We start from the raw sequence: 57,671 nt of genomic DNA, 5'->3' as shown, positions 1-57,671 counted from the left end.
AAAGAAGAGTGGATGGAGGAATAGTAATTGGGGCGAAAAATGATGAGCCTGTCATCGAAGAATTAATCAATGAAGGTTTTATCATCGGAATCTTAGACCAGGAAAGGCCTCCAGAAGAACAGTTAAATCGGATTAATTTCAACTTCGATAATAAAAATGGCGCATTGGCAGCACTCGAATATCTGATTGGGCTTAAACACAAAGAAATCGGGTTGATAAATGGTGATTTGAATAGAATCTCTGGACTTCAACGCTATGAGGGATTTGTGGAAGGAATGAAGAAGCATAAGCTGCAGATCCACCAGGAATGGATCATGATGGGGGGCGACTTTAATAAAGAAAGTGGCTATCAGGCAATCAATAGCTTGCTGCAGAAAAACATTGAACTGCCAACAGCAATCCTTGCTGCAAATGACAGTGTAGCTTTTGGAGCCATTCAAGCACTCAAAGAGAGATCCATTAAAGTGCCGGATGATATATCTATTATAGGCATAGATGACCATCTGCTAAGTGCTTATTGTCATCCGCCATTAACTACATTGAAAATCGATTTTCAGGAAACTATGAAACAACTGACTGCTAGTGTGATTCAGACCATTAAAGGGACTGAAGCAGAAAAAACGCATATAACCGGAATGGAATTAATTATCAGGGAGTCGTGCAAAGAACTTACAGAACAGCCTAGCCAGAATTTTTACCTGGACATGAAATTTGAGAAAAGAGAATGACTAAAAACACAGGGATTAAAGGGGGTGACTTTGAGGGGAAGAGGGACAACGGAATCATCATTTATTATCCTGCTATTCTACATATTTCATCATCTAGATACATACCTGCCAAGTTTCATTCCCATTCCGCTTGACCTTCGAGTTATTTCTATTTATACGAAAGCAACAGTAAGTAAGTGTATGAAGGAGAAAGGCGATCACTCTTGCATCCATACATCTTCATGGTGATTCATTCGTTTTTATTGTATAGGCAAGCTGTAATAATAACTAATTGCTTTATATTTGAAGGAGGAGAAATCATGGAAAGAAAACGGTTATTTGGCAGTTTTGTTTCGATGTTAATAGCGATGTTGATTCTGGCAGGCTGTTCGGGTGGAGGCTCAGATGAAGCATCAGGCAATAGTGCTGAAGGTAATGGGAACGGCGATTTTACGTACTGGTATCCTTGGGGCGGTGACTCTGAAAAATGGGATAAATCCAGAATAGCTGAGTATGAAGAGTCGACTGGTGCCAATATTGAAGCCATATACGCCCCTCCAAGCGGCGGTATTGATAATGGGAAGTTGCTCTCGGCGATAAGTGGCGGGAACCCTCCAGATTTGGTTGTAACAGATGGAGATGGTTATAACCTTGCATATGGCCTCGCTGCTCAGGGTGCTTTGGAGCCAATCGATGAGTATTTGGAAGAAGCCGGATTTGAAGAAGATAGTGTTTTAGATGGTTTCCGTGATTTAATGAAGCAGCCGGATGGCAAAACATACTTACTTCCCCAAGACTCCAATGTAAACATGCTTTATTACAATGTAGAAATGTTTGAAGCCGCTGGTTTAGATCCTGACAACCCTCCTACAACAATTGAAGAACTTGATGCTGCAGCAGAGGCGCTAACGGAGGTTGAAAATGGAAAGATTGAAACATTAGGATTTATTCCATGGCTTGATGCCGGTGATGAACCGTTTTTGTGGGGCTGGGTTTTTGGAGCTAATTTCTTTGATCCAGAGAATAAAGAGGTAACGATAAATGAACAACCTTTAGTAGATGCCTATAATTGGATGGACAGTTACGCTCAGAAATATGATCCTGAAAAAATAAAGTCTTTCACATCCGGATTTGGAGGATCCTTCTCACCTGACCATCCATTTATGACAGGAAAGGTAGGGATGACGATTACTGGTAACTGGTTCGCCAATGCATTAAAAATTTATTCCCCCGATACAGAGTACCGGGTGGCACCTATTCCTAGTCCTCCTGAGGGAAGAGAAAAAGCGACAGTGTTTGGGACGAACGTATATATGGTCCCGAAAGGTGCTAAGAACCCGCAGGCCGCCATTAACTTTGCGCTATATGGAAATACAGATGAAGTTCTGGCAGACAACATCAATACTTGGAGATCCATCTCTATTTGGAAAGAAAAATCTGACGCCATTGAATGGGAAAACGATCAGGTCTATGACACCGTTTTGGAAGTTGCAGCCTCACCAGATTCCGGTCATCCTGCTCTTACGTCTATTGCAGGCGAGATGTCCGATGAGCTCACCAGCCTGAGAGACAGTGTTATCTATAATGATAATGATCCAGCGAAACTACTGGAAGAACTGGAGAAAAAGCTGCAAAAAGAAGTGGATGATAAATAATATTCAGGTTGAATTCCAGGCTTCGGTTTGACTGAGGCCTGGAAAAAACCAGACAAGACTGAGAGGGGTGACTTGTATGAAGGCATCATTGCCGGTGGCTGAACCAGAAGTAAGGACAGAACCTGAAAGGAAAACTTCTAATAGATTAAGAGGGATGAAAAACAAAAGACTTAACCAAAAGCCAAAAAAGTCACAAAAAATAAATAAAGGGCTGCAAAAGGTCTCAGTTTATATTCTGCTTATTATATTTGCGCTAGTTTTTATCGTACCGTTTGTATGGCTTCTATCTGGATCTGTAAAAAGCAATTCCGAGTTATTCGCTAACCCGCCGATATGGATACCGGAAGTTTTCCGTTGGTCTAACTATAAGGAAGCTTTTACCGCTTTTCCGTTCTTTCTCTATCTGAAAAACACACTGATTATTGTGTTTTTCACTTGTCTCGGTGCTGTGATTTCTAACTCGGTTATTGCTTATGGTTTTTCCAGAATCGATTGGAAATACCGCGATGCAGTTTTCGTATTTGTTTTGGCGACATTGATGCTGCCTTTCCAAGTTATTATGGTTCCGCTATTCCTTCTTTTTAAACAAATTGGGTGGGTTGGGACATTTTTACCTTTAATTATTCCACACTTTTTTGGAAATCCATTCTTCATTTTTCTTCTAAGACAGTTTTTTAAAGGAATTCCGAAAGAATTATCTGAATCAGCCAGGATAGATGGGGCAAACGAGTTTATGATTTTTTTGAAGGTAATCATCCCGTTGTCGAAGCCTATTTTGGCAACAGTCGTTATTTTTCAATTCATTGAGGCATGGAGAGACTTTCTCGGCCCGCTTATTTTCCTAAGTGATAATCGGCTTTATACGTTATCACTCGGCGTTCAGCAGATTATGTCACAGAATGACCCGAGATGGGCATTATTAATGGCTATTGGTGTTTCGATGTCCTTGCCAATTATCATTATATTCTTCTTCCTGCAAAGATACTTCATAGAAGGCATTACGTTTACAGGATCAAAAGGATAAATAAATGATTTAATCTTGGATAGAATCGTCATCTATATTATTGGGCCTTTATAAGATTGAAAACTCTTTTATGTGGGGGTTACCGCGTGAACATTGAAAAAAGAAACTTGAGAAATGGTTTATTGTTTATATCGCCATGGATAATAGGATTTCTTTGCTTTACTGCAATTCCTCTGTTCAGTTCTCTTTATTACTCCTTTACAGAATACAATCTAATTAATGAACCAAATTTTGTTGGGCTGGACAATTATAAGAAGCTTCTTTTTGAAGACAACCTTTTCTTCACGGTTTTGGGGAATACGATGTACATGATATTTATTGGACTGACTGTGACCACTGTTGTAACTATTTTTATTGCCATCCTTCTAAATACGAAAAATATTAAAGGACTTTCCTTTTTTCGGGTGGTATTCTTCATTCCGACACTTGTACCCTTTGTTGTTCTTGCCATATTGTGGATTTGGATTTTGCAACCTGAGTCTGGTGTAGTTAATTCCGCACTAGGTGTGTTTGGAATCAATGGACCAGGATGGTTCTCCAGTCCTGCCTGGGCAAAACCCGGTTTCATCCTAATGTCTATTTGGATGTCGGGGAATATGATATTGATCTATTTGGCTGCATTGGGTGATATACCGAAATCGCTCTATGAAGCTGCTTCTATAGATGGAGCAAATGTTTTTAGAAAAGTATTTCATATTACGCTCCCGATGCTCAGACCAGCAATACTTTTCAACTCTATTACAGGTATGATTGCAGTATTTCAATCGTTTGCAGAGGCATTTATTATTACCGATGGAGGGCCGGATAACTCTACTCTATTCTACTCCCTCTATCTTTACCGAAATGCCTTTCAATATTTCAATATGGGGTATGCATCAGCACTAGCTTGGGTTCTGTTAGTTATTGCCTTAACCATGACACTGACATTTTTCAAACTATCAAAGAAGTGGGGATTGGAAGACTAGATACAGAATGATTATCCCTCACTAGCATGGCTATCTCTATATTAAAAAACTAATCTTAGGAGGAATGAACAATGAGTGAAAGTACACTAGGAACGAATGTGATTGCGCAAGTAGGTATTATTGTAAGAGATATCGAGAAAACCGCCGAGGCATATGCTGAGTTTTTTGGAGTGGAAAAGCCGCCAATCAACTGGACAGACAGTTATGACAAAGCGCAGACAGAATACAAAGGAGAAGCGGCAGAAGCACGTGCCAAACTAGCATTCTTTGATATGGGGTCCCTCCAATTGGAACTGATTGAACCTGACGAGCATCCAAGTACATGGAGAGAGTTCTTGGATGAGCAAGGAGAAGGAATGCATCATCTTGCCTTTGTTGTCAAAGATCTAAAAGGTGTAGTGAAAAAGATGGAAGCGAAAAATATGCCATTGATTCAAAAAGGAGAGTACACGGGAGGAAGGTATGCTTACATGGAAGGGACGGATCAATTGAAAGTTATTCTTGAATTACTAGAAAATGATCAATAGGAGGATACGATGAATATCTTAATTACAGGGGCTAATAGAGGACTGGGATTATGCCTGGTAAAACAAGCGTTGAACAGTAATCATCAGGTTTTTGCAGGAGTAAGGAATGCGGATGAGGAAAGAATCGAGAAACTATCCGATCTCAAAGAAACCTATCAGGATAAGTTGAAAATAATAGAACTGGATGTATGTGATGATGATTCTGTTAGGTTGGCAGCCAGCCAACTCGATGAGATTCAAGTGAGTCTTGATAGTATCGTCAATAATGCAGGCATACTTAATGAGAGAGAGAAGACGATTGAGGAGTTGGATCTGGAGGCATGTAAGTTGGCGCTTGATGTTAATACGCTAGGTCCTATCCGGGTAGTTAAATATTTCCTTCCACTTTTGAGGAAGGGACAACAACAATCGATTATAAATATTTCTTCGGAGGCAGGAAGTTTAACTAACGCATATAGCGGTGATTACCCGTATGGATTATCCAAAGTCGCCCTCAATATGCTTTCCGAAAAACTGAATGTTTACTTGCGGGATGAAGACATAAACGTCTTATCTGTACATCCCGGCTGGATGAAAACGGATATGGGTGGAGATAAAGCTCCCTGTGACCCCATGGATACTGCCAAAGGAATAATGGATATGATTGAAAGGAAAAAAACAATCAGAAACAAATACGTTTTTGTGGATCATACAGGAAAATCGATGGTAATTTAAGTTTGGAGGGAGCAGGATGGCAAAGAAAATCACAGCTGTATTAGGGGATTACTATCATGAAAGGGAGACGGCGGTTCAGTCTCTAAACGAGGCTGTGCGACTATTAAACGCAGATAGTGGCATGGAAGTGGAAGTAGACTACCTTACTGTTGAGGAGCTGGCGGAAAATATAAAAACGCAACCATCGGCGGTAGTTCTATTTGCAGAAAACAGGATCAATCCCAATGATGAAAATGTAAGAACATGGATGAACGAAGAAACTGCTGGCATTATAAATAACTATGTGGAAGCAGGAGGTGGCTGGCTTGCCTGGCATGCAGGACTCGCCTCCTATGAAAGCGTTGTACCTTATGTCGCTATGCTTCGGGGTTATTTTAAATACCATCCGGAAAAACACCAAGTGGTAAAGTATGCTACCGTACCGAAAAATAATCTAATCGAAGAGAGGGAAACATTTGAATTTCTCGATGAGCACTATTTTGTTCATTGTGAGGAAGAAAATACCAATGTATTTTTAAAATCAGATTCGGTTGATGGCTCATCCATTGCCGGATGGTTCCATGATTATGGAAAAGGGAGAGTAGTATGTCTTACCCCTGCCCATTTGGAAGAAGGGCTGTTGAACAAGGATTTTTTACATATGCTTGTTCGATCCCTGGAGTGGAGCTGCCAAGCAGGCTCTTGAATTTATATGAGAATAGGAAAGGAAAAGGCAGCGATAATTCGCTGCCTTTCTACATGGTATAGGTTTATTTTTTTATCCTGGCGACCCTATTTCCTTTCCTTTGGTTTCCACTCTCCTGAATGTTTTCATTGCTAATGACATGGCTGCCATGCTCAGCAGACTCCCGGAAAAGAGTGGGACAGTTACAGGTATAATGATGAAAATAATACATAAGAGAGCTATGGTAGCTCCTAATAATAGTGTAAGCAGAGGGGAGGCAATGCCCATTAAAATGGCATATTTGAGATAGCCGGCAACTTTTTTCTCATAGTTTGCCATAACCGGAAAAATATAAAGAAGTAGAATGATATAAGGGACTAAACCGGTAACAAATATAGTGGAAACGAGGTAATACGGAAGACCACTAAGGGTTTGAATCAAGTGAGCATAAATATATAACATACCGCCTAGAAGTAACAGTATATAAAATACTATATTTGACTTGATAAACTCAGTGCGAAAAGAACTCCAAAAAGTATGGAAAATTGGCAGATCAACATCTCCCTTGATCCACTGTCTGGTAACCGAACACATAGCCAGGGTGGCAGGTGCGAATCCAAGAAAAACCAATCCCAGAAGGCTAAAGAGTATCCAAAGTAAATTAAGATATGCAAGTTGAACAATAAAAACAACTATCCTACTAATAACTCCTAAAAATCCTGAATATTCCAATAAGCAGACTCTCCTTTTAACGATATTATGAAAGCGTGTTCATTTATTGGATTTATCATATCACATTTAGGTGGGCAACGGTGCTTTTGGAGGTGTTTTAGCAAATTAATAGTTTAAGTGACTGTCGAGGTCAGATATACAAAAAGGTAGGTGGAGCTGTCTGTACGAAAAATAGAGGGAGTCTACTCTGATATCGAACTATTGACACTCCATATGTTGGAGGGCCCCCTAGTTTACGCTTTTGAAGAAGGGGGCTTCATTGCGTCAATTTAATATAAAAAATTTGGTACCTTTAACAGCTTATCAGCTAATCAATAATCAAATACGTTCCAGACAGTTTCATCACTCTCTCCATTCCAATAGGCATGTAACTCGGTTACTTTATCCTTAGCGGCCTTTGATTGTTTATCATCTAACCAGTTCACTACTTCAGCTGGCCTGAAGTATTTTTCTTGAATGAATGCAAGGTAATGTTTGCTGGAGCTCTGCCAGTTTTCCGTGAAAGCAAGCACTTTGGAAATATCTTCGTAAAACACCACCTCATTGGCGTACGAACCTTTATACTTCATTTCAATAGTAGTGATAACTTTAGTGACACAGTCTCCAAGGAAATTTTCCCCGGTCTTTTCAGGATCTATTTCTGCTATAACTAAATCAATCCTTTGGCCACCGATAAAATATTCAGTGAAGAGGCGGAGATTATGATTGTGCAGGAAAGCTTCTCCTAATCTATTTCTTAAATGGAAATAGAAAGCACTCTTTAGTGAATCCTCTTTTAATAAAAAGCTATTGTCATAATCTCTACTCAAATCTTTATTCCAGACATGTTTAATAGCGGCATCGATGATAGTTATTATTTTTTTATCCATCTTACCATCTCCATTATTAGGTTAAATGAGCCTGCTTTTGATGATCATAACAATAAATTTTCCCGTTGAATCTTTTATTGGACAAACAGTAGGTTTTCACTTTCTCCGAAACCGCTTTATTGCAAATGGTGCAAGTAGAGCCGGAACCTGACTTTTCTTCCGGTGTAGTTGTTTTTAATGCGTGTTTATGTTCTTCTCTAGCTTTTGGATCCGTGATATTAGCTTTGGAAAAAGCATTGTAAATTGTAGAGATGTCGCTTTCAGATAGGAGAGGTTCTTTATGATGGAGCTTCAATACCGAGACCTTCCTATGGATAAACTCTGATAACTCTACGTCATAGACGATAATTTCATTGGATGCGATTTTGCGGTAATCCAAATCTACTTTGAAGGTACATCGTTTTGTGAAAGATACCATGGAGATAAAGAAGTCGTGGTACTTTTTATCAATAAAAGATGCCAATGCTCTTATATGCCCGTAGTTTTGCACAAAAGGGTTCATCATTTTAAACTTCCCATTAACCAACCATGTTTTACGGTCTTTTCCACCATAAATGGTTCCTTGGTAGTTCTTCGTTTCGATGGCAAAGATACCATACGGGGTCAACACTGCATGGTCAATTTGTGAATATCCTGACTTCGCATTAGGATTCTCAACGAGAAGATCACTTAAATAGCGATATTCCTTTGGCAGCTGATCAAGTTGAATATTAATCTTGTACTCTCCTAATTCACCTTTTCTGGTAGCAACTTGTTCATTATTTCTCTTTGGCTTTGTTGCTTTAGTGGTAGCTTGTTGTAGCTTGTTCTTGTTCTTTTTCTTCTTCAAAAAGTTTAAAGATAATAGCATGATTTTCTCCCTGTTCATTTTGATGTCCTAATTGTAACTTTTTCTGGTAAGTTTAACCACACCGCTATATGTTTGGTTTTCATTTACTGAAAAGATCAAAAATCTTTACAACACAATTGACTCTTAAATAAATAGATAAATTACTCTTTTTATAGTTAAAAATGCCTAAAAATAATGGTATAATATTCCTGCTTGTCTCATTTTTGAGGTGTTTAAACCTATTTTTTTGCAATAATTTACATAATAAGGGTAAGAAAAGACTATAGGGTGAGAGAGGCAAAATTGAAAAACAGAAAGGAAGATGGAAACATGCATTGTACTAAATGCGGATCGATGAACGAAACAGAAGCTAGATTTTGTGCTGAATGTGGCTCGAAATTAGCATCTGTACAACCACAGGAGGGCCAGCAGTCGGCTAATCTAGAACAAGCTGCTACCGTTGAGCCTGAAGCATCAGCAGGAGGGAGTTATAAGGACAATGAATATGTCCAGAAAGGAAAGGTAATCAGCAGGCAGTTTTTCAGCTTTGCGAAGGAAGCCTTAAAAGGCCCGATGGTCGCAAGCAGAAAAGTAACTGGAGCGGATACGATTAATGGAATTATTTCCCATGTACTTTTTGCACTATTACTTCCATTATTTTCTTATTTCACCGCTAAAAGTTTCAGTGGTGGTTATATTCCTATTCCTTTTGGGGCCACTGTTATTCAGCCGTTCATCTATCTATTAATTTATTTGGCTGTCTATACAGCAGTTGTGTACGGAGTGGCGAAATTAATGAAGGCAAATACCACCTTTTTAGAAGTCATGAGTCGGTTTGGTGTATTTAATGTGTTGCCGGCAGCAATGTTGTTATTGGCAGTTATCTTTTCGTTAATGTCCGCGACAACATTCAGCTTATTACTATTTGGTATTTCACTTGTTCTATTCGTAGCTTCTAGTTTGGCAGTTATTTTCTCTGTCAAAGAAGATTCCGTTGCTGGTGGAATTGATGTTTATTATGGTCTTATCATTGCTAACATTGCCATGGTGATCATCTTTGCCATTATTGGAGACAGCATTGTTGGTAACCTGATGAATGATTTGGAAAACGGTTTTTACGGACTTCTATAATTTGAAGGTAGTGACAGACACCTGATTAAAGGGTGTCTGTTCTTTCCTGAAAATACAACACACATAGGGAGGCTAACATGAAATTTTGTAATCAATGTGGTAAGGAAATAGATACTAGCAAGAAATTTTGTGTAAATTGTGGAGCTTCATTAACGAACAACAAACCATCACCTTCGAAACAGCCAGACCGGAGATCGGAAAACAAAGCGCCAATGTCACCTAAAAAGAAGAGACAAATAATTATTGGCTCTACTATAGCGGCAGTGCTGGTTGTTTTTTATTTTATCGGAGCACATTTTACTTCACAAGAACGACTGGCCAACTCTTTTGAAGAGGCTTTGGCTGAAGGCGATTCTAGTAAGATAGCTGACTTGTTGTCCTACCGTGATCAAGATTTAACGGTCACAACTGAGGGGGCAGAAGCTTTTGTCAGATATATAGAAACTTATCCAGAGGACAAAGAACTACTAGTCGATTCAGTGAAGAAACAAGCAGGTGCTCTTGATGGCAACAAAGCTACTGCAGAAGATGAAGTTTGGGATTATTTGCTTGGTGAGGAAGAATCCTTTGTCCAACTTGAGCAGGATGGTAAATTTTTGATTTTTGATAAATATAAATTATACATAGATCCTATTTATGTGAAACTACAAACGGAATTCAAAGGAACAAAGCTGTACAATGGGGAAGAGGAATTGGCAGAGGCATCCAGTAATGATTTTTCTCAGGAAGTTGGCCCGTTCCTTCCAGGTATTTATACTTTCTCGGCGGAATATAAGCACGAGTATATGGATGTGAAAGAAGAGCAAGATGTTGAAATAACCCCTTATAACAATAATTCAACAATAAATCTATCTGTAGACGGAGGAACTGTGTACTTTGACTCGGCATTTGATGATTCCGTAAAAAGTCAGGTGATCATCAATGGGGAATCGATGGATTTCAATGCATTTTCTGAGGAAGCCTTCGGACCGGTGGCTTTCGATGGCTCGATGGAAATGGCTGTTGAAGCAGAGTTCCCGTGGGGGAATATGACTACAGAAACAAAAACTTTAGAGGATGATTACTTTCAAGTGGATTTTGCCATGAGTGAAGATATGGAAAAATCTTTAATAGATGCTATTGCTAATCATTATACTTCTTATATGAAAGCTTTAGAAAAAGGCGATGTCACTCTTGTTGAAAATATGTCAGAGGATATGAACGACGATTTTGAAGACGAAGTAGGAGACTATAGCCGAGAAGATTATATCTATACAAAAGAAACAACCAAGCTAGAAATGGATACAGGCAAATTCTACTTAAAAAGTACCGATGACGGTTTCCAGTCTACCGTTTATTTGAGAGAAACGGGGAAAGAGGATTTTTACTATAAGGAAGAAGAACCAGAGCTGACGGAAGATGAGAGCTACTGGGCATATGATCTCCTTTATGAGGATGAACAGTGGGTCGTTATTTATAAAGAGGTACCATGGGGAACTCCTAGTGAGTTTGAACAAGTAGCCGATGTAATCGAAGAACCTGTTTCCATCACACTTGATAATAGTGGAGAAGGTAAACCGGAAGAAGATACAGTGACAGCTCAAGCTGATGAGGAATCAGATAGTGGCATAGAGGAATCCTTGAAAGTATTGTACGACAATTATCTGACTGGACTTATCGCAGCTATAAACAGTGGTGATTACAGTAAAGTCGAACCGTTTATCAAGGCAGGAAGCAAGCTGGAAACCGCACAGCGCGACTTGGTAGACCGGTTAAGCGAGAAGAATATTAAGGAAGAACTACAGGAGCATAACTTTGCAGGATATGATTCTAATGGTTCAGACTATGTTCTGGATACATCAGAAACAATCAAAATTAATTATCAGGACGGAACTTCTGAAGTGTTGGATTATAACTGGAAGTACACGGCCGTAAAGGTTGGAGATCAGTATAAACTAACTAATATTGAAGAATAAGGGAGATAATGAAAAGGATAAACACCCAAGCCTGGCGCATCTGAACTGACGCAGAGAAATGAGACTGAATAAAACACCTAAGCTGCCATAGTCCTGAATTCTATAGGGCTTTGGTAGTTTAATTTTGTAAAAGGTCGTATATAGTTGTAATAATACATGTACGACNAGTAACGGAGATCCGGACGAAAAATGAGATTGATTCTTTTGTAAGAGAAATGAGGGATATTAATGGATAAACAAGATTTTCCTTTGATTTTTGAACATAGCAAGGAAGGAAGGACAGGCTTCAGCCTCCCTGACCTAGATGTTCCTGAAACAAATCTTGAACAAGAATTGGATGAAGTATATGTCCGCAAAGAAGCACCTGCCTTGCCGGAAGTAAGTGAACTGCAGATCATCCGTCATTATACGGCTTTGTCAAAACGGAATCATGGGGTTGATTCAGGTTTTTATCCGTTAGGGTCTTGTACGATGAAATATAACCCGAAAATGAACGAAGACATTGCCAGACTTGAAGGTTTCAGTCATATCCATCCGTATCAGGAAACAGAAACCGTTCAAGGCGCTTTGGAAGTCATGTATGATTTGCAAACATCACTTGCCGAAATAACTGGGATGGATGAGGTCACCCTTCAGCCGGCAGCTGGAGCACAGGGTGAATGGACAGGTTTGATGATGATCAGGGCTTTCCATGAAGCAAATGGCGATAGAAACAGGACAAAAGTTATCGTACCCGATTCTGCTCATGGTACCAATCCGGCATCGGCGACAGTTGCTGGGTTCGAGGCTGTAACAGTTAAATCGAATGAACGTGGTACGGTTGATTTAGAGGACTTAAAAAGGGTTGTCGGAAATGACACAGCTGCTCTCATGTTGACAAATCCCAACACACTTGGTCTTTTTGAAGAAAACATTGTGGAAATGGCGGAAATCATTCATCAGGCAGGCGGAAAACTTTATTACGACGGGGCCAATTTGAATGCCATAATGGGCTATGCACGTCCGGGGGATATGGGCTTTGATGTCGTCCATTTGAACCTTCACAAAACTTTTACAGGTCCGCATGGCGGGGGTGGTCCAGGTTCCGGTCCGGTGGGTGTTACCAAAGAATTTGCCAGATTTTTACCTAAACCATTGCTGACTAAGCAAGGGGATACTTTTGGATTTGATTATAACAGGCCCGATTCTATCGGCAGGGTGAAACCGTATTATGGTAATTTCGGAATCAATTTGAGAGCTTATACGTATATCCGGACAATGGGGGCAGAAGGTCTCAAGAAAGTCAGTGAATATGCTGTCCTTAATGCTAATTATATGATGCGGAAATTGGAACAACAATTCTTCCTCCCGTACACACAGCATTGCAAGCATGAATTTGTCTTATCAGGTAAAAAGCAGAAGAAACAAGGTGTCCGCACCCTGGACATCGCTAAACGACTGCTTGACTTCGGCTACCATCCGCCAACCATTTATTTCCCGTTGAATGTAGAGGAAGCCTTGATGGTGGAACCGACCGAGACAGAATCAAAGGAAACTCTTGACGGTTTTATAGAGACAATGCTTCAGATTTCCGAAGAGGCAAGGCATGACCCCGAAATTGTCCAGGAAGCTCCGCACACCACCGTCGTAAAACGTATGGATGAGACGACCGCTGCACGAAAGCCTGTTCTAATGTATGTAAAAGAATAAGCTGACAAAACCCCCTTGGGAGTGAACTGACCCAGAGAAATGAGACTGAATAATAATTTTGTAAAAGGTCGTATATAGTTGTAATAATACATGTACGACTCCACTTTTTCTAGTACAATAGAGTTTGTAGGTTTCACCCTTATTTGGGTGTTGAATTCTTCCGACTTTAGCGAGGAATGGAAGGATTCGATTACGGCATTATCAAAGCAGTTGCCTTTTCGGGACATGCTTGTGATAATGCCTTTTTCTTTAGCTAGCTCCTGAAAAGCATACGAGGTGTACTGAGCCCCCTGATCACTGTGTAAAATGACTCCATGTGTCTCTCTTCTTTCACATGCAGCCTCCAACGTGTCTAAGACTAAATGAACCTCTTGGGTATCGCTTACTCTATAAGCTATAACTTCATTGTTGTATAAATCCATTATGGTGGACAGATAAAGCATTTTTTCACCATAAGGTAAGTATGTAATATCCGTTACCCACTTTTGGTTAGGGTGATCAGCCTGAAAGTTCTGTTTGAGAAGGTTCGGAACGATACATTTACCCTCCCCGGCGATATGGGACTTTCTTTTCTTTTTCACTCTCTCTCTACATTGGATGTGATACTTTTGCATAACCTTTTGAACAGTTTTTCGGTTGACCTTGATCTTATAATCATTCTTCAGTATGCCTCTTACATTTCTATGGCCAAGTCTGTAAGAGAACTGCTTACAAACNAAAAGTTATCGTACCCGATTCTGCTCATGGTACCAATCCGGCATCGGCGACAGTTGCTGGGTTCGAGGCTGTAACAGTTAAATCGAATGAACGTGGTACGGTTGATTTAGAGGACTTAAAAAGGGTTGTCGGAAATGACACAGCTGCTCTCATGTTGACAAATCCCAACACACTTGGTCTTTTTGAAGAAAACATTGTGGAAATGGCGGAAATCATTCATCAGGCAGGCGGAAAACTTTATTACGACGGGGCCAATTTGAATGCCATAATGGGCTATGCACGTCCGGGGGATATGGGCTTTGATGTCGTCCATTTGAACCTTCACAAAACTTTTACAGGTCCGCATGGCGGGGGTGGTCCAGGTTCCGGTCCGGTGGGTGTTACCAAAGAATTTGCCAGATTTTTACCTAAACCATTGCTGACTAAGCAAGGGGATACTTTTGGATTTGATTATAACAGGCCCGATTCTATCGGCAGGGTGAAACCGTATTATGGTAATTTCGGAATCAATTTGAGAGCTTATACGTATATCCGGACAATGGGGGCAGAAGGTCTCAAGAAAGTCAGTGAATATGCTGTCCTTAATGCTAATTATATGATGCGGAAATTGGAACAACAATTCTTCCTCCCGTACACACAGCATTGCAAGCATGAATTTGTCTTATCAGGTAAAAAGCAGAAGAAACAAGGTGTCCGCACCCTGGACATCGCTAAACGACTGCTTGACTTCGGCTACCATCCGCCAACCATTTATTTCCCGTTGAATGTAGAGGAAGCCTTGATGGTGGAACCGACCGAGACAGAATCAAAGGAAACTCTTGACGGTTTTATAGAGACAATGCTTCAGATTTCCGAAGAGGCAAGGCATGACCCCGAAATTGTCCAGGAAGCTCCGCACACCACCGTCGTAAAACGTATGGATGAGACGACCGCTGCACGAAAGCCTGTTCTAATGTATGTAAAAGAATAAGCTGACAAAACCCCCTTGGGAGTGAACTGACCCAGAGAAATGAGACTGAATAATAATTTTGTAAAAGGTCGTATATAGTTGTAATAATACATGTACGACTCCACTTTTTCTAGTACAATAGAGTTTGTAGGTTTCACCCTTATTTGGGTGTTGAATTCTTCCGACTTTAGCGAGGAATGGAAGGATTCGATTACGGCATTATCAAAGCAGTTGCCTTTTCGGGACATGCTTGTGATAATGCCTTTTTCTTTAGCTAGCTCCTGAAAAGCATACGAGGTGTACTGAGCCCCCTGATCACTGTGTAAAATGACTCCATGTGTCTCTCTTCTTTCACATGCAGCCTCCAACGTGTCTAAGACTAAATGAACCTCTTGGGTATCGCTTACTCTATAAGCTATAACTTCATTGTTGTATAAATCCATTATGGTGGACAGATAAAGCATTTTTTCACCATAAGGCAAGTATGTAATATCCGTTACCCACTTTTGGTTAGGGTGATCAGCCTGAAAGTTCTGTTTGAGAAGGTTCGGAACGATACATTTACCCTCCCCGGCGATATGGGACTTTCTTTTCTTTTTCACTCTACATTGGATATGATACTTTTGCATAACCTTTTGAACAGTTTTTCGGTTGACCTTGATCTTATAATCATTCTTCAGTATGCCTCTTACATTTCTATGGCCAAGTCTGTAAGAGAACTGCTTACAAATATTTATGATCAGTTGATGAAGATAAGGCAGTTTATCTGATTTCTTCTTCCAGCGGTAATAGGTGGATTTAGGCACACCGAAACACTCACATATTGTCATCACGGTGTACTTATGGCTTAACACTTCTACAACTTCGACGAATACTTCTGGGACCACTTCCTTTCGATTTCTTGATACTTTCCCATCATTTCTTCCCTCATCTCATAGTAATTAACTTTCTTCTTGAGCTGAGACAGTTCACTATTATCTTCTGGGCCTTTTCCATAAGAATATTGTTTCCCAATAGGCTGAGACAACCTATGTTCTTCTCCCTCTCGAAACCATTTCATCCATGACTTAATCTGAGACTTATTTTTGATTCCGAATTTCTGCATAATTTCCCTGTTCGTTAGATTCCCTTCAAGCTTCAAGCGAATAACTTCCTTTTTTATTTCTTCTGGATAAAACCTTTTCTTTCCCATAAGAAAAACACCTCCAAATGTCGATAATTGTATATACGACTCTTGGGGTGTTTTATCCTGTCTCATATTATTGGGTCACTCTAGCTTCAGGGGAGCCTTCTTTGTGATAATAGAGTGCAACCTAATGCTATGGCTTTATGAAAGGACGGGCCATCCCTTCCTACTTATGCATATGCCTATTCCACTCTAATCCTATCAACCTCATCTGGCGCATCAACTTCTCCCTCCATGCCTTCTAAATACTCAATCATCGCATCCAAGGCAAGAGGACCTGCCACCTCATCTGCACCATCAGTTAACACGGTAAACCCGTCGCCGCCTTCAGCCAAGAAGTTGTTAACCGTAACCGTGTACGGTTGTTCTAGGTCAATTGGATTTCCTTCACTGTCGCTAATCTCTAATACTCTATTTCCAACCGGAGCCTCATCATCCCAAGTATACTGTAGTCCTGAGATTTGCAGGATGTGCGTAGAATCACCTTCCCATTGTTGTTCTAAGACGGCTTTTATCTGTTCTCCGGTCAGTGTCATTTCCACTAGGTTATTACCAAATGGCAGCATGGTGTACAACTCACCCCAAGTGATCGGACCTTCGTCCAAGTCAGCTCGAATACCACCTGGATTCATGAAAGCAAAGTCAGTAACCATTGCAGCACGATGCGAATCAGCTACTAAGTTACCGAGTGCAGATTCTCCGCTGTCATCCTGTATGGAGGTAATTGGTTCTGAGGCATTCGCAATTACTTCGTCCACCAAGTCCTGAATGTCAGCTTCGTAAGTATCAACCATGTTTGCCACTGTTTCATCAGGTTCGATTTGATCATGGTAAGTGGTGACGATTTTAGCTTCTTTAGAAACGATGTCTTTTGTCTTCGGGTCAATCATTAAGTCGACGTCAGAAAAAGCTGTACCACTTGAATAGGATTGAACAATTAACTTTCCATCGATTACTGTATTGGCGTAATCGTGATTATGTCCTCCGAATATGACATCCACTTCGTCATCGATTTGCGGCGCGAATTCGACAACGTCTCCTGATGGCTTGGAACCATCTTGGTCAGAAGAAGCGGGGACATGGGCTAGTACAACAATCGATTGAACACCTTGGTCCTTTAGCTGTTGGACGGCATTGTTGATCGCTTCTGTTTCATCGGTAAACGAAAGGCCTTTAATTCCACTTGGAAGCACACTGTTTTGCGTTTCCGTTGTGACAACCCCGACAAATCCAATCGGCATGCCGTTTACTTTTTTAGTCACATACGGGGGCAGGATGTGTTCACCTGTATCCTCATCGACTACATTTGCCACTGTATAAGGGAAAGAAGCTCCTTCAAAGTCTCCAGTTTGCTCATGTTCCCCTCCATAAATTAAACGGTTCATCTCTTCCACGCCTTCATCAAACTCATGGTTTCCAACCGTCCCTATATCAAAGCCAAGTTTGTTGAGTATGTCAATGGTCGGCTCATCCTGTAATAGTGAGGATACTGGCGAGCTTGCACCGACAGCGTCTCCTGCGTGAACGAGCAAGGTATTTTTATTGTCTTTTTCGTATTGTTTTAGATATGCAGCAAGATACTCTGCTCCGCCAGCCTGTCTTCCATCGATGTCCTGGTATATATCCAGTTGTCCATGAAAATCATTGATTCCCAGCAGCTGGACGTGTTTGTACCTGTTTTGATAGTTGTCGTTTCCAGCCGGTGCTGCGGAAACGGTAGTGCTAAAGAGAGCCACGGATAGAAGGGCGGCTGACAACATTTTTTTCCACATAAAATACCTCCTAGTAGTAATTCTATTAATCCACTTTTCTCCAATGTATAAGTTAAGGGGGAAAATGAACAGGGCAGAAAGTAGGGTTCTACTGGTGTTTAGCCTTCTATATCCCTGGGAAGTTTCTATCATTTCTCGAGATTTACCATAGCTTAACCTTCTATTAAAAGTAGCTAAATAAAAAGACTATATCCTTTTTGGTGAGTACAAAACCGGAAAGGATGATAGAGATGAAAAAAGTGGTCAGCAGTGTACTTGTTGCAGCAACGATGTTCGGAAATGCCCATTTTGCCGTTCAGGAGGTGTCCGCAATGGAAAAGAATCCGCTGAACGAAAAGAAAATTCTCAATGTAGCGCATAGGGGAGCATCTGGTTATGCGCCGGAACACACTATTCCAGCCTATGAACTTGGTGATCAGCAAAAAGGGGATTATGTGGAAGTAGACTTACAGATGACAAAAGACGGCGAGCTTATAGCCATGCATGATGAAGAATTAGATCGCACGACAAATGGATCAGGATACGTTAAGGATTATACCCTGGAAGAGATCAAACAGCTGGATGCAGGTTCCTGGTTCAATGATAGATACCCCTCCTATGCGAAGGATGACTACATAGGTCTGCAAGTCCCGACGCTTGAAGAGGTTATCGAGAGATTCGGCCGCAGTGCAAGGTATTACATCGAAACCAAATCACCGGAGGTTTACCCGGGAATGGAAGAAAGACTGTTGGAAATCCTGGAAGCATATAAGTTGATTGGTCCTAATCCCGCATCCAGTCAAGTCATTATCCAATCTTTCAGTCCAGAAAGCTTAAAGAAAGTACACGAGATGAATAATGATATTCCACTTGTTCAACTTATTTCATATAGCTCACCCGCCGAAATTACAGAGGAGGAACTGGTAGAGTACAGCGAATACGCAGTGGGCCTTGGTATGAATTATACTCAGATCGACCGAGAGTACGTGGAAAAAGTTCGGAGTCATAACTTACTCATTCATCCTTACACGGTAAATGAGAAAGAAGATATGAGAAAGCTGCTGGAGTGGGGAGTAACTGGAATGTTTACGAATTTTCCGGATAGGTTGGAGGAAGTGTTGAAAGAGAATTAAAAGAATACAAAAACCGAGTCTGTAATATACAGACTCGGTTTTTTGTATTCTGTATGGAAAATCAATACCTCACCGCATTATAAGAATTAATCCGGCCATGCTCAAAGTAACTACCAGTACCACTTATTGGATCAGCAGTCTGCTCAATTGCCTGACGAATCTCACTGTTAGAACGCCCCTGTCCCGCAAGTAATCCTGCAAGCCCGGCCACATGCGGGGAAGCCATTGAAGTTCCCGACATGTAAGCATATCCTCTGTTCGGTACTGTCGCAGCAATATCGACACCAGGTGCTGTTACATCGACCCAAGCACCATAGTTAGAGAAAGAAGCTCTTCTATCATAGCGGTCTACCGCACCAACAGCGATGACGTTTGAATAAGATGCAGGCTCAAAGGTAGTCGATACACCATCGTTACCGGCAGCTGCAATAACTGTCGCCCCTTGGCTCCAAGCATAGTCGACGGCATTTTCCAATGTCCTGGTATTACAATCACATCCAAGTGATAGATTGATAACTTCTGCTCCTGCGTCAGCGGCGTAACGTATTCCATCAGCAATGTCGGCTAGTGATCCATTTCCACTTGCATCCAACACACGGACAGCCAGGATGGCTGTGTTAGGAGCCATACCGCTCACCCCTGTACCGTTATTTGTCTCTGCAGCAGCAGTACCAGCTACATGGGTGCCGTGGCCGTTTAGATCCTGCGGGGTATAATCATTATCAATAAAATCATAGCCTCTTATTGTCTTTCCATCCAAATCAGGATGATTATAATCTACGCCAGTATCCAAAACGGCAATTTCTTGGCCGCTGCTTCCTCTTGTAATATCCCATGCATTATCGGTGTATGTGTTCTGTGGTCCATATTGGTAATAGCTGTAGTATGAATCATTCGGCGTCCATGCAGCACTCATCACGTAATTCGGTTCTGCATATTCTACCTGCGGATTTTTAGATAGAGCTTTGGCAACGGCTTCCACATTGCGGACTTCGAGTACTTTGAATGGCGATTTTACACTGTCTTTGTCCTCCACTTCTTTTACCCGTGCATTGTTGAGTGCATCTTGTTTTTCTTTTTTACTGACTTTGTCTTTGAATTTTACGATGACCTGTCCTTTGACATATTCTCCTTTTTTGACCTGGACTTCGACTTGCCCTGGTTCTGCTGGTTTTATTTCCTGTTCCTTTTCAGCTGCATTACTGATCGCTGGAAATGCCAAAAGGAAAACCATGGTGAGTGAAGTGATCCATCTCTTTTTCAATACAAACTCCTCCTTTTTAGTAGTTTCCTAGGTTGTATTCGTGAATTTAGGAAAAATACCTATCTGAAAGAGATTGGGAAAGTTTGGGACGTAAACGAGCTGTTTAGAAGCATTCTGTAGGGACTGGTGTCATTTATGAGTCCTAGATACCAAGTGTTAAGTAGTCTGTTACCGCTATTTATCCACCAAGTAGTAAAAAAGGCTGTTCGCGCTTCTGGGAAGTTCGTGCCCAACCACGATATTATAACTAGCTTATTTCATTCCTAAGGCTAAAAAATTTTCCGGAAAATAGACTTCTTATAACAGTAAAAAGGCTGACTATGAGCAGCCAGCCTTTTGATTATTAACTATATTTTCAAGTAATGGATTAATTATAAGTATCTTTACCGAGTTATTGAGTAATTAAATCTTCATTTCTGGAACGAGTAGGAGCATCATTTGAATGTTGTTTGAAAAGATGTGAAACATAAGAATCTAGTTCAAATTTGTCCTCTCTGATGAATTCGTCTAACTTCACTTGTTTTCTTTGACGCATGTTGTTTTCCCTCCTAATCGTTTTGTCGTTTGTAGTTATATTATTCTCCGATTCTCTCTTTTTTAAACCTGTTAAGTTCATAGATTGATAGGTAAGTATTGGAAAAGGGCGGAGAATCAACGGTTAAAGCATAAAAATTAAATAATAAAAAAACAATGGATGAGTGTAGAAGGCAAGGGCCTCTACACTCTCTATTTGTTACTTCATCATTTTTTTAATAGTCGACTCGCTGATGTTGCTGTTTTGCAGCATCTTCACAATCATGTCTTCTGTTTGCTTAGGGACGCGTTTCCCGGCAAGCTTTCCAACTTGTCTGACCAGCTGCCTGGCTGTTCTTTCATCCTTCAAATCCTTGCCGCCGACAGCATTGGCGAGCTTCGTGACAGCCCTCATATCAACCCCTGTCTGTTTTTCTATTCTTTTAAGCATCTCTTGGTCCATTCATTTCCCTCCTTTATCAATAGTTTATGTTCGCGTTCTTGCAAGGCTTGGATGATTGTACATTTATGAGGAGATTGAGGGGATTGCCTAAGTTTCCGTTCGATTTCTTCCGTTTATTCTAGTTGCTTAAGGAGGAGGGTGATCCAGTGGAGGCTGATCCATGTAAAAAGGCACATATCAAAATATGTGCCTAAAAAGGATTACTATTAAATTCAAATTCTACGAAATGCGCTTTCTCAACCTGCCCATCTTCGGAAAAGGCTCCCCGTGCAAAATCGGTTCCGCAAGTTGAATCCTGAAATACTGGACAAGCGGCCCGGTCAGAAAGGCCGTGATGAGCGTACTTATGCCCACAATTGCTCCGAAACCAAAGCCTATCGCGACACATGTCACATCTGTCATCACGCGTGCAGCGGCGAAAGGGATTTTATTCTTTGTCAGCTTTTCGATGATAAACGCCATGGCATCATATGGGGCAATGCCAAGATCTGCTGTCATATAGAAAGCGACAGCTAAAGAACAAATGATAACGCCTACAAAAATGAGCGCGATTCTGGCAACCAAGGTCGGCTCACCGGCCCCCATGATTCCGAATAGATACACAAAGAAATCAGCTGTGAATCCGATGAATACCATGTTGACAATCGTCCCCGCACCAATAAAATTCCGCCCATAAATCCAGACAAAAGTTAATAGTACAATGTTTAAGATTAATTGATAGGCTCCCAAAGACATACCAACAAAACCGCTAACCCCCAGGTTCATTGTCGTGAAGGGATCGGTACCGAAACTGCTCGTGATGAACAGCGATATGCCGAAGCCGATGAACAAGTTTCCTAAAATCATCATGATCATTCTTCTGGTTAGTTTAGATGTCATTTTGTTTTTCCTCTCTTTATCGTGCTGGTAAAGCGCTGTCTTTTATGCTTGTACAAGTGTTCAGGAAAGAGGCTTAGGTGCTCGAGTCAGTGATCAACATGCTCCAATTCCTGATTGAGATCCTAGTTCACATTAGCAGGGATCCCATTTCGTTCATAAGAAACAATCGCTTCTTCCATGAACCTCATCACTTCCTTGCTGACCGGGTACAAGTTCAAGTCTGCGGATGTCTCCTCCGATTTCCTTGCTTCCCAAAACTTTTCCGCTAACGCTGTATCACCGTTGAATGTTTCATCCGACAATATAATCGTGTCATGGGCGATCAATTGACCATGCTTGGAATCGGGAGTTTTTCCTTCTTCCAGACATAATTCGATCCGTTTAATAATATTGATCCATTTCGCCATTTGATCAGGGTCTTGTTCCATTTTGGGCAACTGCTCCTGGAGCGTTTCCTGTTCCTCTTCATTGAAGAGGGCTTCCATTACTTCTTGTTTTCTTTGTTCCTTTTCCGACTGGTCTTCTTCCATGAACAGGGGCAAAAGGTGATCCCACTGGAGTTGTCCTTCCAGTTTTAAAATGTTGAAAAGTGTGTTGGTATGTTCCAGGGATCGTTCTAGATGGGTGATTTCATGTTCGAGCTGTTGTTTATGTACCTTGAGGGTTTTCTCTGTGGTGATTTGGCTGATGATGTTCTGGATATCCTTCAATGGCATGGATGTTGCTTTTAGCAGCAGGATTTTTTGCAATAACAGTATATTTTCGGCTGTGTAATATCTTTTGCCATGTTCATCTTTGTGAGCTGGTTTTACAAGTCCGATTTGATCATAATAGCGAAGCGTGCGTAAAGACACGTTCAATTGCTTGGAGACTTCTCCTGTCGAAAAATAATTCATATATTTCCTCCCGAAAAAGCTTGCTGGTTACGTTACGTCACCATGTATTCTAAATGTAGCATAGTTGAAGCACAGGGGGAATCATAAATGGAAAAATTTACTTCGATGAAATGGTCTTATCGGGAACTGGTTTTGCTACTTGGTCTTACACTTATCGTGGTTCCGGTGGCAATCGAATTTCTATTGCATGACTATTTGTATGACTTGTTTAAAGACCGCTTATATTCCGGTACACTTACCGGTTTGGTGATGGCCATTGTTTTTAGTTCGGGAGTGAATTGGATTGCGTTAAAGCCCCATCGACTGGGATGGAAGGCGGTAGGAGTACGTTCATTTGAGAAGTCTTATTGGAAATGGATTTTCATGTGGCTCGTTGTGCTTATTGCCGCCAGCATGCTGGCGTTAATCGTGATGGATTTTCTGCGAATCAGCGCCGAAAACACGAAGACAGCGTCCTTGAAGGAAAATCAGACATGGTTAACGGTCTCAATCGGATTTCTTTCGGCTGCGGTCATATCGCCAATTTATGAAGAGATATTCTACCGGGGATTCCTGTACAAGTGGTTCCGGATGAAGTGGGGAGTGAGCACAGGGATAATCGTGAGCTCTGTCATTTTTACCATCGTTCACATTCCTACCTATAATACGCTGCCAGTGAACTTCCTATCTGGGATTGTTTTCGCCTGGACATATGAGAAGTCTGGTTCGATTTTACCTGGGATGGTGATTCACGGGATGTTTAATGGGATTGCTGTGATTTTGATTGCACTGGGGTAAGTGAACTAGAGCGTTTTTAAAAATACTCCCCACTCGGCATGAAGTGGGGAGCACCTATTTACTTCTTCACCGGAAAATAAACAGTATAATGCTGATCCTCCACCTCGTACAGTGGAATAAACTTCAACCCACGGTCCTGCCCGATGGTACGGTAGCCGGGAAGCCACTTTGCCCATTCCCGTTCATTGTCAGGCGCGAGCATTGTTTCCGGCTTTTCTTTGTCCCCATATAAAGTTCTCTCTTCGTCGCTAAGTCCCGCCAGCACGATCGGACCATCCAGAAAGGCGATTGTGTCTGGTTCATCGGGAAGAGGAGAGGCGGTGATAGTCTTCGGCAGTTCGATTTGAATAACATCGCCGTTTGCCCATTTTCTTGTCAGTTGGCAAAAACCATTTTCGACAGGGACAGCCGCCTGTTCGCCATTTATTTTGATGGAGGGCTGTCCTTGCACCCAGTCAGGAATCCGCAGCGTTACCGTAAATTCGACATCACTGCCGGTTTCCATTTTTAGATCGGACGCCCAGCTAGTGGGTCTGTTTGTGGAGTCGACTGCTGTGTTCCGCAGGCCCCAATTCGTCTGTTCATTTTTTGTTTGAGTTATCCGGACAGGACAATTGTCATGCTGAAATTCGATTGTTGACGGGATGTATTGGGAGACGATGACTCCATGATCATTTTGGTAGTAGGTTAGATTGGCATAAATCGTATGGGCTTGTACCAACGATCCGTGGCAGCACCAAAAATGTTTGGTCGGTGTTCCCCATTTCTTTTTGGCCCCGGCGTGCAGGGGAAGAAAATACGTGATCATCCCATCGGAGGGGTTTTGCTGGGCCAATATGCCGTTATATAAGTTCCTTTCGATATAATCCTGATACGCAGCCTCTCCGGTCCAGCGGAACAAGTAGTCTGCCAGTCTGATCATATTGTAGACAACGCAATGCTCCTGATTTCTTTCCCCGAGCCTTGCCGCCAACTGTCCAGGTGGTGTCCACACTTCTCCGGCCGTCTGGCTTCCCGTACAATAAGCTTCCCTTTCCGTGACAGCCAGTTTCCAATACTTCAGGGTTATGTCGCGCCATTTCTCTTCACCGGTTACTTCGTAAGCTCTAGCGGCTCCATGGATTTCTGGAATGGTCGTATTTGCATGCATGTTTGTGAGCACATCTTTCTCTTCTAATACAGCATCGAACAGACTGTTGCGCGCATAGCGGTTCATCAGTTCCAGGTGCTGTTTTTTCTTGGTAACGGCATAAAGGTTGGCCCAAACTTCCATCATCGCCCCTGTTTCCACTTCCAAAATATCGACCAGCTGCTCTTCGGTTAAGTCGCCGGTCCAGCGGTAAAACCAATTGGACCATTGATCCATCACTTCCAATGCTTTGGTGCTCCCGGTGTAAGTGTGCATATCACTTAGGCCCATCAGGGTTTTGTGTAAAGTATAGTGTGGAGCCCATACTTGTTTTCCTTCGACAATCCAATCCAAATATTTTTCCGGGATGGAACCGACCCATTCCCCGCCGTTCTGCACTTGGCATCTGGATAGTTCTTCGACAATCCAATCAGCTTTCGCTTTTGCTTCATAATCATTTGTCGCTGCATAGAGTTGTGCTGCGGCGGAAAGCCAATGGCCCAAAAAGTGGCCGCGCAGTGGACATGTCGGAGATTCCCATCCCAAGTGGCCAGGCTCCCAGTGTTCATGGACGTGTGTCGCCGGCTCATACAAATTGGCTTCAATATAAAAGTTTTGCAGCAAGTCTTTCTTATCTAGTGACATCACGTATTCCCGGTTAAGTCTGGCTCTGTCGAGAAATAGTCCAGGCAAAAGACTGACTTTCCCGTAAGGTATCGCTTGTACTGCTTGCTCCATGTTACCCCTCCTGTTTCTTATATATTGTAATCGCTTGCAAAAGTTGGTTTATCAGATTATAGCATCACCCGACAACCATGTAAGTAGAGAAACGATTAGAAAAAGTGGATAATACTGACTTTCAGATCTGGTTGTGGAAGAAGGCGTCGAGCCAGGCATACCATCCTTGATCACTTACTATTCAAATGTGTCTTATTGAAAGCCCTTCGGTATTGAGTCGGTGTCATTTTTTCGTATTTTTTGAAGAGCCGCATGAAATACTTTTCGTCTGAGATTCCGACACGATTCGCGACATCTTTCACTCCGAGTCTTGTCCCGATCAACAATTCCTTCGCTTTCGACATTCGGAGCACATGGATATATTCCTGAAGGGTTTTACCTGTTTTCTTTTTGAAAAATCGAGATAGATAGTCTTTGTGATAACAAAACTTATCGGCGACATCCCCGACGGAGATTCCCTCGAGTGCATTGATACGCGTCCATTCGATGATTTCATTCAAACTTAAATGCATGTCTTTGACGTCGGTGGAGATAGAGTGGGAGATTGTCTGCTCGGATAGTTCGATCAGCAGGGATGTCATCAGGTAATCCATGCTCATGCGCGTGAAGTAATTGGCATTATCGACATGCAGTAGCTGATTGGACAGGATGTTGAGCCGCTGGAAAGCAGGCGGCGATGCATAGTTCGGCAGAAAAATATCTTTGATCGATTTTCTCGATTCAGGTTCTGTCCTGATTTTTATCACTTGCTCCTGATCTAGTTTGTCCTGGATGCTGATGCCCGAGCTCAAAAAATGGAACCAATAGAAAGAGACGTGTCTATTGCAGATCTGGTAGCCTTGATGCATGCAATCTGGAAAGAGAAGAAGCGTTTCGCCAGGCTTGACTTCATACTTTGTCCCCTCTTGTTCTATGTAGAGTGTTTCGTTGATGCCGATGATGATTTGAAAGCTGTCAATCACCCTTTTGGAATGGGTCCACGGCGTCTCTGTGACGAATCGTCCACCTGATACATATTGCACTGGTTTTTCAATATTGATCTGAAGAAAGCTCATTATGGTCCCTCCTAGTCAAAATCGTTGTAACCAAAGTAATTTACGGCATATGAATTTTTCATAAATTTTATCATCTTTTTCTGGTTTAGGAGTTCTAGTAATCAATGAAGTCAATATTGTCCACCTTTTGTTATAAAACAGCTACTTACACGTATTTGAAATGGTGATAGTATATTCGACAAGAAAGCGCTTTCAGTAGATTCGGAGATTGGTAGAGCTCGTAAATGGAGGTGAATTATAAGCTATTATACAGGCATTAATACCAAATTAAAATAGGGGGTATTTGAATGAAACGCTCACTCATGTTGGTGTTGGGGGCACTTTTATTATCATTCATGGTTCTGGCGGGATGCAGTGACAGTTCTTCCAATAATGCGAAGGGGGAAGAGGGTGCTGGTGGAAGTGATGATGGCAAGGTGACACTTGAGTTTATGGGGTGGGAAGCAAGTCCCCTTGAAACAGAAAGTGTAAAAAACGGACTGGATCAATTCATGCAGGAACATCCGAACATCGAAGTGAAATACACCCCGGTCCCGAATGAACAGTATGCTTCAAAGCTGTTGACGATGCTTGCGGGCTCTTCTGCACCGGACGTTTTCTTCCTGGGAGCGGAGGAATATCGTGATTTCCAAAGCAGGGATGTATTGATGGATCTTACGCCTATGTTAGGGGAGGATCTTTCGCTCGACGACTTTATTCCCTCTTCCCAAGAAATCATGGAGATAGACGGCAGCGTTTATGGCATCAGCAGTACCACGGTTTCCCCGGTGCTTTACTATAACAAGGATCTATTTGATGAAGCAGGTGTCGAATATCCACCGAGCAATCCGGAAGAAGCCTGGACATGGGATGAATTCAAAGCAGCAGCTGAGAAACTTACCATCAAAAATGGCGATAAAACCGAACAATACGGCGTGTACGGGCTTGAAACGGTCTATAATCACATGCCGCTCATATTGGGCAATGGCGGAGAAGTCTGGACAGAAGACGGGCAAGTCGCCTTGAACAGTCCGGAAACCGCTGAAGTCCTGGAAGAAATCAAGAAGTTGAGACACGAAGACGGAATCAGCCCTGCCGCCCAAACGCTGGAGAGCATCGGCATGAATGCGTCCCAAATGCTTCAAACAGGCAAAATCGGCATGATGGTCGAAGGTTCCTGGGCCTTGCAGGAGCTGGCTACGATGGGCTTCCCAATCGGAATGGCGCCGCTTCCGAAGATAGGACCTGAACCGGTGACACACGGCCAGGCCCATGTCCACGCTGCTTGGAATAAAACAGAGCATCCGGAAGAAGCCTGGGAACTGATCAAATTCCTGTCCTCGGAAGAATATCAAACAAACCTCGTCAGCGAAGGTTTATGGATGCCGAACAGGGTCGACATGTACAGTGAAGAAGGGGTAAAAGCCTGGTACAACGAAGCCGTACACCCGGAAGGATTCCTTGAACTGGCACCGTTCTTCAAAGATGCTGAGGCCTATCCATTCGCCCTTGGAACTAGTATCGCCGTCCGCGATATCATCAACGAGGAAATGGAGGTGTACATCAACGGCGATCAGACGCTGGAAGAAGCAATGGACAAAATCGACAAGCGAAGTGCAGAAGAATTGGCGAAATAAGCTTTGAATTTCTATCAAGAAGCTCCGGATTGACTCTCTGTCCGGAGCTTCCAATAAAAGAGGTGAGGAATGATGATACCAGAAAAGAAAGAAACTGCCATAGACAGCGAGCTGGTGGTAGAAAAACCGGTCTTGAAAGAGAAAAAGTCCAAATTGCAAAGTTTTAAAAACCTATTTTACAAGGATGGCACATGGGCGATTATCTTTTTACTGCCCCATCTGGTTTTGTTTCTTGCATTTATGCTCATTCCGGTGATCGGCTCGTTCATTTTAAGCTTTGCCAGCTGGGATTTGCTCAGCCCGATTGAGTGGGTCGGTTTCGGCAATTATGTAGAACTTTTCAACGATGAAGTATTTGTACAGGTTTTCTGGAATACGATTATTTTCACGGCGGTGTCGGTGCCTGTTGGAATTTTCCTATCCCTGCTCCTGGCAATTGCTCTCAATCAAAAGATCGGCGGAATCAAATTTTACCGGGTTGCCTATTTCTTGCCGGTAATCTCGTCGATGGTAGCTGTCGCGATAATCTGGCAGTGGATCTACAACCCGGAGTATGGATTGCTGAACTTCCTGCTGTCGCTTGTAGGGGTCGATGGTCCGAACTGGTTATCGAGTGAAACATGGGCGATGCCGGCTGTAATCTTGACAAGCATCTGGAAAGGGCTTGGCTTCAATATGCTGATTTTCCTGGCCGGTCTTCAAGGCATCCCGGATAGTTATTATGAGGCAGCCGACCTGGACGGTGCGTCCGTCATCCAGAAGTTCTATCATATCACCGTTCCCCTTCTGTCGCCGACGACTTTCTTTATCACCATCATGGCTATCATTCAATCTTTCCAAGTGTTTGACACCGTCTATCTGATGACAGGCGGCGGACCTGGCCGTTCTACTTCCGTTATCGTGCACTACTTGTACCAAAACGGATTTGAGTATTTCCGCATGGGTTATGCGAGTGCACAAGCATATGTCATGTTCTTCTTGGTGTTCGTGATTACGATCATCCAGTTCTGGCGTCAAAAACGGAACAGCATTTACTAGAAAGGAGGAACTAGCGTGAAACGGGATAAAAAGTTACGCATCATATCGCACATTATTCTTGGACTAGGTGCCCTGACGATGATCTTCCCCTTCATTTGGATGATCAGTACGTCGTTGAAAGAAATCGGGGAAGTGTTTGTCTTCCCGCCTACCTTTTTTGGGGAAAGACTGGTATTTGAAAACTATGCCGCCATCTCGGACCGTTTTCCATTCGGCCAATTTTTCCTGAATAGCTTGAAAGTGACTACGATTGTGGTGATTGCCCAGCTCATCACCGGCTCGATGGCAGGTTTCGCTTTTGCGAGGCTGCAGTTTAAGGGAAGGGATCTGCTGTTTCTTCTCTACTTGGCAACATTGATGGTTCCTCCACAAGTCACCATGATCCCGAACTTCATCACCATGACCCACTACGGATTGGTCGATACCCATGCATCTTTGTATTTGCCGCAGATGGCGAATGCGTTCAGTACCTTTTTGCTGAGGCAGTTCTTCCTTTCCATTCCAAAATCGTTGGAGGATGCTGCCAAGATCGATGGATGTACCCCGTTCGGCGTTTATTGGCGGATCTTCCTGCCGCTCTGTAAACCGGCACTCGCGACTCTCGGTGTCTTCGTGTTCATGTTCGTCTGGAATGATTTCATGGGGCCGCTTGTTTTCATCAATTCCATCGACAAAATGACATTACCGCTCGGCCTTGCATCGATGCAGGGGATGTACTCGACCAATTGGCCGGTACTGATGGCGGGAACAGTGGTAAGCATTGCGCCGCTGATTATTCTTTTCCTTTTGGCACAAGATTTCTTTATCAAAGGTGTGACACTATCGGGTCTGAAAGAGTAGATTCGTTAGTTCTAATATAAAAATAAAGTAGGGAGCTTGATAAGTATGCAAACCGTTCGCAAAACAGCCTTAAAAATGCAGCCTGTCGGATTGAAAGATGTGAAAATCGATGACCCGTTTTGGAATCCATGGCAAAAACTGGTCAAGGAAGCAATCATCCCATACCAGTGGGATGCACTGAACGACCGGATCGAAGGGGCGGAACCTAGCAGTACGATCAAAAACTTTGAAATCGCCGCCGGCAAATCAGAAGGAAAGCACTATGGAATGGTGTTCCAGGACAGCGATTTATATAAATGGATGGAAACCGTAGCGTTTTCGCTGTCGACAGAGCAAGATGAAACATGGGAGCAAACAGTCGATGAGGTTATCGACTTGTTGGAAAATGCCCAAGAAGAAGATGGCTACTTAAATACTTACTTTTCCGTCAACCATCCGGATAAAAAGTGGACGAATTTGAAAAACGATCACGAACTGTACTGTGCCGGCCATTTGATCGAAGCGGCCACCGCTTATTATGAAGCGACCGGAAAGGACAAGGTCATCCAACTGGTGAGCCGGTTGGTCGACCACATTATCAGCGTTCTGGGATCAGAAGAAGGCAAAAAGCCAGGCTATCCGGGCCATCCGGAAATTGAACTGGCCTTGATGAAGCTTTACCGGCTGACCGAAGACGAAAAATACATCAATCTATGTAAATTCTTTATCGAGGAAAGAGGGCGACGGAATCCGGAGCATTACTATGACATCGAATTGGCAGAACGAGGCGGTCCGAATCGTTCCGATGAACGGACCTATGAATATTATCAGGCTCACGAGCCGGTCCGTGAACAAAAGACGGCTGAAGGACACTCCGTCCGGGCGACCTATCTGTACAGTGGAATGGCCGACCTTGCTGCAGAATTGAATGACGAAGAACTGTTGGAAGCATGCCGCACCCTATGGGAGAATACGGTCAACAAACGGATGTACGTGACAGGCGGCATCGGTTCCTCCGCCCATGAAGAACGTTTCACCGTCGATTACGACCTGCCGAATGACAGGGCGTACACCGAAACATGTGCAGCAATCGCGCTTATCATGTGGGCGCACCGGATGGTACAGATCGATGCCGACCGCAAGTACACAGATATCATGGAGAGGGCTTTGTACAACGGGGCGTTAAGCGGGATATCGCTTGACGGGAAAGGTTACTTTTATGTCAATCCGCTCGAGGTGTGGCCGCACACTGCCAACTGCCGTCATGACATGAAAACGGTCAAGCCGACGAGACAGCAGTGGTTCGGATGTGCTTGCTGCCCGCCGAATATCGCCAGACTGCTTGCTTCCTTAGGCCAGTACATCTATTCCAGCAATGAGTCGGAGATATATGTCCATTTGTATGTCGGCGGTGAAACGGAAGTAGACGTAAACGGGCAGTCGGTCCGGTTGAAACAGGAAACGAATTATCCATGGGAAGGAAACATCAACTTTACCGTATCTTCCGATGCACCGACCGACTACACGGTTGCTTTAAGGATTCCTGCTTGGTGTAGAAACGCTGCCATCACCGTCAACGGGCAAGCCGTCGACTATTCGGAAGTAAATGGCTATGCGAAGATTCAAAGGGAATGGCAGGACGGGGATCAAATCAACCTGACACTTGAAATGCCAGTAGAAATAATACGCTCCCACCCTCAAGTAAGGGAAAACGCCGGGAAAGTCGCCTTGCAGCGCGGACCAGTCGTCTATTGCTTAGAGCAAGCCGATAACGGGGAAAACCTGCAGGACATAACGTTATCTGAAAACGCCGGCTTCAGCTCGAAGTTTGAAGCAGAGCTGTTGAACGGTGTCACTGTCATCACCGGAAAAGGATCGCAGACAGACGCCTCCAAGGTAGAGGATGAATTATATACGACGCGTTCTTTTGACAGAGTCGCTAAAGAAATCAAAGCGATCCCGTATTATGCATGGAGTAATAGGGGAGAAGGCGAGATGACTGTTTGGGTTAGGGAAGAATAAGTTGCAAAGTCCGGGTCCCTGGGGGACTCGGACTTTTTTTAGGCCATCAGTGGACGGGGAAATTATCGGGCTTTTCCGGGCGATTCTGCACATTAACGGGGCGATTCCCACCATAGTCAGGGAGATTACCCCCTGAAATGGGGAAATTAGCAGTGGTTTGGAACAATTTTAGTAAGTTAGGGGAAATGCAGCTGCTACATAAAGCAGCCCGCATCCTAGTTTTCCATACATCCCGGCGGTCCCTTTACTCGTCATCAACATTTTCATTTAAATAACTGTTTTCTCCAGGAGCAAAGTGGTCGTTTCTTAAATCATGAGCAGGGATGGTGATTTGGCTGTCCGTGCATTCATGTTCAAGCATTTCTTTGGAATCTCGTTCTTTTCTCATTTTACATACTCCTTCCTTTAATCAGTAGTGAAAATAGTATGTGGCAAACTTATTGATTTAGACGAGGGAATTTCTTGAAAGCACGCGGTCTTTCTGCCATCATTCCGATCGGTTTGGTATAATAATACGTACAAACTCTATTGAGAGAAGGCAGTTTATGCAGATTGATCGTATGAAACGCGTTGCCATTCCTTATATTGCGGGATTGGCCGGCGGCTTGCTGTTTATGTTTATACATTTACCGATTCCGTGGATATTGGGTCCGTTGTTGGCAATCCTCTTGTGCAAAACGTTGCTTCCATTTGACGGAGAGCCGTCGTCGAAGCTCCGCAATATATCCTTCGCGATTGCCGGCATGCAGATTGGCGGGACATTTTCGGCGACAACCATCGACCATGTGCTGCCGTATTTAGTTCCATATAGTGTGCTGACGGTATTTCTTATTTTGATCAGCCTGGTGAATGCTTATTTACTGACAAAATGGATTTCCATCGATGTTTCGACAAGCATGCTTGGAAGTGTACCGGGAGGACTTAGCGCGATTGTGGCGTTAAGTGAGTCGGTAAAAGCGAATACGGCCCTTGTCACGATTTTTCATACTATCCGGTTAATGACCGTTTTGTTCGTTATCCCTTTTTTGGCAACCCATTTATTCATCCCGAATGGTTCTGGCAGCAGTGCGGAAGTGATAAACAGCTTCGAATCTCCGGAGGGTCCGGTTTGGACGATTGTCATTTTATTGGCTATTTTTGGACTGGCTTACATGTTGAAGGATAAGGTGCCTGCTGCACTCGTCGTCATCCCGATGCTGATCGTCGCCGCTTTTCAAATAACCGATTTCCCTTTGTATCATTTACCTGATTCCTTTTATCTATTTGCCCAACTGACGATCGGGATTTATTTAGGTTTCTCCATTTCGGTTAAAGATCTGGCCAGGGCAGGGAAGTTCTGTGGCTATTACTTTGGCTTGACGGTGATTCTGATTGGGCTGTCGTTCGGACTAGGTTACCTGTTCAGTTTGATTACACCGGTGGACCTTGTCACGGCTATTTTGAGTCTTGCACCAGGCGGTCTGATTGAGATGGCTATTACGGCTGAAGCTGTCGGGGGAGATCCATCGATCGTCGGTTCGCTGCAGATGATCCGGATGCTGACGATCGTGCTGGTGCTGCCGGTAGGGTTGAAAATGCTCCTGCCTTACATCAATCGGTAAATAGGACAATGAAATATTTCGTAACCATTCCTTAATGTTTCTGTAACTCAATCCGTTCATATTTGGGAGTTCAGGAAATATATATCTTAGAGGGGCATAGCCGTTTTTATCTTATTGACTAGTTACCCCGCCTTTAACAGCTGAACATTGGTATAGGAGGGAAGCAATGAAGTGTAAAAACTGCTCTGGAGATGGTTTCTTCAGATGTAAAAGCTGCTCGGGTGAAGGAATTGATTACGGAGTCCACCGCTGCAAAACGTGCTCAGGAGAAGGAGAAATTGCTTGTTCTGCCTGTCGCGGTTCGGGAAAGGTGAAGCTTTTTAAAAAAGTGAAAGTGTAATTGACTTCGGTAGAAAGCTGTCAATGCTTATAATGGCATTGACGGCTTTCTTTTTGTGTGGCATGAAAATTTTGGTGAATAAAAGATTATTTCCTGGGAAATGAGGAGAATTGGTGTAAAATATAGATGAATGTGTCGTATGAAAGAAAGCATATTAAAAGAGATAAGCAATAAGAAGGAGTGCTCGTAATGGATGAGATATCACTAGATCAAATAGCAGATGATTTGCGAGATTCTTTTCGTCCGCTTGCTGAGAAGTACAACCTTGATGACATCGGGCTTTTTGAAGAGGAAGGCCAGGACAATGCGTACCATATCGGATATGCAATTAAAAAAGATGGCAGGGTCTTTATGGTGTATCTGCCGTTTATCCAAGGGGAAGAAGGCTATTTAACCCTTGCGAAACAGGAGTGGACAGTCCAGACAGAAAACCCGACAGATGATGATTTGAAGGGCTTTGCCAATATTGAGGACGTGCTGCAAAAATTGTTTGCATGAAGAAAGAGGCCTGCCCTACTGGGCGGCCTCTTCTATTTACCTTTTATTGAAATCATCCGGGTCGGCGAATGCGCGTTGGTTCGTATCAAGCTGATCGATTTCCTCCATGTCTTCTGTGGTCAGCTCAAAGTCGAATACATCGGCATTATCAATGATACGATGTTCTTTTGTCGACTTTGGAATCGTGATGACTTCGCTTTGCAGATCCCAGCGGATGATGACCTGTGCCGGGGATTTTCCGTATTTGTCGCCGATTTTCTTGAGGGTTGGATCGTCGAGAAGTTCCCCCTGCTTCAAAGGTGACCATGCTTCGAGCTGGATGTCGTGCTGTTTGCAGTATGCCCGCAGTTCTTTTTGAGCGAAGTTCGGATGGAATTCCACTTGGTTTACCATCGGCTTCACTTTTGCATCTTCCAGGATTTCGTCGATATGATGCTCTTTAAAGTTACTCAAACCGATGGCACGTACTTTCCCATCCTTATAAAGCTTCTCCATCGCTTTCCAGCTTTCTTTGAATTTGCCTTGAGCCGGCACCGGCCAATGGATCAAGTACAAGTCAAGATAATCAAGGCCCAACTTTTCCAAACTTGTTTCGTAAGCTTTTAAAGTGGACTCATATCCCTGATCGGTGTTCCATAGCTTCGAAGTCACAAACAATTCTTCGCGCGGGACTCCAGCTTCCCTGATTCCTTGCCCGACGCCTTCTTCGTTTTTGTAAATGGCAGCCGTATCTATGCTTCTATAGCCATTTTTGATTGCAGCCTTGACAGAATCAATCGCTTCTTGCCCATCCTCTACTTTGAAAACTCCAAGCCCGAGCCAGGGCATCTTCACTCCGTTATGTAGTGTCGTGGTATCCTGCAAATTTTTCACCATATCATTTCCTCCCTCTATTTGGTATTTTTTATTTTCGCATATTTCAGTGAAAATACAACTAATTTGATTAAGCGTTTACATGGGTGGTTGCTTGATTCATATTAATCGAAAAGCTCGGGACAATAATAATATAGAAACATGGAAGGATGGAGGTCAGTCATGAAAGACGAAAATTACCTCAGAAAGCAAATGGAAAATGTCAGACAAGAAACGGAGAGTTCGGCTGTGTTGAATGATGTGATCGACAGTGAATTGGAACAACATCCGGGACAGAATGAGGAAATAACGAAGACAAGCCAGATTACTCCCGAACAGGAAATCGTACGTGACAATGTGGACGGGAAAACATGGCTGGATACCGACTAAATGGGAGGAAAAGATATGGAATATATACCCCGCGAACAGCTGATCAGTGATTTGCAGGATTCGTTTAAACCGATCATGGAAAAGTACCATGTCGATGATATTGGCGTATTTGAGGAAGAAGGACAGGACGATTATTATTATGCAGGATATACCGTGAGGAAAAACGGCAAGGTGTATATGGTGCACCTCCCGTTTAGGAAAAATGAACAAGGCCATCTGGCTCCTGCCAAAGAAAAATGGACAGTCGAAACGGACGATGCCGATGATAGGGACATGTCCGGCCACGATAACTTGGATGATGTATTTCAGGAGTTGTTTCATTAAGGCTGTTTTCTCAAAGATTGTTGTTTTATGGATTATTTAAATATTTGAATTTTCTGTTATAATTGTAAAAAGAAATATATGGTAAAAATATAGAATAAGAGGTGAGAAGATGGACTTTTATTTGGCTGGTTTTATCTTTTGGACATTGGTTATCATTGGTTCGATATTATTTTTATTTGGTCTATGGAAAAAGTCTCAAAAAGCATTGATTATAAGCGGGTTTACATTCTTATTCCCAATGCTATATTTTATTGGTGCAGAGAATTGGTATAGATTACTGGCTCTTACACCTATTGTTCCATTTGTTCTCGCCTATTTCACTAAGAAAAATATAAAAAATGTGTAATATTGACCTCTTTTATGAGAGGTCTTTTCTATGCAGTTCTTAGCATTTCAACTGTTGTATAATTGGATTTTTGACACGCTGAAATAAGCATTTGCTCTACTCGCTTATCAAATGCTAAGTCCTTGCCTAATTCGAGCCAACGGAACCAATAGAGGTAGTTGTCCAAATAATGAGTTCCCACACCTTGAAAACGCTCCAACCAACCTTTTAAACGATTGTGGAAGTTGTTGACGTGTTGGATATGGTAAATTCCTTTTTTAACACGTTGCTTTTGGCGTTCATTAACAGTTTCGTGCAAGAGACCTTTGAGTTTGGCAAACTTCTTGTAGTTAGTTGCCGTATCAGTACATAACAACGCAGAAGGATGAATAAACTCGCCTATTACAGTGTCGATTTCTTCTGCTCTTACACGCCCTGTTCCTGCTTTTCGAGCAATCATATTACCATTTCTATCCTGTGCTACTACAACAGCGATTTTAAGGTTAGAAATACCTCTTTTCTTGTCTTTTTCACCACGTTTCTTGGCTTTTCTGTGAGCAATTTCTCTTCTACCTTTTAATGACTCACGAAAGAAGGTTTCGTCACTTTCAACGATACCTTGCAATTGATTAAAACCAAGACTTCCTAAAGCGTTCAAGATTTTATGTCGCCAATAAAATGCAGTAGAAATGTGTATTTGAAGTTTTTCAGCGATTTTAGGTAGAGTAAAGCCATCTACCATTAGTTCAATGTACTTCACCCATTTTTCTGGGTATCGTGAGCCTGAAAATGGCGTATTGGTCATATCGTTAAACGTCTTATTGCAATCCTTACAAAGATAACGTTGTCGAGTGCGATACTTCCCATTACGTTTAACCGATGTACTACCACAATGAACACAAGCCATACCTGAAGCAAATCGTGCTTCACGAATAGTTTTGAGTAATTTTGTGATTTTATCTGGCTCTTCGGGAAACAAATCCTGTTTCATTGCGTCAAATAAAGCAATTTGCTCTGATTTTGTTAATTCGCTAAACCCTTCATATACATCTTTCCACATACTCGAACGCCTCCTTGAAGTGCATTATATCAACCTTTATACAGTATGGTCAATAAAGCAACAATCTATACGAAAACAGCCTTCATTAAAAAGGCACTTCCCCTTGACTGCCGGGGGAGTGCCTTATTGCTTATCACGCTTTCTGTGCTTCCAACAGACCGACCATTTTCAGTCCATGGACGATTCCTTCTTCATCAACAGACTTTGTTACGTATTTTGCTGCTGACTTAGCCTGTTCGACGGAGTTTCCCATGGCAATGCTGTTTTCGATTTTGGACAGCATCTCCACATCATTCAAGCCGTCGCCGAAGGCATATTGCCGTTCTGGTGGAAAACCGAGTTTTTCGGTAATCTTGTTGATCCCATTAGCTTTGGAACCGCCTTTTGGAATGACATCGACGGAAACAGGGTGCCATCTGATGAAATCAAAATCATCAAATTCCTCTACATATTGCTTTTCCTCGCCTTCCGGGCAAAACAAAAGGGACTGATACAAATCTCTTCCTTTGTAATAATGCGGGTCATGCGTAGGGAAGTGACCGATTTTCAATGTTTTGATGCTTTCATTGATGTACGCATGCTCCGGTACATTCGCTTTCATATCTTCGTGATCCATGAAAACAACCGGGTGCTCATTAAGAAGCGCTTTCGCTGTCAGTTTTTCAAGAGAATCAATATTCAATGGGTTCGTATAAAGAACTTCCCCATTTAAAACGACGTATTGGCCGTTATAACTGATGAAAGTATCGATATCCAGTTCTTCTCTTAAGTCTTCAAACATAAACGGAGCCCGGCCAGTTGCAATTGCCACAATATGGCCTTGTTCCTTCAAAGTGAAGATAGCTTCTTTCGTGGATGGGGGGAGCTTTTTATCATGATCCAGTAATGTCCCGTCAATATCAAAAAAGATTACGCTAGGTTCCTTCATATTCTGTCCTACTTTCTATGTTAGTTTTATGTTTTCGTGCATATGTACTTTTCTTAGTGTAATGTATGGAACGCGTTTCATGTCAAATAAATAGAAAAAATGTTAGCTCCCTTATAAATTATCTTGCTCTGGAACGGGTTTCATACATTACGCTGATTATTGAAAAAGAGAGAATGATTTTTTGGCGTGACGCAGAAAGGCGGCGTAACCTTTGAAGTGTTCTTAGTGGAACACTTCTTTTTTACTTTTGCACAGGGGAGAGGAAGGGATGGCTTTTGACTTTTTGATAGCCGGAATTTCCCGTTAACTATCTGATTCTCCCCGCCAGTGCGTGAATTTCCCCGAAATTCGGGATAATCGCCCCAACCTTGCAGCTAATCTCCCCGTCAGCCGGCGTAATCGCCCCAAACCCGGGGATAATCGCCCCGTCAAGGCATAAGCGTGTAGTGAGGATAACTGCACCAAAATTGTCCGCCTTAAGAAGGGTAATTTCCCGCAAGTCAGCAAATACTCCCCGAAAGCGCGTGAATTTCCCCCAATCCCCGCAAAATCGCCCCAACCTGGCAGCTAATCTCCCCAAAACCCACCATAAACGCCCCAAACCTGCAAAAAATCTCCCCGACGCCCACTTTCTGCCACGCCCAGCCCCGTCCCAGCAGCCAGTAAAAAAATGGAATGAATAAAAAGTAAATAAACCTCTTGTAAAACGCTTTCACCTATATTATACTCTACCTAAATCGGTTTACTAAATCGGTTTAGTACAAAAATGGAATAGTAGAGGTTAGGAGAATAACCCAAAATGAAAGCAGTTACAATGGCGGATGTAGCAAAGCATGCAGAAGTTTCGAAAAGCACTGTTTCTCAGTATTTAAACAACCGCTTTGACTACATGGGGGAGAAAACCAGGATTCGTATCGAGGAAGCGATCACTGAACTCGGTTACAGCCCTAACTTTGTAGCCAGAAGCTTGAAGCAAAAGTCGACCATGACAATTGGTGTAATCGTTGCCAACATTTTGCACGTGTTCTCGACCCAGGTTATCCGGGCGATTGAAGATCTTTGCAATGAATCGGATTTTCATATCATTGTCTGCAATGCGGATGACGACCCTGCCAAGGAGAAACGGTATATCGATATGCTGCGGGCCAAGCAAGTGGATGGTTTAATCGTTTTTCCGACTGGTGATAATGTTCCTCTTTACAAACGCTTGCAAAATGACAATTACCCGATTGTGTTTATGGACAGAATCTTACAAGAGATTTCCATTGGGTCTGTTTTACTAGATAACTATAAGGCGGCAGAAATGGCTGTTAAAGAGTTTGTGAGAACAGGTTATAGAAACATTGGTATCGTTTCTACACCGGTTAACGGAATAACACCCCGCGGGGAAAGGATAGAGGGGTTTAAAAAAGCATTGGAAAGCCAAGGTTTGCCGGTAAATCAACGCTATATTGCAAGCGCAAACATTTCAGGCATTCAATCGACCATGAAAGAGATGCTTGCATTGCCGGAACCCCCTGAAGCGATTCTGGCCCTGAATGACAGGGTGTTGTTCGAGGTTTTGAAGTTTGCTAAAAAGAATCAGGTAAGGATACCGGAAGATTTGGCGGTGATCGGTATTGACGATGTAGCGTTTGCCGGTTTCTACAGTCCGACACTGACAACAATCGCCCAGCCCGCATTTGAAATGGGAAAGAAAGCAGCACAGTTGCTGTTGGACAAAATAAGAAACAATGAGAAGAGTTGTGTTTCAGAGATTCATAGATTTGAGCCTCAACTAATATCCAGGAAATCTTGTTAAAAAAAATAGATATATATGAAAAGGTGGAAATGCTATGAAACAAATTACCGGAACGATTGCCCGGGAAATCGCGGAAGTTCTTGAAAGAGTCGATCCCGCAGAATCGGAAAAGCTGGCAGAAGAACTACAGCGAGCAAACCGAATTTTCATTGCCGGGACAGGCAGATCTGGTTTGGTGGGAAAAGTGTTTGGAATGCGTCTCATGCATAGCGGTTACCCGGTCTACGTAGTAGGGGAGACGGTGACCCCGAGTATTGAGCCGGAAGATATTCTGTTGATTATTTCGGGTTCAGGCTCGACGGAAAACCTGAAGTATTATGCCAAGAAGGCGAAAGAAGTTGGAGCACAGGTCGCCCTGGTTACGACCAATAAGGAGTCAGCAATCGGGCAGATGAGTGATTGCCATCTCGTCATTCCGGCGGCAACAAAGAAACGCCTGCCATCCGAGCCCGATACAATCCAGCCTTTGGGAAGCCAGTTTGATCAATCAGCACACCTGTTGCTGGATGCTGTGATGGTCTATCTTTTACAAAACTATGAACAAAGAGACCAAGCCAGTTTAAACAAGAAACATGCAAATCTTGAGTAATAGAAGCCAAAGGTCAACCAGTATTTTTAGCAAATTGTCAGCGCTGCCATCACGGTGAGTGACTGATGAATGAATGAACAAGCCTAGTCAAATAAAAGGGTGAAGGGAGATTTACACATGAAAAAACTAGCATTTTTACTATTGTTGATAGCGGTTACGGCACTTGCCGGCTGCGGGAACAGCGGAGCAAGCGGAGAAGGGGAAGCACCGGAAAACATCAAATTGGTTGCCGCACATAACCAAACATCACCAGAAAATCCATATCAAGACGGTTTAGTGAAATTTAAAGAAGTAGCAGAAGAAGAGTCAGACGGTGCAATCGAAGTGGAAGTACATGCAGGAACAATCGGTACAGAAGAATCGGAGCTTGTTGAGAAGTTACAGACAGGCGGAGCAGACGTTGTACTTGTATCACCAGGTTTCATGACACAGACAGGTATCAAGGAAGTCGATCTTTTTGCAATGCCATACCTGTTCGACAGCTACGAGCATTGGGAAAATGTCGTTGACGGTGAAGTTGGCGAAAAGGTTGCAGATATTATCAATGAAAAATCAAACAATGATTTCAAAATCGTCGGTTATTGGACTGCAGGTGTAAGACATTATTATGGTAAGAAGCCTTTGCAATCGATGGATGACTTGAAAGGCATGACAATCAGAACGCAAACTTCCGGCGTAGTAGCAAACTACTGGAAAGAGACCGGGGCTGTACCGACATCAGTGGCATGGGGAGAACTTTATCAAGCATTGCAGCAGGATGTAGTCGACTCATCTGAAAACGCATACCCATATTTTGTCCAGCAAAATCATCACACTACAGACAATGGAAAATATGTAACAGAAACAGCCCATGATTATACGACTCGTCTATTGCTGGTGAACGGCCGCAAGTTCGACTCTTATTCCGATGAGCAGAAAGAAATCATCATGAAAGCTGCTGAAGAATCTGTCAAAGCGGAAAGAGAAGCCCTTTACGTACAGGAAGAAGAGTACAAGGAAAAGGCGGTGGAAGACGGTGCTGAAATCAATGAAATCGACAGACAGCCTTTCATCGAACTGGCAAAACCTCTTCAAGATGAAGCAGCAAAAGAGATGGGTGTAGAAGACTTACTGCAACAAATCAGAGATGCGAAATAATTAGTATAACGACAATTAAAGAAAGGGCACGCTGCGTGTCCTTTCGCCTTTAGTGAGGAGGATCAACATGAGCCGGTTTATTCGCATACTGGAAAAAATTCAATTGACGGCAGGCGTCGCCTTTTTGACCGTATTCTTTGTAGCAATTGTCATTCAAATTGTCACCCGTCATCTTGGCATTTCGGTTATCTGGACGGAAGAGGTTGCCAACTATTCGTTTATCTGGGCCGTCTTCATGGGAGCTGCAGTGATGGTCAACAGAAGGGATCACTTTACCTTTGATATGCTGCAGAGAAAGTTGAAAAACAAACCAAAACACACACTCAATATTTTCAATGATATTGTCCTTATTTTATTCAATATTGCTATTTTTCTATACGGGATTCAGGTTGTCCAACGCTTTTGGGACTACACGTGGGCGTCTCTTCCTGCAATGAAAATGGGATATGTATGGCTGTCGATACCGATCATGGCATCGACCATGATCGTCTACTCCTTGTCCCATCTAGTCAGCCATATTAAAAATTTCAACACGAAGGAGGTTAGTGAATAATGGGATTCCTGTTGATTGGTTTATTTATCGTATTGATGTTTGTCGGTGTCCCGATCGCATTCGTTATTGGAATCGTTGCCGTACTGGGCATTTTCAATATTCCTTATACACCCGGGATGACCGTCCCGATGAAGATGTTGAACGGACTTGACTCGTTCGTGTTACTAGCGGTTCCATTATTCATTCTAGCCGCCAACTTAATGAATTCGGGAAAAATTTCCGAGAAAATGATCGATCTGGCTTTAGCGATCGTCGGACCGATTCGTGGAGGATTGGCTCATGCCAATATCCTAGTATCGATGATGTTCGCCGGGGTGTCCGGTGCTTCGCAGGCAGATACAGCTGGTGTCGGAAAAATCCTGATTCCGAGCATGGTCAAAAAAGGATATGACAAAGAAACGGCTGTAGGGGTTACAGCGGCTTCTTCCACTGTGGGGGTTGTCATTCCACCAAGTATCCCGATGATCATTTTTGCGGGGTTGACCAACGCTTCTGTCGGTGCTTTGTTTCTTGGTGGAATCGTACCAGGGATTTTAATCGGCTTGGCGATGATGGTTTTTGTTTATATTTTGGCAGTCAGGAAAAATTTTGAAAAAAGCGCAAGAGTGGAATTCAAGAAATTCCTTAAACTATTAATGGAAACGATTCCAGCCTTGTTCACGGTTTTTATCATTATCGGCGGAATCGTGACAGGATTCTTCACGGCTACAGAAGCCGCTGCGGTTGCTTCTTTGTACACATTGGTGATCAGCATGTTCTTCTATAAGACATTGAAACTGAAGGACCTGCCGAAAATTCTGGTCGATACACTGGCGTTAAGCTCGTTGTCTTTATTTGCTTTAGCAACAGCAAGTGCTTTAGGTGAATTGATGAGTTACTACCAGCTCGGTACTATGGCACAGGAATTCTTCACGAACAACATCGGTTCAAAAGGGTTGTTCATCCTTATTATCATCGCCTTTTTCCTGTTCGTGGGAACATTTATGGACGCGATTCCGGCCATGATTCTGTTCGTGCCGGTTATTTTGCCGACGGCCTTGCAGTTCGGGGTTGACCCGATCCACCTTGGCTTGATTGTCATCATCACTTTGGCGATCGGACTGGTGACACCACCATACGGGTTGTGTCTGTTGTTGGCCGCCAAGATCGGAAAACTGTCGATCGAACGGTCTTTCAAAGCGGTAATGCCTTATATCACAATCGTAGTTGTGGTGCTCTTGTTCATTGCCTTCTTCCCGGAAATCGCCTTTTATGTACCGAAAATGATTAATCCTAGTCTATTCTAATCACGCACAATTTGGAAGAAGGAGCGAAAATCCATGGGGATGGAAATCGAAAATAAAAAAGCTGCCGGCGAGGAAGCTGTCAAGTATATCAAAGATGGAATGGTCGTCGGCTTAGGATCCGGTTCGACGGTGAACTGGATGCTGAAAAAGTTGGGGGAACGTATCAAAACAGAGGGGTTAAAAATAACAGGGATTCCGACATCCCTTAAAACGGAACGGTTGGCAAAGGAATTGGGGATTCCTTTGACCGACTTTTCCGATATGGAAAAGATTGATGTAGCGATCGATGGTGCTGATGAGGTCGATCAGCATTTCAACTTGTTAAAAGGGGGCGGGGGCTCTCTTGTCAGGGAGAAAATCGTCGACGCCATAGCAGATGAACTGATCGTCATTATCGATGATTCGAAACGTGTCGACCAATTGGGGGCATTTCCGCTGCCAGTTGAGGTCGTTCCATTTGGATGGCAAGTCACGGCAAACCGTATTGCTGAGCTGGGTTGTGATCCAGTTCTTCGCAAAAAAGACGGGGAAGTGTTCGTCTCAGACAACGGCAATTATATTCTCGACTGCCGATTCGACCATATTCTCGACCCGGAAGACCTCCACAAGCAGCTGAAATCGCTTGTCGGAGTAGTCGAAACCGGGTTGTTTACCGGGATGGCCGACAAAGTCATTTCCGGAGTCGACGGCAGGCCAAAAGAGACTACACGCAAATGATACAACACCAAGGGAGGCACTGGCATGAACGATGTCATTACGATTGGAGAAGCAATGATTGTGTTCAATCCCGCTTCAACGGGCCCGTTGAAATTTGTTAACGGATTCGAAAAAAGCGTGGCTGGAGCAGAACTCAATTTGGCAGTGGGCTGCAGCCGACTGGGTTTGAAAGCGGGTTATATAAGCAGATTGGGTAAGGATGAATTTGGTAAGACGATTCAGACCTTTGCCCGCGGGGAAGGGATCGATGTTTCCCAAGTGAAGTTCGTCGACGGTTATCCGACTTCCATCAACTTCAAAGAGATCATGGAAGACGGAAGCGGCCGAACATTTTATTACCGCGACAAGTCACCGGTTTTGACCATGACGCCGGACGATTTGGATGAGGATTATTTCAAACAGGCGAAAATCCTCCATCTTACCGGTATTTTCCCGGCGATTCATCCAAAGAACATGGAGATTTTCGAGCGCGCGATTGCTTTGGCTAAACAAAACGGTGTCATGATTTCCTTTGATCCGAATATCCGGCTGAGGATGTGGAGCAAGGAAGAAGCGAGGACCGTATTGTCTAAAATCCTTCCACATGTGGATATTTTGCTTGCCGGTGATGAGGAAATGGACATTATTATCGGGGAAAAAGAGCCTGAAGCAATCATCGAAAAGTTGAAGGCTTTGAATATCTCCTATGTTGCGATCAAACAAGGGGAGAAGGGCTCTGTCGGCTACCATGACGGAGAATATATCGTAGAACCGCCTGTCAAGGCTCCGAAGGTAGTGGATACGGTCGGGGCAGGAGACGGCTTCAATTCGGGAATGTTGTACGGCATATTGCAAGGCTGGACGCTTCAAAAAACACTTCATTTTGCGAACACGATCGGCTCCATGGTAGTCGGTGTCATCGGCGATAATGAAGGACTTCCTTATTACGAGGACGTACAGGGCAGACTCGGCGAAGTGGAAGTAATCGAAAGATAAAGGGGTGACATAGATGAAATTGCAGTTAGCACTTGATCGTCTTTCGAAGGATAAGTGCATCGAAATTGTAAATGAAACAAAGGGATCCGTAGATATCATTGAAATCGGTACCGGAGTCATCAAGGAGTACGGGATGGATATTGTACGGGATATGCGGAAGCTGTATCCGGAGAAAACGATTTTGGCAGATATGAAAACTTGTGATGCGGGGAAACATGAAGCAAAGCAGGCATTCGAAGCCGGAACAGACATCATGACGGTGATGGCTTTTTCCTCCGGCCTGACGATCAAGGATACATTGGAGGTAGCCAGGCAATACGGAAAACGGATTATGATCGATTTGCTGGAAGTCGATTCAAGAGACAAAATCAAAGAGCTGCATGATTTGGACGTTGACATGGTCAGCCTGCATGTCGGAAAAGACAAACAACAGGAAGGCGGCTTCAGTACCGACTTGTTTTCTTTGGTGAAAGGATATGATTTCGAAGTTTCTGTAGCTGGCGGGGTGAACCTGGAGACACTTCCAGGCATAGTCCGGGAACAGCCTGATATTGTGATCGTAGGAAGTGCGATTACAAAAGCGGATAACCCGAAAGATGTTGCAGGGAAGATGAAGGAGATTATGGCAGGTTAGTGTGTAAGAGCAATTCAGACCGTCGATTTACAAGCAAAATGACAATGAAAATATGAATAAACCAGTTATTGGATAAAGCCTTGCCATGTTTAATGGTAAGGCTTTTTTGATAAGTATAGTTGAAGGAGAAAAGCTATTAAACTAATAAAAATACTAAGGTTATTGAATCTTTAACTTATTTTAATCGTACATAATGGAAACGGAGGGATTAAATGGATGTTAAAAAGCTCCATTATTTGATTGCTTTAATCTCGTTTCCAGTAACTATTCTACATTTTATCTTCGGTGGTTATACTGTTGAAAAGTTAATTTCAGGTATCACTTTTTGTTCGATAGCTACTGTTGTATATGTTGGTTTTGTTTACCTATTTTTTAAAAACAATATAGGCAGGAAAATTGTTACCTGTGGATTGCTTTTAATTGGGATTATTTCAATAACTTTTGCTCATCTATTAATATGACATAGCACTTATTCGAACTAACAAAAGGGTTTGGTGGAAGAAGAAACATAATGTATTTTAGAGCTTGGATTTTGGATCGTTACCATTCCAGGCTCTTTTTTATGCGGCCAAGCCAACTTCATACCTTATATAAATAATATTCTACAAGCATCAAATTCTATTTAAGTTAAAAGTGACCCCTAAATGACAATATAATTGTCGCAGCTTTTCGCACATTAAGTTCCGCTTAAAAACAGAACCCTCTAGTTACAGGATAATCTGCTTAATTAATTTTTTAGTTAATGAATTGGTAAAATAACAAAAATAATCAGTAAATTATTCTATTAATTACCCAAAAAGCTATTGAAAGCGCTTTATTTAAATGTTATTATAGTCCCAACATAGTAAATGTTTAGTTAATAAAAAGAAGGCGGAAGCCAAAAAAGAATGAGAGGGTACACAGATGGCTACGATCAAGGATATCGCGAACCTTTCGAAAGTATCTGCTGCCACTGTATCCCGGGTGCTGAATAATGATTTGACCTTATCGGTAGCAGAAGGAACGAGACAGAGGATACTTAAGGCAGCAGAAGAATTAAAATATAAACCAGTGAAACAGCGCAGGGCAGAAAAAATTACTGAACAAGAAAATATCACAAAAGTCGGCATCCTGCTTTGTCATTCACTTGAAGAAGAGTTAAGTGACCCTTATTTTTTAGCCATAAGACAGGGGGTCGAACAGGAGTGCAAGGATCAAGACCTTCCAGCTCCAGAAGTATTCCGGTTGCATCATTTGCCGAAAGAAAAGGTAGAAGCAGAAATGGATGGGTTGATAGTGATTGGCAAGCTGAATGAAGAAACAATCAATCTATTTACGAGCAAAAACAAAAATGCCGTCTATATTGATTACTCACCGGATGAAGAAAAGTATGACTCGGTTGTAATCGATTTTGAAAAAGCAACAAACATAGTCATTGAACACTTGTTTACCTGTGGCAAAAAACGAATTGGCTATATTGGGGGAAGGCAACAAGAACATTTCAATGGGGAAAAGCGGAGCATGAATGACGACGAGCGCCAACAGACCTTTGAAAAACGAATGAAACAAGAGGGGCTCTTTCGCCCTGATGATATCTATGTCAGTGATTACACGATGTCGCAAGGGTATGAATTGATGTGCCAAGCAATTGAGAAGGGGGATTTGCCTGAAGCTTTTTTTGTAGCCAGTGATCCGATGGCGATTGGCGCCTTAAGAGCTTTGCAGGAAAAGGGGTTCAATGTACCTGAACAGGTTGCTTTAGTTGGCTTTGATGACATCGAGATGGCTAAGTTTGCCAGTGTTCCTCTTACAACCATCCATGTACACACTGAACAGATGGGGCGGACAGGGTTCCGGTTATTACTGGACAGGATGAAAGGGAGAGAAATCCCGCTAAAGGTTACTATTCCAACGAAGTTAGTGATCCGTGAAAGCTGTGGAAGTCATAATAAAACACTGGAAAACAAGATGTCAGCCTCTTCTACTTGATAAAAAATTATGAAGCACCTCATATGGTGCTTTACTTATACAAGGTTATGAATGCGCTTTCAATGAGTTAGTTGGTTAATTAAAGTCCTTTTAGGAGGTGAAGAAAAATTGCACAGGTAACACCTTCATTCAAATTTTGACCACTAATTAGCAAGCTTACTCAAGCTAGTCTTTTCTTAAATTGTCCCAATATTCTGTATTTACATAAACTTAGAACCTTACACTGGAAATCCTTCGCCAATGGGACTGATTAACTTTTTAATAAAATAATGAAGTAAGGGAGAATGGAATATGAAAAGAATGTTAAAGACAATAGGAATGTTAACAGGCTTATCATTATTTGCTACTGGGTGTCTTGGAGGAGCAGGTGCCGGCGGCGAAGAAGCCAGCGGCAACTCGAATGGGGAAGAGACAGGTGATCAAATTACTCTTTCCTATTATTCTACTGCTACCAATGAAAGTGACGTAGATACGATGAAAGATGTGGTTGCTCAGTTTGAGGAGGAATACCCGGAAATCGATATTGATGCAAATTATCCTGCCGGGGAATATGAGAGTTTGCTGCGAGTGAAAATGGCGGCCAACGATATGCCCGACGTATTCGATACTCATGGCTGGGCAATAAACCGCTACGGTGAATATGTTGAAGACTTGAGTGAAATGGACTGGACGGAAAACCTCGACCCTGCTTTAGAGCCAATCTTGAAGGATGAAGAAGGGAAAGTCTATGCCTATCCATTAAACCAGGCAAAGGATGGATTGACCTATAATGCCAATGTGCTGGAAGAGTATGGTGTCGAACCACCTGAGACGTTTGACCAGTTTATGGATGCGCTTAGAACAATCGAGGAAAAGAGCAATGGCGAAGTTACACCTCTTTGGTTCCATGGTTCGGAAAAAAGTGCTTTGGGTCAGTACTTTGACCAGTTTGCAACGCCATTGTTAACGACACATCCGGATCATAACTATGAAGAAGAGCTCCTGAATCGGACATTTGACTGGTCTAATTACACGTTCCTTCCTGAAAAGTTGTTGCAAATGCAGGATGAAGGCTTGCTGAATGAAGACGTACTTACGGCCCAGCTGCAGCAACGGAATGAATTGCTTGTCCAAGGTAAAATCGCCTTTATCGTAGGGGGAGGTGTTTCAGGATCGCAAATTGAAGAGCTCAACCCGGATGCCAAGGTCGGTGTAATGCCTATGCCTGCTATCCATGAAGGAGGTGTTCAGTCCTGGATTGGCGGTGAACGCCACACGGTTGCTATCTGGAAGGACACCGAGCATATGGATGCCGCAAAGAAATTTGTCGAATTTTTGGCCCAGCCAGAAGTGGCTAAACAGGTTGCAGAAGGAACAAACCTTCCGGCTGGTCTCTCAAATGTCAATGCTGAAAACTACTACTCTGATTACTATGACCAATACTCTGATGTCAAGGTTCAGCCGTACTTTGACCGCGTTTACTTGCCGAGTGGAATGTGGGATGTAATGGGGACAACAGGACAAGAACTACTTTCAGGTTCACTTACACCTGAGCAGGTTTCCGAGCAAATGGCAGAAGAATATAATCGTCTCAGTGATCAGGCAGAATCAGAGTAAGCAGACAAGGGGATGGCGGGCAGAATATCTGTCCGCATTACCTCCCAAAAATCCTGATATAGGAGTGGGTTAAACTATGAGCAAAGCAGATATCCGTGAAGTATATGCTTCCAAGCAATCGGTTGCTGGTACGGATGAAGGCCTGCCCAGTCAGGCACAAAAAGTAAGAAATAGAAAGAGGAGGAGGAATCACAATTCTTCCCTGTGGTGGATGTATCTACCAGCATTGTTCCTTGTTACTTTTTTCATCATTTACCCCTTTTTAAACGGTATCCATATCACCTTTACCAATTGGAACGGATTTTCACAGACTTATAAATATATTGGCCTTGATCAATATGTCCGAATGCTACAGGATCCAACCACGTGGCTGGTAGTTAAAAATACTTTATTGTATGGGCTTGGGAGCACACTTTTCCAAAACATCGTTGGTCTCGGTTATGCACTTTTATTAAACCAAAGCATAAAATTTCGTGCTTTGACTAGGACAATTGTCTACTTACCGGTAATTATCAGTCCTTTAATCATGGGATACATCTTTTACTTTTTCTTTGCCTACCAGGACGGTGCGCTGAATGATTTATTAATGACACTTGGATTGGACCCGATAAACGCACTTGGAAATCCGGGTATGAATATTTGGATTATTGTTTTTGTTAATACATACCAGTTTGTTGGTATTGCTATGATTATTTACCTTGCTGGTCTGCAGAGTATCCCGAAAGACTTTTATGAAGCAGCTGATATTGATGGGGCTACACCTTTTCAGCAATTCAAATCCCTTACTTTGCCCCTGTTGATGCCGTCTATAACCATTAATATGGTGCTGAATATTATTGGTGGATTGAAACTGTTCGATGTGATTATTGCTTTAACTGGCGGTGGTCCTGGTAATGCTTCCCAGTCAATGTCAACTTTCATGTATGACCTGTACTTCTTCCGCCAGGACGCTGGATACGCTGCCACACAAGGTGTGTTGATGGCAGTCATTATATTAATCTTGAGTCTGGCAGCCCTTATTTACTTTAGACGGAAGGAGATTGAAGCGTGATGGATTATACCAGTAAAAGGAAAAAAGTTATCTTAACAACTGTTTCACTCGCAATTGCGTTGTTTCATTTGGTTCCATTTTACATTTTGGTAACTACAGCCTTAAAGCCCATCGGTGACTTCAGTTCCAAATGGTCCTTTCCTGCCGATATAAGGTGGGCGAATTTCTCGGAGGCATGGAATGAAGCAAATCTAGGCGTAGCCTTGATTAATACTAGTGTTATCACTATTTTGGCAGCTTTGCTGCTAATAATGGTTGGGTCTATGGCTGCTTATCCATTAGCAAGGAGGCAAACTAAGCTTAACAAATTCGTATATATGTTATTCATCGCGATTATGGTTATACCGCCATTAACAGCGTTAGTGCCACTTTATCAGCTTGTTGTAGATATAGGTTTGCTGAACACACTTGATGTAGCTATCTATAACAATGTGGCTGCCTATCTGCCGTTAACCATTTTCTTATATGCCGGCTTTATTCGATCGACGATTCCGAGAGAATTGGAAGAAGCGGCAAGGATTGATGGCGCGAGCACTATTGGAATCTTTTTCAGGATCGTCTTTCCGCTCTTGAAGCCAGTGACAGCTTCTGTTCTCATAATTGCTTCTGTCTTCATATGGAATGACTACCAATTTGCGATTTTCTTCCTTCAGGATGAATCAGTCCAAACAATGACGGTCGCATTATCGGGATTCTTTGGTGAAAGTTCGAATAAATTGAACCTGGTGGCTGCTGCTTCGATCTTAGCAATGCTGCCAATGACCATTTTGTTCTTGATACTGCAAAAACATTTTATCGCCGGTTTGGCTTCCGGTTCGGTAAAAGGCTGACATCAGTAAATTGCTTTCTCAGCTATTTAGATTAACTTTTAAATAAAATTTTAAAATATAAAGGAGATTATCATGGCTAAAATTACAATTATCGGCGCAGGAAGTGTAGTATTTGCAAAACGTTTGGTATCCGACATTTTAAGATTTCCCGCTCTCGAAGAAACAAAGTTCGCTCTCCATGACATCGATCCAGTGAGACTTCAAACAGCTGAAAAAATGGTACAGACAATTATCCGGGAAAACGGCAATAAAGCAGCCGTTTCAGCGAGCGATAATCGCCGTGAGGCCTTGCAGGATGCCAATTATGTCATTAACCTGATTCAGGTCGGGATGCACGAATCCACTTTAATAGATTTCGAGATTCCTAAAAAGTATGGCTTGAAACAGACGATCGCAGACACATTAGGCGTCGGCGGTGTATTCCGGGCTTTGCGCACCATTCCGGTTGTATTGGATATGTGCCGGGATATGGAAGATGTCTGCCCTGACGCTCTGTTACTCAACTACACCAATCCAATGGCGATGCTGATGCTGGCGATACAGAAACAAACATCGATCAAATCAGTCGGCCTTTGCCACAGTGTCCAGCATACAACTGCTCAGCTTGCATCGTATTTAGGCATTCCGGCTGATGAATTGGACATCAATGTGGCGGGAATCAACCACATGGCCTGGTTCCTCGAACTTAAGCATAAAGGAAAAGATATGTACCCGGCACTTTTTGAAGCAATGCAGGACGAAGAGGTTTACAAAAAAGATAAAGTCCGATTCGAAATGATGAGCAGACTGAACTATTTTATTACAGAATCAAGCGAGCACCTGTCCGAGTACACTCCTTATTTCATTAAAGACAGCAAGCTGATTGATAAATTTGATATACCGATCGACGAATATATCCGCCGGAGTGAAGAAAATCTGGTTACATTCGAAGAAACGAAGAAGAAGATAGATAACAATGAATCTTTTCCGGTCGAAAAAAGTTCTGAATACGGTGCGCCGATCATCAATGCGGTGGAAACCGGTGAGAACCTGGAAATCTGGGGTAACGTGCTGAATACCAAGCTAATCACCAACCTGCCGGAGAACGCCTGTGTGGAAGTGCCATGCCTCGTTAACAAACGCGGTATCCAGCCGACACATATCGGCGACTTGCCGCCACACTTGGCCGCGATGAACAGAACGAACATCAACGTGCAGCAACTGGTCGTGGAAGCGGCGGTAACTGGCAATGTCGATTACGTGTACCAGGCGGTCATGCTCGATCCGCATACTGCATCCGTCTTGTCACTGGATGAAATTTGGGATATGACCACGGAATTGATTGAGGCACATGGCGAGAGGCTGCCGAAGTTTACGACAGGCAGAAACCTGAATCGCAAATCACAAGCAGTTTTATAATCTAAATACAGGCCCGCCAGGTCGACTTTGGCGGGCCAATTTATATTTGGGTGTTGAAATACGGAGCAAGCTTATGTAAAGTAAGTAAAACGAGTGGATTTATCTATTTTCAGAACAGGGAAGGAGTATCCGAATGAAGGCTTATCAAATAAAAATCACCCTGCTTGAGACGAATCCGGTTATCTGGAGGAGAGTCATCATGCCTGCTGACGTCACCTTTAACCGGCTCCATGATATCATTCAAAATACAACTAATTTCCAAAGCGGTTATCCAAGTGATCATTGTCATCTTTTCGAATTTGATTTACGACAAGACAATCTGGTTGTGACCAATGACTTGGAAACCTATGAGGAAAACAAGTTCTATAAAAAACAGTACAAAAAGGCGGCTCCAGGACGGGAGGAAGATCCGTTTGGCGTGATTGCCAACCATTTAAAGATGACAATTAGGCAGCCGAGAATTAAGTTGGATAAGTACATCGAAAAATTTGGCCAATTCATCTATACTTATGATTTTGGTGACAATTGGCAGTTCGAGATCTTGCTTGAAGAAGTTGTAGAAGATTACCATTACGGCTACCCGACATTGATAAGTGGCCAAGGTACTGCCCCGCCGGAAGATGTTGGGGGAGTAGAGAGATTTAATCGTTTTCTCATGATATACCATGATCCTGCCCATGAGGGTCACCGAGAGGTAAGAGAATGGGCTGAATCACAGGGATATAGAGAATATGACGAGGAATGGATCAACAGACGTTTAAAGCCACTAAAATATAAGAAAACGGAATGGGATAAACTGCAATAAAATTAGTGAAAATTTCAGTAAATTTGGACTTGACTATTATTCACGTTCCCTGTAAAGTGATGATTATAATTACATACATAACTTTCTTATCCAGAAAGGTGGAGGGACTGGCCCTGTGAAGCCTTAGCAGCAGACTTGTTGAAGTACTGTGCTAATTCCAGAAGCGAATGCTTGTAGATAAGAAGAGAATTGTCCAAGACGTCAACCCCTCTTCTTATGGAAGAGGGTTTTTATTATGCCTGAAACGATGACTAAAAGAGAAAGAAGGAATACATAATGACGAACTCAGCACAACAAACAGTGAAAAGAGCACCATTCAAAGGAGATCATGTCGGCAGCTTTTTGCGCCCGGAACGTTTGAAAAAGGCACGGTTGCAAAAACAGAATGGGGAAATAACCGCGGATCAATTGCGCCAAATCGAAGACGAAGAAATTACCAAATTGGTGGAAAAACAGAAAGAAGCCGGGCTTAAAGCCGTATCAGACGGAGAATTCCGCCGCAGCTGGTGGCATTTTGACTTTTTGGAAGGCTTGGATGGAGTCGAGGCGTTCGAAACTTCGAAAGGTCTTCAATTTGACGGGGTGGAAACAAAGGCGCGTGGAATCAAGGTGACTGGTAAAATTGGATTCACGGACCACTATTTTATCGACCACTTCCGTTTTCTGAACAGCATTGCCGGTGATGCAGTAGCAAAATTCACGATTCCAAGCCCGAATATGCTTTTGTACAGAGCGACGATAGAAGAAGGGATTTATGATAGTGATGAAGCATTGGTCGAAGACTTGATCAGCGCATATCAGGGGGTCATTCAAAAGCTGTATGATGAAGGATGCCGCTACTTGCAGCTTGATGACACATCATGGGCGACCTTTTTCTCAGAAGAAGGCAGAGCATCATTGAAGGAGAAAGGACGCGACCCGGAAGAAGCTGCAGCTCTAAGTGCCCGGGCTCTCAACGAATCGATTGCCAAAAGGCCGGATGACTTACTTGTCACCATGCATATTTGTCGTGGGAATTTCCAGTCGACATTCATGAGCAGCGGCGGCTATGAAGCAGTTTCCGAAACCATTTTCGGCGGATTGGACGTTGATGGATTGTTCTTGGAATTCGATGACGAGCGTTCCGGCGGATTCGAACCACTTCGCTATGTAAACCGTCCGGATTTACACGTCGTCCTCGGTTTGATCACTTCCAAATTCGGCGAATTGGAAGATGCGGGTAAAGTGAAGGCACGTATCGAAGAAGCAGCGACATATGTACCGCTTGATCAGCTTTGCCTGAGCCCGCAGTGCGGTTTTGCTTCTACAGAAGAAGGAAACCTGCTTACAGAAGAACAGCAATGGGAAAAAGTCCGTCATGTCGTCCGGATTGCCGAGGATGTCTGGAAATAATCCTGATAAAAAAAGCCAACCGTTTCGGTTGGCTTTTTTCCTTTACCAGCTAGCTTTTTTTACACCGGGAAGCTGCCCTTTATAAGCGAGTTCGCGGAAGCAAATACGGCATAGTTTAAATTTGCGGATCACAGAGTGCGGACGGCCGCATCGTTCACAACGCGTATATTGTTGTACATTGAATTTCGGTTGACGCTTTTGCTTGGCGATCATTGATTTTTTAGCCAATTGCCAGACCTCCTTTTATCATAGATTATATAAATAGAGAATTATTTGGTGAGATAAGAGAAGTATTATAACATGTTTGATAGATGAATGTAATGGTAAATACAGGGGATTTTCCTTATGTAATTCCAGCACGTAAAAAAGGCCACCTGTAATAGGTGGCCCCTGTATTCATACATGCCGATTATTGTTGCGTAAAACCATTTCCGCCTGTCTGGTTTTGAGCAGATTGCTGATTTTGCTGTCTGACTTCCTGCGCATCTGTGCCAGCAAATCCGGGTTGGAAAGCAGATTGTGCGCCACTAGTCGCCTGGCCAAACCCGTTACTTGTGGTTTGTTGGAATCCTTGTGTAGCTTGACTCTGTTGTTGGTACTGTTGTAAAAGTTGTTGAATTTGGTTAAGCTGTTGGGCTGCATTTTGCTCCATATCAGCCATTTGTTGTTGTTGCTGTTCGCCGACCGGCTGCCCTTGTTGAAGCTTCTGGGCGTTTTGAGTCTCTTGCTGTTCCAGTTGTCTGGCCATTTGTGCAATCTGGTTAAGAATTTCTTGTGCTTGTTGAGGCATGAATGAACACTCCTTTAAAAAAGATACCTTTAATTTGCCTTCGCAAGCCAATGTTATTCGCCCTTATTCCAATTGGAAATTGATTCTAATTCACTTCATTTAGTTCATTAAGAGTTATGCTTCTCATTTTGGGGTAAGCTTATAAGAAATCTCTCTAAAAGGAGTATTGATAATGAGCGAAGGAACCTTTTATGTAAAAGAAGAAGTGGACCAGAATTCAATCCAGGAGATTGAGAGCACGCTAAATCAAATCGACGGAGTTGAACGCGTCTTGATTGATACGAGCGATGGGGAAGTAATAGTCGAATTTGATAATGAAAAGGTTACGGCTGAGCAGATCACCAAAACCTTAGAACAACATCAGTATCATGTATGAATGCAACCCCCTCAAACATTAATGAGGGGGTCACCTAATAGGACTAAGGAGCGCCGGCAGGCTTAGGTGCCAGCATCATTTCCGGTCCCGGACAGCGTTTGTCCATTTCAGCATGCTGTTTTCTCCATAAACTGATAATATATCCAGCTTGTTTACTAGGTTCGCCTATATCAAAAACGGAGGAAGTGATGGAATGCCTTGTTTCTTTTCTGGTCCGATCATCATTAACAGCAATGAAGGGCAAGTCATTAATGGAGATGCCTTATATGTCGCACCTTCATCGACAAGTAAAGTTGTAGCCGGAGCGGGAAGCTTTAATACAGGATATGTAATCAATACGAATAATGGCTTCAGCAGAGCCAATGCAAGTGATCCAGATGTCTCTGATGCCAATGTAGAAGTAATGGATCCAATTGTGGAGACATAATCTGAAAAAAGAGCCTGCAGATGAATTCTGCAGGCTCTTGGCATGGATGAGCGAAGGCGTGGCGGGGATGTGGCGGTGCGATTTCCCCGAGTAGCGGCAAATCGTTCCAACAGGCCGTAATCTCCCCGTATTGAGGTGGAATCGCCCCTAACCTGTGAGAAAACGCCCCGACCAAATATATAATCGCCCGCAAAGCGGCAATAATTTCCCCGACCAAAAAAGCAGGCAACATCATCAGGTTTCCCGCTGCCGTGGCGGGTGCGATTTCCCCGAGTGGCGGCAAATCGTTCCAACAGGCGGGTAATCTCCCCGTATTGAGGTGGAATCGCCCCCACCCCGGAAGAAAACGCCCCGACCTAGTGTGAAATCGCCCGCAAAGCGGCTATAATTTCCCCGACCAAGAGAGCAGGCAACATCATCAGGTTTCCCGCTGACGTTGTGAGCGTGATCTCCCCAATTGCCATCTAATCGTTCCAAAAAGCCGGTAATTTCCCCGAAAGAAGGTGGAATCGCCCCCACCCCGGAAGAAAACGCCCCGAACCAGCACATAATCGCCCGCAAAGTGGCAATAATTTCCCCAACCAATCCAGTCAACCAACCAATCCAGTCAACCAACCAACCC

The 57,671-nt window shown here is 42.9% G+C and carries 56 protein-coding genes, 3 pseudogenes and 1 riboswitch (1 of these 60 only partly in view); of the genes and pseudogenes, 40 read left to right on the top strand and 19 right to left on the bottom strand.

Features of this window, described 5'->3' with window-relative positions; all coding sequences use genetic code 11:
* The 7 genes from CZ434_RS11735 to CZ434_RS11705 all read left to right on the top strand — a co-directional run.
* A protein-coding gene (locus CZ434_RS11735) for a LacI family DNA-binding transcriptional regulator (protein WP_077623314.1) crosses the window boundary here: on the top strand, positions 1 to 728 show its 3' portion. It extends 361 nt beyond the left edge of the window; the window shows 728 of its 1,089 coding nt (coding positions 362–1,089); the start codon falls outside the window, past its left edge; it ends in the stop codon at positions 726 to 728.
* Positions 729 to 1,027: 299 nt separating this feature from the next.
* Positions 1,028 to 2,362: an ABC transporter substrate-binding protein gene (locus CZ434_RS11730; protein ID WP_077623313.1), complete on the top strand. Its 1,335-nt coding sequence runs from the start codon at positions 1,028 to 1,030 to the stop codon at positions 2,360 to 2,362.
* Positions 2,363 to 2,438: 76 nt separating this feature from the next.
* Entirely contained in the window at positions 2,439 to 3,386 is a 948-nt protein-coding gene (locus CZ434_RS11725; protein ID WP_245830977.1) for a carbohydrate ABC transporter permease, read from the top strand.
* 86 nt (positions 3,387 to 3,472) lie between these two features.
* A complete protein-coding gene (locus CZ434_RS11720) occupies positions 3,473 to 4,351 on the top strand; it encodes a carbohydrate ABC transporter permease (protein ID WP_077623312.1) in 879 nt (292 codons plus the stop codon).
* Positions 4,352 to 4,422: 71 nt separating this feature from the next.
* The gene (locus tag CZ434_RS11715; protein ID WP_077623311.1) at positions 4,423 to 4,878 is read left to right on the top strand and encodes a VOC family protein; all 456 of its coding nucleotides are present in this window, start codon (positions 4,423 to 4,425) and stop codon (positions 4,876 to 4,878) included.
* 9 nt (positions 4,879 to 4,887) lie between these two features.
* Positions 4,888 to 5,592, top strand: coding sequence for an SDR family oxidoreductase (locus CZ434_RS11710; RefSeq protein ID WP_077623310.1), 705 nt, complete (start codon positions 4,888 to 4,890; stop codon positions 5,590 to 5,592).
* Positions 5,593 to 5,608: 16 nt separating this feature from the next.
* Positions 5,609 to 6,277 (top strand): ThuA domain-containing protein, encoded by a 669-nt coding sequence (locus tag CZ434_RS11705; RefSeq protein WP_077623309.1) that lies wholly within the window; start codon positions 5,609 to 5,611, stop codon positions 6,275 to 6,277.
* Positions 6,278 to 6,349: 72 nt separating this feature from the next.
* Here the strand turns inward: CZ434_RS11705 and CZ434_RS11700 are convergent, their stop codons facing one another.
* The 3 genes from CZ434_RS11700 to CZ434_RS11690 form a co-directional block, all read right to left on the bottom strand.
* On the bottom strand, positions 6,350 to 6,988 hold the full coding sequence (locus tag CZ434_RS11700) for a YesL family protein (protein WP_179107252.1): 639 nt from the start codon (positions 6,986 to 6,988) through the stop codon (positions 6,350 to 6,352).
* Positions 6,989 to 7,299: 311 nt separating this feature from the next.
* Complete coding sequence (locus CZ434_RS11695) at positions 7,300 to 7,857, bottom strand: hypothetical protein (RefSeq protein ID WP_077623307.1); 558 nt, start codon at positions 7,855 to 7,857, stop codon at positions 7,300 to 7,302.
* 16 nt (positions 7,858 to 7,873) lie between these two features.
* A complete protein-coding gene (locus tag CZ434_RS11690) occupies positions 7,874 to 8,707 on the bottom strand; it encodes a nuclease-related domain-containing protein (protein WP_077623306.1) in 834 nt (277 codons plus the stop codon).
* A 282-nt stretch (positions 8,708 to 8,989) separates the two neighbouring features.
* Between CZ434_RS11690 and CZ434_RS11685 the strand changes: the two genes are divergently transcribed.
* The 3 genes from CZ434_RS11685 to gcvPB (CZ434_RS11675) all read left to right on the top strand — a co-directional run bounded on the left by CZ434_RS11685 (position 8,990) and on the right by gcvPB (CZ434_RS11675) (position 13,461).
* Positions 8,990 to 9,817, top strand: coding sequence for a zinc ribbon domain-containing protein (locus tag CZ434_RS11685; protein ID WP_179107251.1), 828 nt, complete (start codon positions 8,990 to 8,992; stop codon positions 9,815 to 9,817).
* Between the two features lie 77 nt (positions 9,818 to 9,894).
* The gene (locus CZ434_RS11680; RefSeq protein ID WP_077623304.1) at positions 9,895 to 11,772 is read left to right on the top strand and encodes a zinc ribbon domain-containing protein; all 1,878 of its coding nucleotides are present in this window, start codon (positions 9,895 to 9,897) and stop codon (positions 11,770 to 11,772) included.
* 228 nt (positions 11,773 to 12,000) lie between these two features.
* The gene (gcvPB, locus tag CZ434_RS11675) at positions 12,001 to 13,461 is read left to right on the top strand and encodes an aminomethyl-transferring glycine dehydrogenase subunit GcvPB (RefSeq protein ID WP_077621591.1); all 1,461 of its coding nucleotides are present in this window, start codon (positions 12,001 to 12,003) and stop codon (positions 13,459 to 13,461) included.
* Between the two features lie 53 nt (positions 13,462 to 13,514).
* Here the strand turns inward: gcvPB (CZ434_RS11675) and CZ434_RS11670 are convergent.
* A pseudogene (locus tag CZ434_RS11670) lies at positions 13,515 to 14,183 on the bottom strand (IS3 family transposase); the annotation flags it as partial.
* On the opposite strand from CZ434_RS11670, the pseudogene gcvPB (CZ434_RS11665) reads away from it, so the two are divergent.
* A pseudogene (gcvPB, locus tag CZ434_RS11665) lies at positions 14,174 to 15,148 on the top strand (aminomethyl-transferring glycine dehydrogenase subunit GcvPB); the annotation flags it as partial. The pseudogenes CZ434_RS11670 and gcvPB (CZ434_RS11665) sit on opposite strands and share 10 nt — an antisense overlap.
* 53 nt (positions 15,149 to 15,201) lie before the next feature.
* Here the strand turns inward: gcvPB (CZ434_RS11665) and CZ434_RS21735 are convergent.
* Together CZ434_RS21735 and CZ434_RS11650 are read right to left on the bottom strand one after the other, a co-directional pair.
* Positions 15,202 to 16,319 (bottom strand): annotated as a pseudogene (locus CZ434_RS21735) (IS3 family transposase); the annotation flags it as partial.
* A gap of 176 nt (positions 16,320 to 16,495) precedes the next feature.
* Positions 16,496 to 18,085 (bottom strand): bifunctional metallophosphatase/5'-nucleotidase, encoded by a 1,590-nt coding sequence (locus tag CZ434_RS11650; protein WP_077621594.1) that lies wholly within the window; start codon positions 18,083 to 18,085, stop codon positions 16,496 to 16,498.
* Between the two features lie 230 nt (positions 18,086 to 18,315).
* On the opposite strand from CZ434_RS11650, the gene CZ434_RS11645 reads away from it, so the two are divergent.
* Entirely contained in the window at positions 18,316 to 19,197 is an 882-nt protein-coding gene (locus CZ434_RS11645; protein WP_077623303.1) for a glycerophosphodiester phosphodiesterase, read from the top strand.
* A gap of 61 nt (positions 19,198 to 19,258) precedes the next feature.
* Here CZ434_RS11645 and CZ434_RS11640 read toward each other — a convergent pair whose 3' ends face one another.
* The 5 genes from CZ434_RS11640 to CZ434_RS11625 all read right to left on the bottom strand — a co-directional run bounded on the left by CZ434_RS11640 (position 19,259) and on the right by CZ434_RS11625 (position 23,212).
* Positions 19,259 to 20,461 carry a S8 family peptidase gene (locus CZ434_RS11640; protein WP_245830976.1) on the bottom strand — a complete coding sequence of 401 codons (1,203 nt, stop codon included), beginning with the start codon at positions 20,459 to 20,461 and terminating at the stop codon, positions 19,259 to 19,261.
* Positions 20,462 to 20,852: 391 nt separating this feature from the next.
* Positions 20,853 to 20,996 (bottom strand): hypothetical protein, encoded by a 144-nt coding sequence (locus CZ434_RS22170; RefSeq protein ID WP_179107250.1) that lies wholly within the window; start codon positions 20,994 to 20,996, stop codon positions 20,853 to 20,855.
* A 198-nt stretch (positions 20,997 to 21,194) separates the two neighbouring features.
* Entirely contained in the window at positions 21,195 to 21,437 is a 243-nt protein-coding gene (locus tag CZ434_RS11635; protein WP_077623302.1) for a stage VI sporulation protein F, read from the bottom strand.
* Positions 21,438 to 21,656: 219 nt separating this feature from the next.
* Entirely contained in the window at positions 21,657 to 22,316 is a 660-nt protein-coding gene (locus CZ434_RS11630) for a YczE/YyaS/YitT family protein (RefSeq protein WP_077623301.1), read from the bottom strand.
* 122 nt (positions 22,317 to 22,438) lie between these two features.
* Complete coding sequence (locus CZ434_RS11625; RefSeq protein WP_077623300.1) at positions 22,439 to 23,212, bottom strand: MerR family transcriptional regulator; 774 nt, start codon at positions 23,210 to 23,212, stop codon at positions 22,439 to 22,441.
* A gap of 87 nt (positions 23,213 to 23,299) precedes the next feature.
* Between CZ434_RS11625 and CZ434_RS11620 the strand changes: the two genes are divergently transcribed.
* Entirely contained in the window at positions 23,300 to 23,989 is a 690-nt protein-coding gene (locus tag CZ434_RS11620) for a CPBP family intramembrane glutamic endopeptidase (RefSeq protein WP_077623299.1), read from the top strand.
* Positions 23,990 to 24,047: 58 nt separating this feature from the next.
* Here the strand turns inward: CZ434_RS11620 and CZ434_RS11615 are convergent, their stop codons facing one another.
* A complete protein-coding gene (locus tag CZ434_RS11615; protein WP_077623298.1) occupies positions 24,048 to 25,856 on the bottom strand; it encodes a beta-L-arabinofuranosidase domain-containing protein in 1,809 nt (602 codons plus the stop codon).
* Between the two features lie 170 nt (positions 25,857 to 26,026).
* Positions 26,027 to 26,911, bottom strand: coding sequence for an AraC family transcriptional regulator (locus CZ434_RS11610; RefSeq protein WP_077623297.1), 885 nt, complete (start codon positions 26,909 to 26,911; stop codon positions 26,027 to 26,029).
* Positions 26,912 to 27,198: 287 nt separating this feature from the next.
* Between CZ434_RS11610 and CZ434_RS11605 the strand changes: the two genes are divergently transcribed.
* From CZ434_RS11605 to CZ434_RS11590, 4 genes are all read left to right on the top strand, one after another.
* Positions 27,199 to 28,527 (top strand): ABC transporter substrate-binding protein, encoded by a 1,329-nt coding sequence (locus CZ434_RS11605; RefSeq protein WP_077623296.1) that lies wholly within the window; start codon positions 27,199 to 27,201, stop codon positions 28,525 to 28,527.
* Between the two features lie 69 nt (positions 28,528 to 28,596).
* Positions 28,597 to 29,565, top strand: a complete 969-nt coding sequence (locus tag CZ434_RS11600; RefSeq protein ID WP_245830975.1) for a carbohydrate ABC transporter permease — start codon at positions 28,597 to 28,599, stop codon at positions 29,563 to 29,565.
* Between the two features lie 78 nt (positions 29,566 to 29,643).
* Positions 29,644 to 30,405, top strand: coding sequence for a carbohydrate ABC transporter permease (locus CZ434_RS11595; RefSeq protein ID WP_077625164.1), 762 nt, complete (start codon positions 29,644 to 29,646; stop codon positions 30,403 to 30,405).
* A gap of 45 nt (positions 30,406 to 30,450) precedes the next feature.
* A complete protein-coding gene (locus tag CZ434_RS11590; protein WP_077623295.1) occupies positions 30,451 to 32,406 on the top strand; it encodes a glycoside hydrolase family 127 protein in 1,956 nt (651 codons plus the stop codon).
* 244 nt (positions 32,407 to 32,650) lie between these two features.
* On the opposite strand, the gene CZ434_RS22165 is transcribed toward CZ434_RS11590, so the two are convergent.
* Complete coding sequence (locus tag CZ434_RS22165) at positions 32,651 to 32,794, bottom strand: hypothetical protein (RefSeq protein ID WP_179107249.1); 144 nt, start codon at positions 32,792 to 32,794, stop codon at positions 32,651 to 32,653.
* Positions 32,795 to 32,951: 157 nt separating this feature from the next.
* Between CZ434_RS22165 and CZ434_RS11585 the strand changes: the two genes are divergently transcribed.
* Together CZ434_RS11585 and CZ434_RS11580 are read left to right on the top strand one after the other, a co-directional pair.
* Positions 32,952 to 34,007, top strand: coding sequence for an AbrB family transcriptional regulator (locus tag CZ434_RS11585; RefSeq protein ID WP_245830974.1), 1,056 nt, complete (start codon positions 32,952 to 32,954; stop codon positions 34,005 to 34,007).
* 529 nt (positions 34,008 to 34,536) lie between these two features.
* Complete coding sequence (locus tag CZ434_RS11580; protein WP_077623294.1) at positions 34,537 to 34,845, top strand: DUF5634 family protein; 309 nt, start codon at positions 34,537 to 34,539, stop codon at positions 34,843 to 34,845.
* A 36-nt stretch (positions 34,846 to 34,881) separates the two neighbouring features.
* Here the strand turns inward: CZ434_RS11580 and CZ434_RS11575 are convergent, their stop codons facing one another.
* Positions 34,882 to 35,721: an aldo/keto reductase gene (locus tag CZ434_RS11575; RefSeq protein WP_077623293.1), complete on the bottom strand. Its 840-nt coding sequence runs from the start codon at positions 35,719 to 35,721 to the stop codon at positions 34,882 to 34,884.
* 159 nt (positions 35,722 to 35,880) lie between these two features.
* On the opposite strand from CZ434_RS11575, the gene CZ434_RS11570 reads away from it, so the two are divergent.
* The 3 genes from CZ434_RS11570 to CZ434_RS11560 all read left to right on the top strand — a co-directional run bounded on the left by CZ434_RS11570 (position 35,881) and on the right by CZ434_RS11560 (position 36,757).
* Positions 35,881 to 36,087, top strand: coding sequence for a hypothetical protein (locus CZ434_RS11570; protein WP_077623292.1), 207 nt, complete (start codon positions 35,881 to 35,883; stop codon positions 36,085 to 36,087).
* A 15-nt stretch (positions 36,088 to 36,102) separates the two neighbouring features.
* A complete protein-coding gene (locus CZ434_RS11565) occupies positions 36,103 to 36,411 on the top strand; it encodes a DUF5634 family protein (protein ID WP_077625162.1) in 309 nt (102 codons plus the stop codon).
* A 109-nt stretch (positions 36,412 to 36,520) separates the two neighbouring features.
* Positions 36,521 to 36,757, top strand: coding sequence for a hypothetical protein (locus tag CZ434_RS11560; RefSeq protein WP_077623291.1), 237 nt, complete (start codon positions 36,521 to 36,523; stop codon positions 36,755 to 36,757).
* Between the two features lie 28 nt (positions 36,758 to 36,785).
* Here the strand turns inward: CZ434_RS11560 and CZ434_RS11555 are convergent, their stop codons facing one another.
* Both CZ434_RS11555 and CZ434_RS11550 read right to left on the bottom strand, forming a co-directional pair.
* Complete coding sequence (locus CZ434_RS11555; RefSeq protein ID WP_077623290.1) at positions 36,786 to 37,796, bottom strand: IS1595 family transposase; 1,011 nt, start codon at positions 37,794 to 37,796, stop codon at positions 36,786 to 36,788.
* A gap of 133 nt (positions 37,797 to 37,929) precedes the next feature.
* Positions 37,930 to 38,724, bottom strand: coding sequence for a Cof-type HAD-IIB family hydrolase (locus CZ434_RS11550; protein ID WP_077623289.1), 795 nt, complete (start codon positions 38,722 to 38,724; stop codon positions 37,930 to 37,932).
* A 799-nt stretch (positions 38,725 to 39,523) separates the two neighbouring features.
* Between CZ434_RS11550 and CZ434_RS11535 the strand changes: the two genes are divergently transcribed.
* The 16 genes from CZ434_RS11535 to CZ434_RS11460 all read left to right on the top strand — a co-directional run bounded on the left by CZ434_RS11535 (position 39,524) and on the right by CZ434_RS11460 (position 55,456).
* Positions 39,524 to 40,525, top strand: a complete 1,002-nt coding sequence (locus CZ434_RS11535) for a LacI family DNA-binding transcriptional regulator (RefSeq protein WP_077623286.1) — start codon at positions 39,524 to 39,526, stop codon at positions 40,523 to 40,525.
* Positions 40,526 to 40,559: 34 nt separating this feature from the next.
* A complete protein-coding gene (hxlB, locus tag CZ434_RS11530) occupies positions 40,560 to 41,114 on the top strand; it encodes a 6-phospho-3-hexuloisomerase (protein WP_077623285.1) in 555 nt (184 codons plus the stop codon).
* A gap of 117 nt (positions 41,115 to 41,231) precedes the next feature.
* A complete protein-coding gene (locus tag CZ434_RS11525) occupies positions 41,232 to 42,251 on the top strand; it encodes a TRAP transporter substrate-binding protein (protein ID WP_077623284.1) in 1,020 nt (339 codons plus the stop codon).
* A gap of 67 nt (positions 42,252 to 42,318) precedes the next feature.
* A complete protein-coding gene (locus tag CZ434_RS11520; RefSeq protein WP_077623283.1) occupies positions 42,319 to 42,804 on the top strand; it encodes a TRAP transporter small permease in 486 nt (161 codons plus the stop codon).
* The gene (locus tag CZ434_RS11515) at positions 42,804 to 44,090 is read left to right on the top strand and encodes a TRAP transporter large permease (protein WP_077623282.1); all 1,287 of its coding nucleotides are present in this window, start codon (positions 42,804 to 42,806) and stop codon (positions 44,088 to 44,090) included. The genes CZ434_RS11520 and CZ434_RS11515 overlap by 1 nt, the downstream gene beginning before the upstream one ends.
* Before the next feature lie 33 nt (positions 44,091 to 44,123).
* Positions 44,124 to 44,807: a ribose-5-phosphate isomerase RpiA gene (rpiA, locus tag CZ434_RS11510; protein ID WP_077623281.1), complete on the top strand. Its 684-nt coding sequence runs from the start codon at positions 44,124 to 44,126 to the stop codon at positions 44,805 to 44,807.
* A 24-nt stretch (positions 44,808 to 44,831) separates the two neighbouring features.
* A complete protein-coding gene (locus tag CZ434_RS11505) occupies positions 44,832 to 45,782 on the top strand; it encodes a sugar kinase (protein ID WP_077623280.1) in 951 nt (316 codons plus the stop codon).
* Positions 45,783 to 45,795: 13 nt separating this feature from the next.
* Positions 45,796 to 46,416 (top strand): 3-hexulose-6-phosphate synthase, encoded by a 621-nt coding sequence (gene hxlA / locus CZ434_RS11500; RefSeq protein ID WP_077623279.1) that lies wholly within the window; start codon positions 45,796 to 45,798, stop codon positions 46,414 to 46,416.
* A gap of 212 nt (positions 46,417 to 46,628) precedes the next feature.
* Positions 46,629 to 46,877 (top strand): hypothetical protein, encoded by a 249-nt coding sequence (locus CZ434_RS11495; RefSeq protein WP_077623278.1) that lies wholly within the window; start codon positions 46,629 to 46,631, stop codon positions 46,875 to 46,877.
* Positions 46,878 to 47,319: 442 nt separating this feature from the next.
* The gene (locus tag CZ434_RS11490) at positions 47,320 to 48,384 is read left to right on the top strand and encodes a LacI family DNA-binding transcriptional regulator (protein ID WP_077623277.1); all 1,065 of its coding nucleotides are present in this window, start codon (positions 47,320 to 47,322) and stop codon (positions 48,382 to 48,384) included.
* A 291-nt stretch (positions 48,385 to 48,675) separates the two neighbouring features.
* Positions 48,676 to 49,980 (top strand): ABC transporter substrate-binding protein, encoded by a 1,305-nt coding sequence (locus CZ434_RS11485; RefSeq protein ID WP_077623276.1) that lies wholly within the window; start codon positions 48,676 to 48,678, stop codon positions 49,978 to 49,980.
* A gap of 211 nt (positions 49,981 to 50,191) precedes the next feature.
* Complete coding sequence (locus tag CZ434_RS11480; RefSeq protein WP_245831068.1) at positions 50,192 to 51,031, top strand: carbohydrate ABC transporter permease; 840 nt, start codon at positions 50,192 to 50,194, stop codon at positions 51,029 to 51,031.
* Positions 51,031 to 51,861, top strand: coding sequence for a carbohydrate ABC transporter permease (locus CZ434_RS11475; protein ID WP_077623274.1), 831 nt, complete (start codon positions 51,031 to 51,033; stop codon positions 51,859 to 51,861). Before CZ434_RS11480 ends, CZ434_RS11475 begins: the two co-directional genes overlap by 1 nt.
* A gap of 72 nt (positions 51,862 to 51,933) precedes the next feature.
* On the top strand, positions 51,934 to 53,259 hold the full coding sequence (gene melA, locus CZ434_RS11470; RefSeq protein WP_077623273.1) for an alpha-glucosidase/alpha-galactosidase: 1,326 nt from the start codon (positions 51,934 to 51,936) through the stop codon (positions 53,257 to 53,259).
* A gap of 133 nt (positions 53,260 to 53,392) precedes the next feature.
* On the top strand, positions 53,393 to 54,064 hold the full coding sequence (locus CZ434_RS11465) for a plasmid pRiA4b ORF-3 family protein (protein ID WP_077623272.1): 672 nt from the start codon (positions 53,393 to 53,395) through the stop codon (positions 54,062 to 54,064).
* An 83-nt stretch (positions 54,065 to 54,147) separates the two neighbouring features.
* A riboswitch (SAM riboswitch) is annotated at positions 54,148 to 54,248 on the top strand.
* A gap of 92 nt (positions 54,249 to 54,340) precedes the next feature.
* Positions 54,341 to 55,456, top strand: coding sequence for a 5-methyltetrahydropteroyltriglutamate--homocysteine S-methyltransferase (locus CZ434_RS11460; RefSeq protein ID WP_077623271.1), 1,116 nt, complete (start codon positions 54,341 to 54,343; stop codon positions 55,454 to 55,456).
* Positions 55,457 to 55,498: 42 nt separating this feature from the next.
* On the opposite strand, the gene CZ434_RS11455 is transcribed toward CZ434_RS11460, so the two are convergent.
* Entirely contained in the window at positions 55,499 to 55,684 is a 186-nt protein-coding gene (locus tag CZ434_RS11455; protein ID WP_077623270.1) for a type Z 30S ribosomal protein S14, read from the bottom strand.
* 181 nt (positions 55,685 to 55,865) lie between these two features.
* Positions 55,866 to 56,246, bottom strand: coding sequence for a hypothetical protein (locus tag CZ434_RS22505; RefSeq protein ID WP_245830973.1), 381 nt, complete (start codon positions 56,244 to 56,246; stop codon positions 55,866 to 55,868).
* Positions 56,247 to 56,418: 172 nt separating this feature from the next.
* On the opposite strand from CZ434_RS22505, the gene CZ434_RS11445 reads away from it, so the two are divergent.
* Together CZ434_RS11445 and CZ434_RS11440 are read left to right on the top strand one after the other, a co-directional pair.
* On the top strand, positions 56,419 to 56,622 hold the full coding sequence (locus CZ434_RS11445) for a heavy-metal-associated domain-containing protein (RefSeq protein ID WP_077623269.1): 204 nt from the start codon (positions 56,419 to 56,421) through the stop codon (positions 56,620 to 56,622).
* 193 nt (positions 56,623 to 56,815) lie between these two features.
* Entirely contained in the window at positions 56,816 to 57,049 is a 234-nt protein-coding gene (locus tag CZ434_RS11440; protein ID WP_077623268.1) for a spore germination protein, read from the top strand.
* Positions 57,050 to 57,671 lie beyond the last annotated feature (622 nt).

Source organism: Sediminibacillus massiliensis, from assembly GCF_900156915.1.
GTDB lineage: Bacteria > Bacillota > Bacilli > Bacillales > Amphibacillaceae > Sediminibacillus_A > Sediminibacillus_A massiliensis.
The sequence above is the reverse complement of the archived record's forward strand: the minus strand, read 5'-3'. Positions and strand labels throughout refer to the sequence as shown.

Bases quoted from the DNA above. Each gene is read 5' to 3' on its own strand.
- CZ434_RS22165 (WP_179107249.1), bottom strand. From the start codon at position 32,794: ATGAGAAAAGAACGAGATTCCAAAGAAATGCTTGAACATGAATGCACG.
- CZ434_RS11535 (WP_077623286.1), top strand. From the start codon at position 39,524: ATGAAAGCAGTTACAATGGCGGATGTAGCAAAGCATGCAGAAGTTTCG.
- CZ434_RS11645 (WP_077623303.1), top strand. From the start codon at position 18,316: ATGAAAAAAGTGGTCAGCAGTGTACTTGTTGCAGCAACGATGTTCGGA.
- CZ434_RS11695 (WP_077623307.1), bottom strand. From the start codon at position 7,857: ATGGATAAAAAAATAATAACTATCATCGATGCCGCTATTAAACATGTC.
- CZ434_RS11630 (WP_077623301.1), bottom strand. From the start codon at position 22,316: ATGACATCTAAACTAACCAGAAGAATGATCATGATGATTTTAGGAAAC.
- hxlA (WP_077623279.1), top strand. From the start codon at position 45,796: ATGAAATTGCAGTTAGCACTTGATCGTCTTTCGAAGGATAAGTGCATC.
- CZ434_RS11725 (WP_245830977.1), top strand. From the start codon at position 2,439: ATGAAGGCATCATTGCCGGTGGCTGAACCAGAAGTAAGGACAGAACCT.
- CZ434_RS11480 (WP_245831068.1), top strand. From the start codon at position 50,192: ATGTATCTACCAGCATTGTTCCTTGTTACTTTTTTCATCATTTACCCC.
- melA (WP_077623273.1), top strand. From the start codon at position 51,934: ATGGCTAAAATTACAATTATCGGCGCAGGAAGTGTAGTATTTGCAAAA.
- CZ434_RS11625 (WP_077623300.1), bottom strand. From the start codon at position 23,212: ATGAATTATTTTTCGACAGGAGAAGTCTCCAAGCAATTGAACGTGTCT.
- CZ434_RS11460 (WP_077623271.1), top strand. From the start codon at position 54,341: ATGACGAACTCAGCACAACAAACAGTGAAAAGAGCACCATTCAAAGGA.
- CZ434_RS11505 (WP_077623280.1), top strand. From the start codon at position 44,832: ATGAACGATGTCATTACGATTGGAGAAGCAATGATTGTGTTCAATCCC.
- CZ434_RS11525 (WP_077623284.1), top strand. From the start codon at position 41,232: ATGAAAAAACTAGCATTTTTACTATTGTTGATAGCGGTTACGGCACTT.
- CZ434_RS11620 (WP_077623299.1), top strand. From the start codon at position 23,300: ATGGAAAAATTTACTTCGATGAAATGGTCTTATCGGGAACTGGTTTTG.
- CZ434_RS11575 (WP_077623293.1), bottom strand. From the start codon at position 35,721: ATGGTGAAAAATTTGCAGGATACCACGACACTACATAACGGAGTGAAG.
- CZ434_RS11650 (WP_077621594.1), bottom strand. From the start codon at position 18,085: ATGTGGAAAAAAATGTTGTCAGCCGCCCTTCTATCCGTGGCTCTCTTT.
- CZ434_RS11570 (WP_077623292.1), top strand. From the start codon at position 35,881: ATGAAAGACGAAAATTACCTCAGAAAGCAAATGGAAAATGTCAGACAA.
- CZ434_RS11485 (WP_077623276.1), top strand. From the start codon at position 48,676: ATGAAAAGAATGTTAAAGACAATAGGAATGTTAACAGGCTTATCATTA.
- CZ434_RS11495 (WP_077623278.1), top strand. From the start codon at position 46,629: ATGGATGTTAAAAAGCTCCATTATTTGATTGCTTTAATCTCGTTTCCA.
- CZ434_RS11730 (WP_077623313.1), top strand. From the start codon at position 1,028: ATGGAAAGAAAACGGTTATTTGGCAGTTTTGTTTCGATGTTAATAGCG.
- CZ434_RS11520 (WP_077623283.1), top strand. From the start codon at position 42,319: ATGAGCCGGTTTATTCGCATACTGGAAAAAATTCAATTGACGGCAGGC.
- CZ434_RS11680 (WP_077623304.1), top strand. From the start codon at position 9,895: ATGAAATTTTGTAATCAATGTGGTAAGGAAATAGATACTAGCAAGAAA.
- CZ434_RS11615 (WP_077623298.1), bottom strand. From the start codon at position 25,856: ATGGAGCAAGCAGTACAAGCGATACCTTACGGGAAAGTCAGTCTTTTG.
- CZ434_RS11590 (WP_077623295.1), top strand. From the start codon at position 30,451: ATGCAAACCGTTCGCAAAACAGCCTTAAAAATGCAGCCTGTCGGATTG.
- CZ434_RS11605 (WP_077623296.1), top strand. From the start codon at position 27,199: ATGAAACGCTCACTCATGTTGGTGTTGGGGGCACTTTTATTATCATTC.
- CZ434_RS11635 (WP_077623302.1), bottom strand. From the start codon at position 21,437: ATGGACCAAGAGATGCTTAAAAGAATAGAAAAACAGACAGGGGTTGAT.
- rpiA (WP_077623281.1), top strand. From the start codon at position 44,124: ATGGGGATGGAAATCGAAAATAAAAAAGCTGCCGGCGAGGAAGCTGTC.
- CZ434_RS22505 (WP_245830973.1), bottom strand. From the start codon at position 56,246: ATGCCTCAACAAGCACAAGAAATTCTTAACCAGATTGCACAAATGGCC.
- CZ434_RS11490 (WP_077623277.1), top strand. From the start codon at position 47,320: ATGGCTACGATCAAGGATATCGCGAACCTTTCGAAAGTATCTGCTGCC.
- CZ434_RS11445 (WP_077623269.1), top strand. From the start codon at position 56,419: ATGAGCGAAGGAACCTTTTATGTAAAAGAAGAAGTGGACCAGAATTCA.
- CZ434_RS11595 (WP_077625164.1), top strand. From the start codon at position 29,644: ATGATCTTCCCCTTCATTTGGATGATCAGTACGTCGTTGAAAGAAATC.
- CZ434_RS11715 (WP_077623311.1), top strand. From the start codon at position 4,423: ATGAGTGAAAGTACACTAGGAACGAATGTGATTGCGCAAGTAGGTATT.
- CZ434_RS11600 (WP_245830975.1), top strand. From the start codon at position 28,597: ATGATGATACCAGAAAAGAAAGAAACTGCCATAGACAGCGAGCTGGTG.
- CZ434_RS11585 (WP_245830974.1), top strand. From the start codon at position 32,952: ATGCAGATTGATCGTATGAAACGCGTTGCCATTCCTTATATTGCGGGA.
- hxlB (WP_077623285.1), top strand. From the start codon at position 40,560: ATGAAACAAATTACCGGAACGATTGCCCGGGAAATCGCGGAAGTTCTT.
- CZ434_RS11440 (WP_077623268.1), top strand. From the start codon at position 56,816: ATGCCTTGTTTCTTTTCTGGTCCGATCATCATTAACAGCAATGAAGGG.
- CZ434_RS11515 (WP_077623282.1), top strand. From the start codon at position 42,804: ATGGGATTCCTGTTGATTGGTTTATTTATCGTATTGATGTTTGTCGGT.
- gcvPB (WP_077621591.1), top strand. From the start codon at position 12,001: ATGGATAAACAAGATTTTCCTTTGATTTTTGAACATAGCAAGGAAGGA.
- CZ434_RS11465 (WP_077623272.1), top strand. From the start codon at position 53,393: ATGAAGGCTTATCAAATAAAAATCACCCTGCTTGAGACGAATCCGGTT.
- CZ434_RS11690 (WP_077623306.1), bottom strand. From the start codon at position 8,707: ATGCTATTATCTTTAAACTTTTTGAAGAAGAAAAAGAACAAGAACAAG.
- CZ434_RS11705 (WP_077623309.1), top strand. From the start codon at position 5,609: ATGGCAAAGAAAATCACAGCTGTATTAGGGGATTACTATCATGAAAGG.
- CZ434_RS11710 (WP_077623310.1), top strand. From the start codon at position 4,888: ATGAATATCTTAATTACAGGGGCTAATAGAGGACTGGGATTATGCCTG.
- CZ434_RS22170 (WP_179107250.1), bottom strand. From the start codon at position 20,996: ATGCGTCAAAGAAAACAAGTGAAGTTAGACGAATTCATCAGAGAGGAC.
- CZ434_RS11610 (WP_077623297.1), bottom strand. From the start codon at position 26,911: ATGAGCTTTCTTCAGATCAATATTGAAAAACCAGTGCAATATGTATCA.
- CZ434_RS11565 (WP_077625162.1), top strand. From the start codon at position 36,103: ATGGAATATATACCCCGCGAACAGCTGATCAGTGATTTGCAGGATTCG.
- CZ434_RS11550 (WP_077623289.1), bottom strand. From the start codon at position 38,724: ATGAAGGAACCTAGCGTAATCTTTTTTGATATTGACGGGACATTACTG.
- CZ434_RS11475 (WP_077623274.1), top strand. From the start codon at position 51,031: ATGGATTATACCAGTAAAAGGAAAAAAGTTATCTTAACAACTGTTTCA.
- CZ434_RS11555 (WP_077623290.1), bottom strand. From the start codon at position 37,796: ATGTGGAAAGATGTATATGAAGGGTTTAGCGAATTAACAAAATCAGAG.
- CZ434_RS11560 (WP_077623291.1), top strand. From the start codon at position 36,521: ATGGACTTTTATTTGGCTGGTTTTATCTTTTGGACATTGGTTATCATT.
- CZ434_RS11580 (WP_077623294.1), top strand. From the start codon at position 34,537: ATGGATGAGATATCACTAGATCAAATAGCAGATGATTTGCGAGATTCT.